At 30.1% G+C, this 57,671-nt stretch carries 52 protein-coding genes (1 of these 52 running past the window's edge); 43 read left to right on the forward strand and 9 right to left on the reverse strand.

The features are described from left to right. Nucleotides 1–294: 294 nt before the first annotated feature. The 3 genes from L3B96_RS17605 to L3B96_RS17615 all read right to left on the reverse strand — a co-directional run bounded on the left by L3B96_RS17605 (nt 295) and on the right by L3B96_RS17615 (nt 2,256). Complete coding sequence (locus tag L3B96_RS17605; protein ID WP_017210666.1) at nt 295–474, reverse strand: hypothetical protein; 180 nt, start codon at nt 472–474, stop codon at nt 295–297. Between the two features lie 258 nt (nt 475–732). Next, nucleotides 733–1,476 (reverse strand): NADPH-dependent oxidoreductase, encoded by a 744-nt coding sequence (locus tag L3B96_RS17610; protein WP_238948200.1) that lies wholly within the window; start codon nt 1,474–1,476, stop codon nt 733–735. Between the two features lie 30 nt (nt 1,477–1,506). Next, nucleotides 1,507–2,256, reverse strand: coding sequence for an MBL fold metallo-hydrolase (locus L3B96_RS17615; RefSeq protein ID WP_238948201.1), 750 nt, complete (start codon nt 2,254–2,256; stop codon nt 1,507–1,509). A gap of 318 nt (nt 2,257–2,574) precedes the next feature. On the opposite strand from L3B96_RS17615, the gene L3B96_RS17620 reads away from it, so the two are divergent. Further along, on the forward strand, nt 2,575–3,249 hold the full coding sequence (locus L3B96_RS17620; RefSeq protein WP_012058982.1) for an NAD(P)/FAD-dependent oxidoreductase: 675 nt from the start codon (nt 2,575–2,577) through the stop codon (nt 3,247–3,249). A gap of 104 nt (nt 3,250–3,353) precedes the next feature. Here L3B96_RS17620 and L3B96_RS17625 read toward each other — a convergent pair whose 3' ends face one another. Continuing rightward, nucleotides 3,354–3,758: a (deoxy)nucleoside triphosphate pyrophosphohydrolase gene (locus L3B96_RS17625; RefSeq protein ID WP_238948202.1), complete on the reverse strand. Its 405-nt coding sequence runs from the start codon at nt 3,756–3,758 to the stop codon at nt 3,354–3,356. 294 nt (nt 3,759–4,052) lie between these two features. Between L3B96_RS17625 and L3B96_RS17630 the strand changes: the two genes are divergently transcribed. Next, nucleotides 4,053–5,141, forward strand: a complete 1,089-nt coding sequence (locus L3B96_RS17630) for a leucine-rich repeat domain-containing protein (protein ID WP_238899002.1) — start codon at nt 4,053–4,055, stop codon at nt 5,139–5,141. A gap of 211 nt (nt 5,142–5,352) precedes the next feature. Here the strand turns inward: L3B96_RS17630 and L3B96_RS17635 are convergent, their stop codons facing one another. Continuing rightward, nucleotides 5,353–6,282 carry a metallophosphoesterase gene (locus L3B96_RS17635; RefSeq protein WP_017210660.1) on the reverse strand — a complete coding sequence of 310 codons (930 nt, stop codon included), beginning with the start codon at nt 6,280–6,282 and terminating at the stop codon, nt 5,353–5,355. Nucleotides 6,283–6,385: 103 nt separating this feature from the next. Beyond that, the gene (locus tag L3B96_RS17640; protein ID WP_238899004.1) at nt 6,386–8,125 is read right to left on the reverse strand and encodes an ATP-binding cassette domain-containing protein; all 1,740 of its coding nucleotides are present in this window, start codon (nt 8,123–8,125) and stop codon (nt 6,386–6,388) included. Between the two features lie 441 nt (nt 8,126–8,566). Here L3B96_RS17640 and L3B96_RS17645 point away from each other — a divergent pair, with 441 nt between their 5' ends. The 3 genes from L3B96_RS17645 (at nt 8,567) to L3B96_RS17655 (ending at nt 11,173) form a co-directional block, all read left to right on the forward strand. Beyond that, the gene (locus L3B96_RS17645; protein WP_238948203.1) at nt 8,567–9,724 is read left to right on the forward strand and encodes an ATP-binding protein; all 1,158 of its coding nucleotides are present in this window, start codon (nt 8,567–8,569) and stop codon (nt 9,722–9,724) included. Beyond that, nucleotides 9,711–10,316 (forward strand): retron system putative HNH endonuclease, encoded by a 606-nt coding sequence (locus tag L3B96_RS17650; protein ID WP_238948204.1) that lies wholly within the window; start codon nt 9,711–9,713, stop codon nt 10,314–10,316. The genes L3B96_RS17645 and L3B96_RS17650 overlap by 14 nt, the downstream gene beginning before the upstream one ends. 320 nt (nt 10,317–10,636) lie before the next feature. Continuing rightward, entirely contained in the window at nt 10,637–11,173 is a 537-nt protein-coding gene (locus tag L3B96_RS17655) for a DUF6155 family protein (protein WP_238948205.1), read from the forward strand. Nucleotides 11,174–11,293: 120 nt separating this feature from the next. Here L3B96_RS17655 and L3B96_RS17660 read toward each other — a convergent pair whose 3' ends face one another. Continuing rightward, a complete protein-coding gene (locus L3B96_RS17660) occupies nt 11,294–12,277 on the reverse strand; it encodes a methyl-accepting chemotaxis protein (RefSeq protein WP_238899006.1) in 984 nt (327 codons plus the stop codon). A gap of 16 nt (nt 12,278–12,293) precedes the next feature. Further along, on the reverse strand, nt 12,294–13,394 hold the full coding sequence (locus L3B96_RS17665; RefSeq protein WP_238948206.1) for an FIST N-terminal domain-containing protein: 1,101 nt from the start codon (nt 13,392–13,394) through the stop codon (nt 12,294–12,296). Between the two features lie 819 nt (nt 13,395–14,213). On the opposite strand from L3B96_RS17665, the gene L3B96_RS17670 reads away from it, so the two are divergent. The 16 genes from L3B96_RS17670 to accC all read left to right on the forward strand — a co-directional run bounded on the left by L3B96_RS17670 (nt 14,214) and on the right by accC (nt 28,715). Then, entirely contained in the window at nt 14,214–15,395 is a 1,182-nt protein-coding gene (locus L3B96_RS17670; protein WP_077830115.1) for an ABC transporter substrate-binding protein, read from the forward strand. A gap of 103 nt (nt 15,396–15,498) precedes the next feature. Further along, on the forward strand, nt 15,499–16,383 hold the full coding sequence (locus L3B96_RS17675) for a branched-chain amino acid ABC transporter permease (RefSeq protein ID WP_017210653.1): 885 nt from the start codon (nt 15,499–15,501) through the stop codon (nt 16,381–16,383). Between the two features lie 9 nt (nt 16,384–16,392). After that, nucleotides 16,393–17,439, forward strand: a complete 1,047-nt coding sequence (locus tag L3B96_RS17680) for a branched-chain amino acid ABC transporter permease (protein WP_077830116.1) — start codon at nt 16,393–16,395, stop codon at nt 17,437–17,439. A gap of 1 nt (nt 17,440) precedes the next feature. After that, the gene (locus tag L3B96_RS17685; RefSeq protein WP_012058972.1) at nt 17,441–18,211 is read left to right on the forward strand and encodes an ABC transporter ATP-binding protein; all 771 of its coding nucleotides are present in this window, start codon (nt 17,441–17,443) and stop codon (nt 18,209–18,211) included. Between the two features lies 1 nt (nt 18,212). Continuing rightward, nucleotides 18,213–18,917 (forward strand): ABC transporter ATP-binding protein, encoded by a 705-nt coding sequence (locus L3B96_RS17690; protein ID WP_012058971.1) that lies wholly within the window; start codon nt 18,213–18,215, stop codon nt 18,915–18,917. Between the two features lie 87 nt (nt 18,918–19,004). Further along, complete coding sequence (locus L3B96_RS17695; protein WP_077830118.1) at nt 19,005–19,628, forward strand: cytidylate kinase-like family protein; 624 nt, start codon at nt 19,005–19,007, stop codon at nt 19,626–19,628. A 13-nt stretch (nt 19,629–19,641) separates the two neighbouring features. Beyond that, nucleotides 19,642–20,097 (forward strand): Lrp/AsnC family transcriptional regulator, encoded by a 456-nt coding sequence (locus L3B96_RS17700; RefSeq protein ID WP_077830119.1) that lies wholly within the window; start codon nt 19,642–19,644, stop codon nt 20,095–20,097. Between the two features lie 254 nt (nt 20,098–20,351). After that, nucleotides 20,352–21,200 (forward strand): D-amino acid aminotransferase, encoded by an 849-nt coding sequence (locus L3B96_RS17705; RefSeq protein WP_077830120.1) that lies wholly within the window; start codon nt 20,352–20,354, stop codon nt 21,198–21,200. Between the two features lie 10 nt (nt 21,201–21,210). Next, nucleotides 21,211–22,284 carry a DUF4392 domain-containing protein gene (locus L3B96_RS17710; protein WP_077830121.1) on the forward strand — a complete coding sequence of 358 codons (1,074 nt, stop codon included), beginning with the start codon at nt 21,211–21,213 and terminating at the stop codon, nt 22,282–22,284. Nucleotides 22,285–22,349: 65 nt separating this feature from the next. Continuing rightward, nucleotides 22,350–23,138 carry a putative hydro-lyase gene (locus L3B96_RS17715; RefSeq protein ID WP_238948207.1) on the forward strand — a complete coding sequence of 263 codons (789 nt, stop codon included), beginning with the start codon at nt 22,350–22,352 and terminating at the stop codon, nt 23,136–23,138. A 36-nt stretch (nt 23,139–23,174) separates the two neighbouring features. Beyond that, nucleotides 23,175–23,942 carry a 5-oxoprolinase subunit PxpA gene (locus L3B96_RS17720; RefSeq protein ID WP_077830123.1) on the forward strand — a complete coding sequence of 256 codons (768 nt, stop codon included), beginning with the start codon at nt 23,175–23,177 and terminating at the stop codon, nt 23,940–23,942. A 21-nt stretch (nt 23,943–23,963) separates the two neighbouring features. Continuing rightward, the gene (alr, locus tag L3B96_RS17725) at nt 23,964–25,094 is read left to right on the forward strand and encodes an alanine racemase (RefSeq protein WP_077830124.1); all 1,131 of its coding nucleotides are present in this window, start codon (nt 23,964–23,966) and stop codon (nt 25,092–25,094) included. A gap of 67 nt (nt 25,095–25,161) precedes the next feature. Next, nucleotides 25,162–25,872 (forward strand): 5-oxoprolinase subunit PxpB, encoded by a 711-nt coding sequence (gene pxpB, locus L3B96_RS17730; RefSeq protein ID WP_077830125.1) that lies wholly within the window; start codon nt 25,162–25,164, stop codon nt 25,870–25,872. Further along, complete coding sequence (locus L3B96_RS17735; RefSeq protein WP_077830126.1) at nt 25,872–26,873, forward strand: biotin-dependent carboxyltransferase family protein; 1,002 nt, start codon at nt 25,872–25,874, stop codon at nt 26,871–26,873. Before pxpB ends, L3B96_RS17735 begins: the two co-directional genes overlap by 1 nt. A 14-nt stretch (nt 26,874–26,887) precedes the next feature. After that, nucleotides 26,888–27,349, forward strand: a complete 462-nt coding sequence (locus L3B96_RS17740; RefSeq protein ID WP_077830127.1) for a biotin/lipoyl-containing protein — start codon at nt 26,888–26,890, stop codon at nt 27,347–27,349. 22 nt (nt 27,350–27,371) lie between these two features. Then, nucleotides 27,372–28,715 carry an acetyl-CoA carboxylase biotin carboxylase subunit gene (gene accC, locus L3B96_RS17745; RefSeq protein WP_077830128.1) on the forward strand — a complete coding sequence of 448 codons (1,344 nt, stop codon included), beginning with the start codon at nt 27,372–27,374 and terminating at the stop codon, nt 28,713–28,715. 401 nt (nt 28,716–29,116) lie between these two features. On the opposite strand, the gene L3B96_RS17750 is transcribed toward accC, so the two are convergent. Further along, on the reverse strand, nt 29,117–30,208 hold the full coding sequence (locus L3B96_RS17750) for a glycerol dehydrogenase (RefSeq protein ID WP_238948208.1): 1,092 nt from the start codon (nt 30,206–30,208) through the stop codon (nt 29,117–29,119). Between the two features lie 456 nt (nt 30,209–30,664). On the opposite strand from L3B96_RS17750, the gene L3B96_RS17755 reads away from it, so the two are divergent. The 22 genes from L3B96_RS17755 to L3B96_RS17860 all read left to right on the forward strand — a co-directional run. After that, nucleotides 30,665–34,060 (forward strand): DUF4132 domain-containing protein, encoded by a 3,396-nt coding sequence (locus L3B96_RS17755; RefSeq protein WP_238948209.1) that lies wholly within the window; start codon nt 30,665–30,667, stop codon nt 34,058–34,060. A gap of 5 nt (nt 34,061–34,065) precedes the next feature. Continuing rightward, nucleotides 34,066–34,485, forward strand: a complete 420-nt coding sequence (locus tag L3B96_RS17760) for a hypothetical protein (protein WP_077853936.1) — start codon at nt 34,066–34,068, stop codon at nt 34,483–34,485. 18 nt (nt 34,486–34,503) lie between these two features. Further along, nucleotides 34,504–39,408, forward strand: coding sequence for a DUF4132 domain-containing protein (locus tag L3B96_RS17765; protein ID WP_238948210.1), 4,905 nt, complete (start codon nt 34,504–34,506; stop codon nt 39,406–39,408). A 301-nt stretch (nt 39,409–39,709) separates the two neighbouring features. After that, complete coding sequence (locus L3B96_RS17770) at nt 39,710–40,408, forward strand: ankyrin repeat domain-containing protein (protein WP_238948211.1); 699 nt, start codon at nt 39,710–39,712, stop codon at nt 40,406–40,408. Between the two features lie 246 nt (nt 40,409–40,654). Continuing rightward, nucleotides 40,655–41,200: a hypothetical protein gene (locus L3B96_RS17775; RefSeq protein WP_077853939.1), complete on the forward strand. Its 546-nt coding sequence runs from the start codon at nt 40,655–40,657 to the stop codon at nt 41,198–41,200. Between the two features lie 68 nt (nt 41,201–41,268). Beyond that, a complete protein-coding gene (locus L3B96_RS17780; protein WP_077853940.1) occupies nt 41,269–41,790 on the forward strand; it encodes a metallophosphoesterase in 522 nt (173 codons plus the stop codon). A 134-nt stretch (nt 41,791–41,924) separates the two neighbouring features. Further along, the gene (locus tag L3B96_RS17785; protein WP_077853941.1) at nt 41,925–43,136 is read left to right on the forward strand and encodes a hypothetical protein; all 1,212 of its coding nucleotides are present in this window, start codon (nt 41,925–41,927) and stop codon (nt 43,134–43,136) included. A gap of 100 nt (nt 43,137–43,236) precedes the next feature. Next, nucleotides 43,237–43,680 (forward strand): hypothetical protein, encoded by a 444-nt coding sequence (locus L3B96_RS17790; protein ID WP_238948212.1) that lies wholly within the window; start codon nt 43,237–43,239, stop codon nt 43,678–43,680. A gap of 114 nt (nt 43,681–43,794) precedes the next feature. Beyond that, nucleotides 43,795–44,253, forward strand: a complete 459-nt coding sequence (locus tag L3B96_RS17795) for a hypothetical protein (protein ID WP_077853943.1) — start codon at nt 43,795–43,797, stop codon at nt 44,251–44,253. Nucleotides 44,254–44,288: 35 nt separating this feature from the next. Continuing rightward, a complete protein-coding gene (locus tag L3B96_RS17800) occupies nt 44,289–44,738 on the forward strand; it encodes a hypothetical protein (protein ID WP_238948213.1) in 450 nt (149 codons plus the stop codon). A 113-nt stretch (nt 44,739–44,851) separates the two neighbouring features. Then, nucleotides 44,852–45,430, forward strand: coding sequence for a hypothetical protein (locus L3B96_RS17805; protein WP_077853944.1), 579 nt, complete (start codon nt 44,852–44,854; stop codon nt 45,428–45,430). A gap of 18 nt (nt 45,431–45,448) precedes the next feature. Next, nucleotides 45,449–45,598 (forward strand): hypothetical protein, encoded by a 150-nt coding sequence (locus tag L3B96_RS17810; RefSeq protein WP_173715318.1) that lies wholly within the window; start codon nt 45,449–45,451, stop codon nt 45,596–45,598. 16 nt (nt 45,599–45,614) lie between these two features. Continuing rightward, entirely contained in the window at nt 45,615–46,031 is a 417-nt protein-coding gene (locus L3B96_RS17815; RefSeq protein WP_077853945.1) for a hypothetical protein, read from the forward strand. Between the two features lie 52 nt (nt 46,032–46,083). Then, on the forward strand, nt 46,084–46,266 hold the full coding sequence (locus L3B96_RS17820) for a hypothetical protein (RefSeq protein ID WP_238948214.1): 183 nt from the start codon (nt 46,084–46,086) through the stop codon (nt 46,264–46,266). 44 nt (nt 46,267–46,310) lie between these two features. After that, complete coding sequence (locus L3B96_RS17825) at nt 46,311–46,715, forward strand: hypothetical protein (protein WP_338108721.1); 405 nt, start codon at nt 46,311–46,313, stop codon at nt 46,713–46,715. Nucleotides 46,716–46,729: 14 nt separating this feature from the next. Further along, nucleotides 46,730–47,383, forward strand: coding sequence for a hypothetical protein (locus L3B96_RS17830; RefSeq protein WP_077853946.1), 654 nt, complete (start codon nt 46,730–46,732; stop codon nt 47,381–47,383). Nucleotides 47,384–47,442: 59 nt separating this feature from the next. Beyond that, the gene (locus tag L3B96_RS17835) at nt 47,443–50,949 is read left to right on the forward strand and encodes a DUF4132 domain-containing protein (protein ID WP_238948216.1); all 3,507 of its coding nucleotides are present in this window, start codon (nt 47,443–47,445) and stop codon (nt 50,947–50,949) included. A 10-nt stretch (nt 50,950–50,959) separates the two neighbouring features. Further along, the gene (locus L3B96_RS17840) at nt 50,960–51,763 is read left to right on the forward strand and encodes a DUF2262 domain-containing protein (protein ID WP_077853948.1); all 804 of its coding nucleotides are present in this window, start codon (nt 50,960–50,962) and stop codon (nt 51,761–51,763) included. 24 nt (nt 51,764–51,787) lie between these two features. Next, nucleotides 51,788–52,903, forward strand: a complete 1,116-nt coding sequence (locus L3B96_RS17845) for an AAA family ATPase (protein ID WP_238948217.1) — start codon at nt 51,788–51,790, stop codon at nt 52,901–52,903. After that, on the forward strand, nt 52,878–55,325 hold the full coding sequence (locus L3B96_RS17850) for a DUF5682 family protein (RefSeq protein ID WP_238948218.1): 2,448 nt from the start codon (nt 52,878–52,880) through the stop codon (nt 55,323–55,325). Before L3B96_RS17845 ends, L3B96_RS17850 begins: the two co-directional genes overlap by 26 nt. A 138-nt stretch (nt 55,326–55,463) precedes the next feature. Beyond that, a complete protein-coding gene (locus tag L3B96_RS17855; protein ID WP_238948219.1) occupies nt 55,464–56,594 on the forward strand; it encodes a VWA domain-containing protein in 1,131 nt (376 codons plus the stop codon). After that, on the forward strand, nt 56,570–57,671 hold the 5' portion of the coding sequence (locus tag L3B96_RS17860; protein WP_238948220.1) for a hypothetical protein. The gene runs 665 nt beyond the window's last position; 1,102 of the gene's 1,767 nt are visible here — the first part of the coding sequence; the start codon lies at nt 56,570–56,572; its stop codon lies off the right edge, out of view. The genes L3B96_RS17855 and L3B96_RS17860 overlap by 25 nt, the downstream gene beginning before the upstream one ends.

Here is a 57,671-nt window from a genome sequence, read left to right on the forward strand (position 1 = left end):
ATATATAATGTAATAATATTGAATAACTATAAAATTAAGGTTGGAAGTTTTATTCTACCTCCAACCTTATAAATAAACATATTACTTTTTGAAGTTTACACGAAAGTCTTGACAGACTCGATGACGTTTTAATGTTGTGAGAGCGAGTAGTTCTTATGAAGAGGTAATAAAGAAGTCTATTTTTCTATTTCTAAGATAAAAACCCCCGACATCTGTCGGGGGTTATATGTAGTTTCCATACCTAATATTTTAAGTGTAATAGTTTTCATTCGTTTGAATTTACTTATACTACAGTTAAATTATATTTTTAGATTTTAACTTATTAATGCTTTGCTTAACTAGATCAATTGCTTCAGACTTACTCTGTCCTTTATGCTTTATCTCATTATCACCTATTTTTGCAATTGCCTTATATGGGTATTGATTTTCATTATTCTGTATTACGATTATTTCATGATCTCCATATTTCTCCATAAAGCATACCACCTCTATATATTTTTATCTTATTATATCATATTCTAAATATTTTGAATATTCCTTCTTTTAAAATTTTTTTAAAAAAATACTCAAAACTAAATAAGGAAGAAATATTAAGAATTAAGATTTGAATAAATGGATGATATGGGGTATTAGTTTTAATAACGTAAAACATTAAATTGAAAAAAACATTAAAAATGCAAAGAGAGTACCAATCATAATGGGAATATGATTGGTACTCTTTATTAGAGAAATTTATTTTGCAGGGGTAAATCCTTGTTTCTTCATTGCATCCTTAACTTTTGGATAATATATATTTTGATAGATACTTGAAGTTAAAGTACTCCAATTTTTTTCTTTGTCATATCTGCCGATGTCTTTTAAGTAAGCTTCCATTTCTTCATCGTAGCTATCAATAGAATTTTCTATAGCTTCTTTGTTATAAGTATCATTGTGTCTAAAGCTTTCAAATGGAATTCTTGGCTTTTGGTGTGATTCATCTGAAGGATATCCAATTGCAAGGCCTACAAGTGGGAATGTATATTTAGGCAAATCTAAGAGTTCTATAACTTCTTCTGGATTTTTTCTTATTCCACCAATTGGAACAGTTCCAAGGCCTAGAGATTCAGCTGCAATTATTGCTGCACCTAAAGTAATTCCACTATCTACAGCACCAACTAGAGCACTTTCAATGTCTTCATGTATTATTTGCTTAGAACCAGTTTTTTCTCCAGCCAAGTAAGTTCTATAAAAATCCATTACGAAAACTAAGAAAACAGGAGCTTTAGCCACATATTCTTGATTTCCAACAAGTTCTGCAAGTTTTTCTTTTTTTGCTTTATCTCTTATAGCTATGACAGTTGTTTGCTGACCATTTATTGAATTAGGCATGGCTTGGGCAGCTTTTATTATTTCATCTATGATTTCATCTGAAATATCCTTATCTAAATATTGTCTAATTGATCTATGATTTTTTATATTTTCTATTGTATTATTCATTTTATTCAATCCTTTCAATTTTACGATTTATTACAATTTCATTATAGTCTTATTTTTAAGGGAAGTTACACCTTCTGGAGTATGAGTTGATAAATAAACTGTATCATTTTCTTTTAGAAAAGTTCTGACTTTATTTAATGTTTCAATTGCTTGTCCTTTATCCTCAAAGACAACAGATAATTGGTTTTGCCTTAAAGCTTCGTCTGTGTAAGTAACATCGCCATGAATCATGTAGTGAATACCGTTATCGTAAACAACAATTAATGAATTTCCAGTAGTATGTCCATAAGCTGGCAGCATATAAATATTTTCACTTATAATTTGGCTTTTATTAAAGTTTTTATACTGTCCATCAGTAAAATTAACTTCAACTAAATTGTCACCTGCAACACTCATAGCCTCAAGCTCTATTTTTGATATATAAATCTTTGCATGATTAAACATTCTAAGTTCGCCGGCATGATCGGGATGTTTATGAGTTAAAACTACTTTACTAATATCTTCTGGAGCATAACCTACATTTTTTAGTGCTTCTTTAAAATTAGCAATTTTTTCACCCATATATAAGGCTTGATCAGGTTTATCTTCAAAATCAGGAGTCTCAACTGGTAAACCTGTGTCTACTAGAATAACCTCTTTTCCAGTATCTATTAAATAATTTTGCAGGCTTGCAGGGTAATCTTTGTTTATATTAATTTTTTCTTTTTCAAGTGATCCTCCAAATGCAAAAGATTCTTTCATTCTTCCATTTTTATAAAATTCCAATGCTAAAATTCTCATAATCTATTCCTCCGATATAATTAATCTTTATACAGTGTTCGATATGACTAAATTATATTGAATAAAATTAAATTTGTCAATCGTATTTTAGTTTAAATAATTTAAAGCATGAACTTGAGGTACATAAATATTGGCATCTAATGAATAGAATTTAATTTAAATATATACCATATATTATATATTCTCTATATGTTCAGAATATTTCGAATATCGTGTTTTAGCTAGAGGTTGGATTATAAATATGATACAATAACTAATAGAAATTATTATATAACATTAATACTTTATTTTGAGAATTAGAATTAGGAGAGATACGCGATGAAAACTGATTTATTAGAAAAAGGGGCAATATTACAAAGGGATAAGGAAACATATGCAATTGCTCCACATTTAACCGCTGGACTTGTAACTCCAGAGATTTTAAGAAATATTGCAGATGTAGCTGAAAAATATAATGCAGCAGCTATTAAAGTTACAGGAGCTCAAAGAATTGCATTAGTTGGATTAAAAGAAGAAGATTTAGATAACGCTTGGGATGATCTAGGGATGGACCCAGGTGCAGCAGTAGGTCTATGTGTAAGAAGTATAAAAGTATGTCCAGGAACTACTTTTTGTAAAAGAGGTCTTCAAAATTCAGTGGCAGTTGGTTCAAAATTGGACAGCTTATATCATGGAAAAGAATTACCTAATAAATTAAAAATGGGAGTAAGTGGTTGCCCTCATAGCTGTGCAGATAGTGCATTTAAGGATATAGGATTAATAGGAAGCGGAAAAGGATGGATGTTCTATGTTGGCGGAAAAGGTGGAGCAAGACCAAGAATAGCAGATAGAATAGCACTTTCTGTATCAGAAGAAAAGGTATATGATTTAATAGAAAAAGTTATTGAAGTATATAGAGAAAATGCAACTAACAGAGAAAGATTAGGCGATTACATAGATAGAGTAGGATTAGATGAGTTCAAAGAACAAATAAATCTTAATAGTTATCTATAAAGTGAAAATTTTAATACAGGGCTTTATCTGAATAGAAAATTTTCAAATTAATGAACAAATCAATTAGTTTAAATTTAATATATCTAATAGTGTAAAAAATCATGCTAAATAATAGCATGATTTTTTATTATTTCAAGCACAGCAGGAATATCTGCAGGAGCCCATTTCAAAGAAAGCAGACTTTCTGGCTTCAGCCATAATAAAGCTGCATGTTCATTAGCTTTAGGATAGCTATTTACTAATTCGCAGTTAGTTGTTATCAAATTTACAATAAAATCATCATATTCATGTTTATTTTCATTATGTATATTAATATATCGCACTTTACAATTTAATTCTTCAAAAATTTCTCTTTCAATAGCTTCTTTTGGAGTTTCGTTAGCCTCTATTTTACCACCGGGAAACTCCCAAAGATTTGGCGATTTCATAATAGGTGAGCGTAAAGCACATAATATTTCTCCGTTATCATTTTTTATAATTGCAGCTACAACATTAATAGTTTTTTTCATCATAACACCTCAAAAAATATTTTATAGTATACGGATTGTATTTTCAAATAAACTTATAAAATTTAAACCTTATTTTAAATAAACCTTGTTAATAATAAGCATTTTTTCAAAGTTTTCATTAAATATTTTTAAAAAGGAACAAAGGTTTAAATAAAACTTTTTTCTTTTTTAAAAAGTTAAGAAGATAAAAATGAAAAAAGTTAACAATAAACAACATTATGGAATATTATTTATAATTATGTTAAAATACAATAAAATGGTATTTTATAACTTTAGGAAAAATAGGGGGATAATATGAAAAAATTGAAATTAACAAAAGTAATTGCTAGTGCTTTGGTAGTAGCTTCTGTATTAATGTTAAATCCAATAGGTGCAAATGCAGAATGGAAGCAAGATAAAAAAGGCTGGTGGTATTCAGAAGGAAATTCATGGGCTACAGGCTGGAGAGTAATTGATGGAAGTTTATATTATTTTGATACAAAAGGCTATATGTTAGGTAGTACGCCAAATGAGTTTGGGGATAATGTCATTAATAGTAGTGGTCAATTTCAAAATGTCACAATAGAAGGAGCATGGGCTTTTTATAAACAAACTGGTGTAATAATGGCTTATTTAGGTAATGACAGCAATGTTGTAATTCCAGATAAAATTGATAATGTTGCAATAAAAAGTATAGGAAATAAAGCATTTTATCTAAATAAGAATATAACAAATATAACTATTCCAAATGGTATAACAGCCTTAAGAAGATCAGCGTTTTTTGGGTGTACGGGTTTAACAAGCATAAACATTCCTGCTAGTGTACAAAGTATAGATGGATATGCATTATCAGGATGCACAAACTTAAAAAATATATCTGTAGATAGCAACAATATAACTTTTAAGAGCGTTGATGGAGTATTGTATAGCAAAAATGGAACTAAATTGTTAAATTATCCTGTTGGGAAAGTTGATGAAAAATACGCAATTCCAGATGGTGTGACAGATATAGGATGGAATGCATTTTCTGGAGGAGTAAATTTAAAAAGCATAGAAATACCTAGCACTGTAACAAGCATAGGAAGTAGTGCCTTTGATGGATGTAAGAATTTAAGCAGTATAACTATTCCTGATGGAGTTATAGATATAGGAATTGGTACTTTTTATGGATGTACAAACTTAAGCAGTATAAAAATTCCTAATACTGTTATAACAATAGAGCATAGTGCATTTCAAAACTGCATTAACTTAACAAACATAGTTCTTCCTGACAGTATAACTAAAATAGAACAAGGAGCATTTAATGGATGTAAAAATACTTTGTTTAATGTAAAAAGTGAGTCAGTGAAACAACTTTTAATTAAAGCTGGTATAGATTATAATAAAATTGTAGGGAATTCCTAAGATTAAACAGTAAGTAGTAAATTAGTAATTTTATAAGCTGAGATTTTCTTATATATATATTGCAAAAATAATTCTTAATGATAATTTTAAAAATATTGCAAGAATTTTAGCCGCAATTGTGAAATGTGCATTGTGAATCGCAATATATATATTTAGAAAGTCTCAGCTTTAATAAATAATATTTCTTAGAAGAATTTGCTGATATTATAGCTTATTTCATATTTGTTTTATTATTTCTTAGGTCAAATTTTTCAATTTGCTCAGGACCCCTTAATATTTTTCTTTTTATATGAAGAATACCCTCTGAATCAGTTCTGATTTTCCATTCAATAAGCATAATTTTTCCATCTACTATTTCAATTCCTTGGATTCCACTTGCCCTAACACATGATCCATCATTGAAGTAAGGTAATTCCTTGACTTTTGGAAAGTGGGGTCTATGAGTATGTCCGCAGATAATCATGATTTTATTCATTTTAATCCAATGACTATAAATACGCTCGATTTTATGAATCCTTTCAGAACTCTTTACAGGGCTTGCAGGATTTATGAATCCTATTGAGTGAAGAAATTTCCAAAAATATCTTACTGTAAGCATATTAAAGCGCCACAAATTATCATTCATTCTGTCTCCTTGATGACCATGAACAGTTAGTATTTCCTGACCTGTGTTTTTATGTTTAAACACAACTGCCTCATACGGTGTAATCCCAGGAAACAACTCTATTTCTTCTTCGTTATATTCATCATAGAATTTATAATAATTCTTTTCTACATAATTGCTATATTTTAAGTGTACATTGTGATTACCATATAACATAATCAATCTATCAGAATCAAAGAACTTTTTTAATAGAGCATATACTTCATCATGTGCAAGTCTTATATGTTTAAAGTTAGAGTGTTCCCAAAGTTCATCTCCATCGCCAACTTCAACATAAGTATACCCATTATTAAGATAGAATTCTAATGCAAATAAAAAAATATTTTGATTTTTTGCAAATTCATCAGAGGGTGTACCATCACCTCTATGGCAATCACTGAAAAATATGTATTTAGAGTTGTTATCAAAATATTCAATTTTAGCATTCTTATAAGCTTCTGTTAATCGCTTTTCTGCGAGCTTTTTTTCCGCTATCATAGTACACCTCTTTTATGATATTTAAAATTAATTTGATTATATGTAGTTAATCTGCCCTTTTAAAGAAGAATATATGTTAGTGAGATATCATTTTTTATCATGCTTAAAGCAATTTAATCAATGCTTCTAACTCTTCAGATAAGGCTTTTGCACGTTCAAAATCTGTGTTTCTTAGAGATATGGCTATTTTCATTTCTAAGTCTCTTTTCTTTTGTTCAATTTCTAAATAGTCTTTATCAAAGTATTTCGCATAAATCATCTTTCTAAATTTTCTCATATTCATTTTTCTGATTGTTTTATCTTCAATGAGTAAAACATAATCTACGCAATTAATTATAGAATAGTAATCATGAGATATCATTAAAATAGCACCATTATATTTCGAGATGGCTTCTTCAAGGGCCATTTGTGAATATATATCTAAATGGCTTGTTGGCTCATCTAAAAGCAGCATATTTGCTTTGCTTGCAGAAATTTTAGCTAATTGAAGTATATTCTTTTCGCCACCTGATAAATCTTTTATTTTTTGGTTGATTCTTTCTTCCTCAAAGTCATAGTTTGAAATGTAAGTTTCAACATCATCATAAGTTTTAAATCCTGCGTCTAGGAATTCTTCAAGTATTGTATTAGACTCATTTAATATTTCTCCTTGAAGCTGTGATAAATATGCAACTTCAATTTCAGAATCTATTTCAATAGCAGGGTTGTCATTTTTAAAGATATCTCTAAGTAAAGTAGTTTTTCCAGTACCATTTAACCCAACAATAGCTACTTTATCATTAGATTTAATCTCAAAATTAACATTTTCTAAAAGTATTTCATCAAAGCCAGCACTATAATTGTTAACTTTTAAAGCAACTTTTTCTTCAACTTGATTGTTAGTAGTTAAACGGATATAAGGCTGCTTAATTTCAACAAAAGGTCTTTTTATTCTACGAGCTTCTAATCTTTCTAGGAATTTCATTTTACCTTTTAGATACCTTCCAGCAGCAGTTTCCCCTGTAACTTCAGCTCTATCTCTCAGTCTCTTGATTATGCGTTCGTTTCTCTCAATTTCTTCATCATCAGCAACAGACAGTTCTTGAAGCTCGATTTTAGTTTGAAGTAATGTGAAGTTATAGTCTATATAGCTTCCATCAAATTCTTGGAGTTCATGATTTTCTAGATGAATAATTTTATTAAAACAATTATTTAATAGATATCTATTGTGAGTAATAACTAACATCATTCCCTTATGAGAATTTATTAGGTTTTTAAGAGAATTAAGATTTTCAAAGTCTAAAAATACATCAGGTTCATCCATAATCATTAAGTCTGGACTATTAAGCATTTCCCTAATTACTTGGATAAGCTTAAACTCTCCACCACTTAAATCAGATATCTTTGAATCCTTAAGTTTACTTAGGTTTGCAAGATTTAATTTCTTACTAAGAGTGCTTTCAAAATCATCTCCACCAATTACATCAAGAGCATCTAAAGCTTCTTGGTATTTTTCTAGTAAGGCATCAATATCAGAAGAGGTTTCCATTAAGCTACAAATAGAAGTTATCTCATTTTGTAGTTTAATATAATCTTCACATAGATATTCGAAAACTGTTGTTTCTTTTGTGTTATCTACCTCACAGAACTGACTCACATATCCAATCCTGCAATTTGGATCAATCTCTAGAGTACCATCAAACATATAGTTCTCAGGATCCATGATTATATCTATTAGTGTACTTTTTCCACTACCACTAGAACCTATAAAAGCACAATGCTGATCATTTTCTAAAGTAAATGAAATATTATGATATAGATCTTTATTTGGAAATGAGTACGACAAGTTATCAATTTTTATCATTTTATTACCTCGTTTTTCATATGATTAAATTTTATAATCATTTATATTATGTTATATATCGTAGAATTTTACACTTGATTGTATCATAGATTGGGAAGTTTATAAACATTTGTGAAAGATATATTGTATGCTTAAGAAGCAGCTTTTGATTTAAGATATGTATCTTTACTCTAATGAAGGAAAATTTCAAAGCTGGGCGAGTATTGAAACACTGTCTTTATTTAGCTATAATATTGTTAGTATCAAAACAAAATATAAAATAAAGTGCATAAAAGAAAATCTATAGTATTTTTGAGAATGTTGATTATGATGAATATAAAAAATAAATTTTGAGGAATTAAATAAAGTTAAATAATCCCTAATAAGTGGGAGAGCTAAAGGGAAATGCTAGATAGTAATATTATGTGAAAAATGACCTGAAGATAAGAGAGGTGATATAAGATGAAATTAGAAAAAATAAAATTTAATAATCATGAAATATTTAATGATTTAGAGATAGATTTTAAAGATAATAATGGAAAGATATTAGATACCATTGTTGTTATTGGTGAAAATGGCGCTGGTAAAACTACTTTGTTAAAGTGCATTTATGATTCATTTGAAATAGATGAACGTGGTTATGAAGAAATAGGAGATAATAAGGTGGAACTGACTCCTGCATTGTATACGGCAACTGTGAAGTTAGAGAACAATGAAATTGGAATATTAAGTCCAGATATTGTTTTTGAATTAGGAGATAATCCTACTGATCCGAAAGTAGTGTATATGCCAACAGAAATTAATTTTGAAAAGATTAATAAAGTCGATAATACATTGAATTTTACACCATATTTTCAAAATATAGTGGATCAAAATATGACTCAAAACATACCATCATTTATAGCTACAAAAATTAATAAAGAAATATTTAAAAACAGAAATAAAACTATAGGGGAAGTTATAGATAAAGTTTGCGACGATATAAACAGCATATTTTCTATTATGAATTTAGATATTAAATTGATAGGTTTATCTGAAACAAGTGAGACAAAACCTATATTTAGAAATAGCTTAGGCAAGGAATTTGATATAACTGGGTTATCATCAGGGGAAAAGCAATTGTTCTTAAGAGCATTGTCGCTTAAGTTTTTAGAAGTAAATAATTCAATAATATTAATTGATGAACCAGAAATATCACTTCATCCTGAATGGCAAAGAAAGATAATTGATGTATATAAGAGCATTGGAAATAATAATCAGTTGATTATAGCAACTCACTCACCTCATGTAATTGGAAATATAACGTCTAATGAGTTAAGAGTAATGGCAAAAGATGAAAATGGAATTAAGTTAGTTGATAATGATAAATTAAGTGAAACTTATGGAAAAAGCATAGGAGACATCTTAAGTACAACTATGAAATTAGATAGTTTAAGAAATGAAGATATCACTGATAAATTAAACAAAGTATATGATTTATTAAATAGAAATTTATATAATACAGAAGAATTTGAAAATTTATTTAATTATCTAAGAACGTATTTGGGAGATCTAGATAAAGATATTATGAGAATAAGATTGGATATATCAGTTAGGAATAAAAAAAATGCTAAAGGTTAATAAGGAACAAGAACCTGACTTTTTATTAGATTATAAGAAAAAACATACTCCTAAATCGTGGAAAGATTATAATAAGGACGATATTAGAAACAAAATCAAGGGAAATATATTACTTGTTGAGCAGGAAGAATATTGTCCTTATTGTGAAAAAAGAATATATACAAATGATGACGGTCATATAGAACATATAAAACCAAGAGATTTGTACCCTAAAGAATTTCAGGATTATAATAATGTTTTGGTTTCTTGTAATGAAAAGAATAGCTGTGGAATTTATAAAAAGAATAATTATGATGATAAATTTATAAATCCAGTTATAGACAATCCTAATGATTATTTTTATTATAGTATTGCAAGTGGTGAGATAATACCTAAAAGTAATGATAAAAATAGTAATGAATATTTAAGAGCAAATTATACAATAGATATTCTAAACTTAAATAGCTATGAACTAAAAGAAGCTAGAAAGGCTTTAATTGATGCGTTAGAAGTTTATAGAGAAAATTATGAAGAGTATAGTGAGTATATACAATACTTTTTAGATGATGGTCATAATTTTCCAAGCTTGATTAAGTTGTTTATGGAATTATAAATAGATTTATCGTTTATTTTTTAAAGGAACATTGTTTTAAATAAAACTTTCTTACAATTTAAAAATTTATATGAAACATAATGGATAAGACATATTAAATGGCTTTGGAGATACAAATATTATGAGGCTTGATATTGTTAAATAATTTTTATAAAAGCTGAGATTTGTACCATTAGGAAAATCTCAGCTTTTATATATAATATAAGAAATCACTATTTCTTAGGATTAATATATTTATGTTATGTTGAAATATAACATATGGGATAATAGAATTTTTGATGATATAAATTATATTTAATAGCTGAGAGGTGTCATAATACGTGAATAATTTAAAAATAAATGATTTAAAAAAGTATTTAAGAAATAGGAATGACGATGAGTTAATAAATGAGATTATTGAATTAGTAAAACTATATCCAAGTGTTAAAGAATATTACAAAGCTAAATTATTACCCCAATCTGAAGTAGAAATTTTCGAAAAATATAAAAATATTATAAAAAATGAGTTTTTTCCAGATAGAGATTTTGGTAAATTAAGATACTCAAAGGTGAATGAGGCAATACGTGAATATAAAAAATTAACTTCAAACTCAGAGTTAATTGCTAGGCTAATGTTTTATTATACTGAAATCGGTATAAAATTTACAAGAGATTATGGGGATATAGATGAAAAATTTTATATTAATATTGAAAAGTCATATATAAATGTATTAGATTATGTACAAAAATGTGATTTACAGGAAATATTTTCAGATCAGGCTCATGAAGTAAAAGTGAAAGCAGCAGGAATAGGATGGGGTTTTGGAGATAATATGTCAGATATTTATTATGAGTATTATTATGATGATATTAATTAGAAATATTAATAAAGTAAAAGGCATAGACTTATTACTCCTAGTTATAAAAGTTCCTTCATGTAGGAGAGCTTCATAAAATATAACCAAGTGAATTTTCACTTGGTTATATTTTATGTTTAATCATTTTCCATTATCATTAATAGAGTCAGCTAGTAAATTTTCAATCTGCTGCATAAAGTTTATAATATCGCAGATAATAGTTGACCTTGTGCTCATTCTTAAATTTAATGTATCTAATTTATTACCCAAAGAATTAACAATCTCAGTGACAGAGTCAACACCAGTTACTGCACCACTAATCTCAGAGCTTGTACGTTCAATTCCTTTAATTATATGTTGGCTAAACTCTTTGGCTTCAATAGTGCAATCAGTTACTTGTTTGAAATCTTTTTGAACATTTTGAGCATATTCATAGTTATCAGTAATTGCTGTTTTAGAATTTCTAATTTCCTCTCTAAGAGAATCTATGCTTTCATATAATTCTTTAACACTTTTATCAATTCCACTAACTAATTCTGTTGTTGATAAGGATAATTTTCTAATTTCATCTGCTACAACAGAAAAACCTCTACCTGCTTCACCAGCTCTTGCTGCTTCAATAGATGCATTTAAAGCTAGGAGATTTGTATTGCTAGCTATGCCTGTTATACTATTTGACATATTTTGAATGTTTCTAGAGTTATTTTCTAATTCATGAAAAGCCTCTGTAATTGAATCTAGCTGAGTACATGTTCCATTAATTTTATCTGCCAACGTACCCATTTTATTATCTGCTTGCTTTACTGCACTGTCAGAACGATTCATAACATCATTAATTTTATTAGCATATTGACTAAAATCATTAAAATTAGAATCTATATTGTTAATTACATTTTGTATGGCATTGATCTTTGAATATGTATTGTCGATTTCTTTAATGGATTGAGTCACCCTAACTTCTTCATCCATGAATTCTCCAAATTTCTTTTCCATATGTAAAATGCCATAGTTAACATATTTATCGTAATTAGACGCTTTTTCTGTGTTTAATTTGTTATTCTGTTCATCTTGAATATTTTCTTCTTCGTTCTGATTTTTATTTTTTCTAAATTTAAACCACTTCATATCGCATTACCTCATTCTATTCAAATACAGCAAGAACCATTGTCTGATTAAAGTGCTGATCTCTAAGCTGTTCTCCATAACCTGCAAAACCTATATAGTTACCTAAAGCATTGCCCATATTTTTAGCAAACTCATTTAAATACCCATCTGTTTCGAAAAGCATTGATCTTGCCAGACAGTTAACCATAATAGCTAATGATGGATTTGGAACTTCTTTTTTCACAGTAGCAATTGTTTCATTAATTACATTCTTATAATCATCAGGCTCTAAGAGAACCATTTTTGAATTATTATATACTTTCGCGTGATACGACATTCCATTATTTTTAGTAACCATTTGGTTCGCTGTAATATACAGGTCACTTCCAATAATTCTACCTAAAGGATAACTATCTAAATATTTAGGAAGATTTTCAACAGTGGTGTTTAATGCTTGTGCCATAACAAGTGCTGCTGGTTTATTATCATATTCATATACTATACGATTTCTTGTATCTACTTTAGTGGCAGTAAAATAATGAGCAGTTTTTTTATAAATATTTTCTCTGTATAATCTGATTTTACCGCTTAAATTTTTGATGATTACAAAAGCACATGTATTGTTGTGTACTATGCCGTTAAAAGAAACCATTGTTTTTTCAGCCTTACCTTTGTCACCAGCAGATCCGCCAAATAGGGGAATCTTATGTTCATCAAGGACTGAATTTAATGTAGATAAAACTAGTTCTTCACAGCTTATTAAAGCAGTAGAAATTTCAAAGCATATGGTATTAGATTTATCACGAAAATTATTAACACATTTAGTAACTCTGTCTATGTATTTAAGAGGATATTTATCTACCTCTTCTAATATATCAGCATAACATTCAATTCCATCCTCAATCCCCATAACCATCAGTGAATTTTTATAAGCCCCATCCATGCAAAAGCCTGCAAATGTTGTGGAACCAATAATAATACTGCTTTGAAATTTTTCTTTAATTTTCTTAGAATATTCTTCAAAAGGTTCAACATTGGAAAAAAATAAAATTAATTTGGGTGCTTTAAGCCCAAGCGTAGCTTCTGATACTGCTTCATCTAAGTCACCTTTTGAACTTTTTCCTACTTTATAATTCATACGTACCACCTTCTATAATAAAGTGCATAACATTACATTCAATAAATTTTTTATTATGGAAAATTACTCATTATATCAATAAATTTGTCTATTTATTGATAATTGTACGTACTGCATAAATAAAAGTCAATGAAAATATTGGATTATTTACATGATCTTAACCTATAGTTTTGTAAGTACATCTTTATATTTTTCGGCATAATTCTGAGTATACAAAAAATACTTATAATTTAGATCAAGATTTTTGGAAAAATGCTAATTTCAAGCGATTCCTTTTTTATCTCAAATACAAGGAAATGTGTTAAAATATAAAAAAGATTATATCAAAGCGGCAGCTTCCTATTGTAATGAATCATAAAGAAAAAATTATCCGGACAATATGGTGAACAAGTACAGTACTAAGGAAAAAGCACTTGATGAACTTATAACAATAATTATACAAAGCGAAAAAAATATTGAATATTAAGAAAAAACTGAAAATATTTTTGAAATTACAATTATTCTCATAATTGTTATTGACAATTGCACAACATACCGTATAATAGATTTATACACAATGGCTGGTGTTAATCACACCAGCTATTTTTTTACAATAATTTTAACGTTAAAAAATTATACTACAATAACTCTTGGGAATATATTCAAAATAGAAAAGTAAATATTATTATGCATAATATGGCGTAAACATAAAATAAGATTAAAAATATTAACTATATGACAAAGGTGTCTATAAAATCAAGGAAGATTTTATAGGCGCTTTTTTTTGTATAAAACAGGACTAGTGTTAAATAAAAAATTGAAAATTTGGAGGAGATATTTATGATTAAAAAGACATTTTTCAAAAGAATATTGGGGGTAGTAACTGTATTAGCAATGACAGCAACAATGGTTATGGGGTGTAGTGAGACAGCTAAAGTAAGTTCAAATGGGGGAAGTGCAGCTAGTGGAGATACAATTAAGATTGGAGGAGTATTTCCATTAACTGGTGATGTTCCGGCTTTAGGTGCAGCAATGGAAAACGGATCTAAACTTGCAGTAAAAGAAATAAACGATGCTGGTGGCGTTCTTGGTAAAAAGTTAGAGCTTGTTTCAGAAGATGATCAAAATCAAGCAGCAACAGCGCCAAATGCTATTACAAAGTTAATTACACAAGATAAAGTTTCGGCAGTAGTCGGAACATATGCAAGTAAATGTTCAATTCCAATGGCAGCAGTTGCAAAAGATTCAAAAGTAGTTATGATTACTCCGGGGTCAACAAATGAGAAAGTTACTACTGAAGGTGGAGATTATGTATTTAGAGCATGTTTTATAGATCCATTACAAGGTCAAGTTGGTGCAAAATTCGCGTCAGAAAATTTAAAAGCTAAAAAAGTAGCAATGCTTTATGATATTGGTAATGATTATTGTGTAGGTATTTCAAAAGAATTCAAGAAAAACTTTGAAGCGGCGGGTGGTACTGTAGCATATGAAAAAACTTACAATGCAGGAGAAAGTGATTTCAAAGCATTTTTAACTGAAATAAAAGAATTAAATGTGGATGTAATTTATCTTCCAGATAACTACTCAACTGTTGGATTAATTGCAAAACAAGCAAGAGAAATTGGTATAAAGGCACCATTCTTAGGTAGTGATTCATGGAGTGATCCAGGTCTTGTAAAAGTTGGTGGAGACGCCATTGAAGGATCTTACTTTACAGATCACTTATCGTTAAAATCAGATAATGCATCAATTAAAAAGTTCGTTGAAAATTACAAAAAAGAATATAATGGTGATCCTAGTGCATTCTCAGTACTTAGTTATGATTCAGTATACATTTTAGCAGAAGCAATTAAAAAAGCAGGCAGCACAGATGAAAATGCTATTAAAGATGCAATGGCTAAGTTAGATGCAGATTGTGGAACTACACATTATAAATTTGATGATAAACATAACCCAATTAAGAGCGTAGTTATTAATAAAGTTGTAAACGGACAATTTGAATTTGAAACTGAGGTTAAATAATTCTAAAGAAAATTAAATTTTATTGTTTAGCGGCTATATTAATGGGGTAAGCTGTAATTTAAGTAGACCTAGAGATATAGCCTCTTATAAAGGAGAGGTGTACATGAGTACTTTATTACAACAAATTGTAAATGGTATATGCCTAGGTAGTGTATATGCATTAATAGCTATTGGCTACACTATGGTATATGGAATTATTAAATTAATTAATTTTGCTCACTGTGATATTTATATGGTTGGTGCTTTCTTAGGGTACTTTGCAGCAACTGTATTAGGCCTTGGATTTATTCCATGTTTAATTTTTTCTATGGTTTCATGTGCTGTCTTAGGTATGTTAATTGAAAGAATTGCTTATAAACCACTTAGAAATTCACCTAATGTAACATTGTTAATAACTACAATGGGAATGGAACTTATATTACAAAACTTTGTAAAAGCTGATTTTGTTGCAGGTCCAAATACTAGAAATTTTCCACAAGTAATTCCTTTAATTTCTTATAAAATTGGGGCAATAACAATAAGTAATCTTCAAATAATAGCACTTGCTATTACTATTATATTATGTGTTGCATTACAATACCTCGTAAATAAAACTAGAACAGGTAGAGCAATGAGGGCAACTTCTTATGATAGAGATGCAGCAGCATTAATGGGAATAAATATTAATAGAGTAATTTCTTTAACTTTTGCTTTAGGTTCAGCACTAGCTGCCACAGCTGGTGTACTTGTTGGTATGCTATATCCTAGACTTGAGCCTGCTATGGGTGTTATGCCAGGACTTAAATCTTTCGTAGCTGCTGTTCTTGGGGGCATTGGAATTATACCAGGGGCCATGTTTGGTGGACTTGCAATGGGGCTTATTGAGACTTTATCAAAGGTATATATTAGTTCAGGATTATCAGATGCAATTGCTTTTTCAATTTTAATTATAATTCTTATTGTAAAACCAACAGGTTTATTTGGTAAGAAAAACAATGTGAAGGTGTAGGTGATAAAAATGGCAAATAAGATAAGCAAAAATGAAGATAATCCAAGCTTAAGCTTGGTTAAAACCACATATACGAGATATATGATTACAACAGTTGTCCTTGCCTTAATTTATGTGTTTCTAATGTTTCTTGTAAACCAAGGAATAATTGGTGATTATATACTTAGAATTATGAAACAAATTGGTATTTTTTTAATTGCAGCCTTAGGTCTTAATCTTATATTAGGGTTTACTGGTCAATTTACTATGGGACATGCTGCTTTTATGTCAATAGGAGCATATGGATCTGCAATAATGACTAAAAATTTTAATATGCCCTTTCCAATTGCCTTACTTGTAGGAATCATATTAGCTGGAATTTTAGCAGCGTTAATTGGATATCCAATATTAAGACTTAAAGGGGATTATTTAGCTATTTGTACCTTAGGGTTTGGAGAAATAGTAAAGGTAGTAATTCAAAATGTAGATTATGTTGGTGGTGCTAGAGGGATTTCAGGAATACCAGGAAGCACTTCTTTCTTAATAGTATTAATAGGTGTAGCAATTTGTTATGCGATACTAAAAAATTTAATTCATTCTTCAAAAGGTAGAGCAATTATGGCAATTAGAGAAGATGAAATAGCAGCAGAAGCCATGGGAATAAATTCTACTAAATACAAGATGATTGCATTTATTATAGGTAGCAGTATGGCTGGTCTTGCTGGGGGCTTATATGCACACTTTAATTCTTTTATTGATCCAGCAAGCTTTGCATTTTCAAAGTCAATTGAGTTAATAACTTATGTAGTACTTGGTGGAATGGGAAGTTTATCAGGAACTGTAATTGGAACTTCAATTCTTATTTATTTACCTGAATGTTTAAGAGGACTTAGTGAGGTGTTTAAGACATATCGTATTTTAATATATGCTGTTATGCTTGTGCTCATGATGATTTTCCGTCCACAAGGTATTCTTGGAACAAGGGAAATTACAGTAGATAATATAATAAAATTTTTTAAAAAATTCGGGAAAAACTCTACAAAAAATATAGTTCAAAGCGAAAAGGCTGGTGATTAGTATGTCTTTACTTTCAGTAGAAAAATTAACAATAAAATTTGGTGGTCTTACTGCCGTTTCTGATGTAAATATGGAAATTGGGGAACATCAATTAATTGGTCTTATAGGTCCAAATGGTGCAGGTAAAACAACTCTTTTTAATATGCTTACTGGTGTATATAAACCAACAGAAGGAAAAATACAATTAAATGGTGAACGTATTGATGGAACTAAACCTTATGATATTACATCAAAGCATATTGCTAGAACATTTCAGAATATTAGACTTTTCACTGAATTAACTGTACTTGAAAATGTTATGATTAGTTTTAACTTTCAAGCAAAATCTAGTTTGTTTACATCTATTATTAAGACTCCAGCTCACATTTATGAGGAACAAAAAATGAAGCAAGAGGCTTTAGAAATATTAAAAATTTTTAAATTAGACGATAGTGCAGATGAGCTTGCGAGTAATCTCCCTTATGGTAAACAAAGAAGATTAGAAATAGCTAGAGCATTAGCAGCTAAACCTAAGCTTTTACTTCTTGATGAGCCAGCCGCTGGTATGAATCCTCAAGAAACAGTGGAACTTACTGAACTTATTCGCTGGATAAAAAATGAGTTTAAAATATCTATTTTACTTATCGAACATGATATGAAACTTGTAATGAATGTATGTGAATACATTTATGTACTTTCTTTTGGCGAAATTATTGCTAAAGGAATTCCAAAAGAAATTCAAAAAAATCCACAAGTAATTGAAGCGTATTTAGGAAAGGGGGCGGCACAATAATATGTTAAAAGTAGAAAATATTAATATATCTTATGGTGCAATTCATGCGATTCACGATTTGAGTTTAGAAGTAAATAATGGAGAAATTGTAACTTTAATTGGAGCTAATGGTGCTGGGAAAACTAGTACACTCAGAGCAATTAGCGGTTTAAATCCAATTAAATCTGGTGAAATCACTTATGACGGCAAAATGATTAGTAATATTGGAGCACACAAGATAGTATCTTATGGTCTTAGCCAAGTTCCAGAAGGAAGAAGAGTATTTGGTGATCAGACAATAGAAGAAAATCTTTTATTAGGAGCTTATTTAAGAAAGAGTAAATCTGAAATTAAAGTATCAATGGAAGAGGTATTTACATTATTTCCAAGAGTAAAGGAAAGAAGGAAGCAGCTTGCAGGAACTATGTCAGGTGGTGAGCAGCAAATGCTTGCAATAGGGAGAGCGTTAATGGCAAAACCTAAATTATTATTGCTTGATGAACCATCAATGGGTCTTGCTCCTATTGTAGTTGAAGAAATATTTGAAATAATAAAAAACATCCGTAAAGCTGGAACAACAATTCTTTTAGTAGAGCAAAATGCAAATGCTGCACTTCAAATAGCTGATAGAGGTTATGTTTTAGAAACAGGTAGTGTTGTATTAGAAGGATTAGCACAAGATTTATTACATGACGATTCTGTTAGAAAAGCATACTTAGGAGAATAAAAGGATGGTTATATGAAATGATAGTGTAAAGTAAGTTATGAAAAAATAAAAAAGTAATTTACACTATTAAATAAAGGGGGAGGCAATATGGATAGGTTTGTAATTGCAATCACAAGAACTTGTGGAAGTGGTGGAACAACAATAGGTAAAATGATTTCAAAGGATCTTAAAATTAATATGTATGATAGAGAATTATTACGTTTAGCATCAGAGGATAGTGGGATTAATGAATCACTATTTGCAAATGCAGATGAGCATGTTAAAAGTAGTTTACTATATATGGTGTCAAAGAAGGTATATGAAGGTGAATTGATTCCACCAGAAAGTAATGATTTTACTTCAAATGATAATTTATTTAACTATCAAGCTAAGATATTGCGGGAATTAGCAGAAAGAGAATCTTATGTTGTAATAGGGCGTTGTGCAGATTATATTTTAAAGGATAATACTAATGTATTTAAGATTTTTATTCATGCATCTAATGAGTATTGTATTAAACATCAAATGGAAAGGTTATGTATTTCAGAAAAAGAGGCTGCTAAGCAAATTAAGAAATTGAATAAGTATAGAAGAGGATACTATTATTACCACACAGGGAACAAATGGGAAGATGTAAAGAATTATGACTTATCTCTTGATACTAGCAAATTAGGAATTGAAAATTGTATTAAATATATTAAAGAATATATTAAGTTAAGAATGAATTCTTAATAAGGAGATAGTTATGGATAAAATGGATTACAAAATATTAAAGTGTTTGAAATCAAATGCCAGAATTAGAGCAGCCTCTATAAGTAATGAAATTCATTTGTCAGTTTCAGCAGTCCTTGAACGCATACATAAAATGGAGAAAAGCAAGGTAATTCAAAATTATACAATAATAGTAGATCAAAAAAAATTAGATAATGATGTGTGTGCCTTAATGGAAGTTAGTCTTGAACATCCAAAGTTCTATGATAAATTTACTTCAGCAATTAAAGGCAATGATAATATTGTTTCATGTTATTATCTAACTGGAGATTATGATTTTATGCTTAAAATAATTTGTCAATCATCTGATCATCTTGAGAAAATTCATCGTGCAATAAAAAGTATAGAAGGAGTATCAGCAACTAAAACGCATTTTGTTTTAAAAAATATAAAAAATACATTTAGTGTAATACCAGAGGTAGAAGAGTAAATAGGCATATTAAAAATTTGAGGTTTATAATTGATTTTTTTAAAATATAAGAAAAAATTTTGGTAATATAGCAAATAACAATAAAATTAACTGGAATTTTAAAAAATATTGAAAAATATTTCTGCGGGATATACTATATGAATATAGTATTAGTTTCAAAGAAAAACCAGATATACTTTAGACGAAGAAGTCAAATTCAAAGGTCTAAAATATGTCTGGTTTTTTTATTTTAAAAATTTAAGGAGGAAAACAAAATGGAGAATTTAGGTTATTATAATGGAAAGTTTGGATTATTAGAGGAAATGACAGTGCCAATGCTTGATCGTGTTTGTTATTTTGGAGATGGAGTTTATGATGCTACTTATAGCAGAAATCACAAGATTTTTGCATTGGAGGAGCATATTGAAAGATTTTACAACAGTGCTGGCTTATTGGGAATTAAAATTCCTTATTCAAAGGAGCAAGTAAAAGAAATTCTTAAGGAGATGGTATTAAAGGTTGATTCAGGAGAACAATTTGTATATTGGCAAATTACCAGAGGAACTGGAATGAGAAATCATGCTTTTCCTGGAGAGGAGGTTCCTGCAAATCTATGGATTATGTTAAAGCCTTTAAATATTAAGGATATGTCAAAAAAATTAAAGTTAATCACTTTAGAAGACACTAGATTTTTACACTGTAATATAAAAACGTTAAATTTATTACCAAGTGTAATTGCATCTCAAAAAACTGAAGAGGCAGGATGTCAGGAAGCTGTATTTCATAGAGGGGATAGAGTAACTGAATGTGCACATAGCAATGTATCAATTCTTAAAGATGGTATATTAAAAACTGCTCCAACAGACAATTTAATTTTACCTGGTATAGCAAGAGCTCACCTTATTAAAATGTGTAAGTCCTTTAATATTCCTGTAGATGAAACAGCATTTACCTTGAAGGAATTAATGGAGGCAGATGAAGTTATTGTTACTAGTTCAGGTCAATTTTGTATGGCAACTAGTGAAATAGATGGAATACCTGTAGGTGGAAAAGCACCAGAGCTTGTAAAGAAATTACAAGATGCATTGTTAAATGAGTTTTTAGAAGAAACAAAAACAGAATAGGAGGGGGAATATGAATCAACAAGAATTAACAATATTTAATTTGGGAGAGAATTTAGATAATTTAATGAATTTAGACCCTAGGGGATATGGTGTATGCCGCATTTTATATTCTGCAGCAAGAGAGTATACAAAAGAGCCATTAACTACAAATGCAGCAAAAAAATTGGTGAACACCTTAAAAGATGGCGACTTAGTCTATATAATGACTGGTTTTGTACTACTTCCATTTAAAAAGGCTGAGATGGATGGAATTGTTAGCTCTATGATATTAGCTAGAGCTTTAGTTAAAGCTTTTAATGTAAAACCTGTAATAATATGTCCTAAAGATAATATGGAGGCTGTAAAAAATTTAGCTCAAGTAATAGGAGTTCACTTATATGATAGCATAGAGGAATTAAAAGAATATCCTATATCTATTGCAGCTATACCATTTACAAAGGATGAAAATGTAGCTGCCAAGCAGGCTGATGAAATCATAGCTAAGGGATTACCAAGCGCTGTTATTAGCATTGAGTGTCCAGGGGCAAATCCAATTGGTGTTTATCATAATGCAGTAGGACTAAATGTAACTGAATTGGAGGCAAAACAAGATATTTTATTTACTAAATTACAGGGCAAGGGTGTTCTTAATATAGCAATAGGAGATCTTGGAAATGAAATTGGTATGGGAACTATTAGTGAACATTTAGAAGAGTATATTCCATATGCAGCTAAAGGAAAATGTAATTGTGGATGTAATGGTGGAATTGCAGTAGCTACAAAGGCAGATAATATTATTACTGCAACAGTTTCAGACTGGGGATGTTATGGGTTAATTGCAGCAATAGCTTATTTAAAGAAAGATTTAGAAATACTACATACAAAAGAGTTACAAGAAGAAGCAATGGTTGTAGCTTCAAGAAGTGGAATGATAGATATGTATGGATGGCTTGTACCTGCTATAGATGGATTTGGATTATCAATGAATCTTTCAATAGTTAATTTGATGAGAGAATGTGTATCTTATTCTATTAAATTAGAAGATACCTGTGCTACTTGGTTTGATAAAGTTATTGAATTAGGTTTTTATGAAAATGTTGTGTAGGAGCTGCCCACATGGAATGATTTGAAAGTAGTGATATAGGAATAAGTATTAGGAAGGGGATAATTATGGATTATTCTAAGATGAAACCGAGTGAAGTTCGAAATTTAATACGTGAAGGCAAAATTACAGGACCAACTTCAGGAATGTGTGCTGGATATGCACAAGCTAATTTGGTTATCTTGCCAAAGGAGTTAGCCTATGATTTCTTATTATTTAGTCAAAGAAATCCAAAAGCTTGTCCTATATTAGAAGTTAGTGATGTGGGAAGCAGGAGTTTGAGATATATTGCAGAAGATGCAGATATAGCTAAGGATATACCTAAATATAGAGTTTATGAAGATGGAATATTAACTGGTGAATATACTAGTGTTGATCATTTATGGAGAGATGATTTTGTGAGCTTTTTAATAGGTTGCAGCTTTTCATTTGAATCAGAGCTTTTAGAGGCTGGAGTACCTGTAAGGCATATAGAAGAAAACTGTAACGTGCCAATGTTTATAACCAATATAGAGTGTGAACCAGCGGGGATCTTTAATGGAAAAATGGTTGTAAGCATGAGACCTATTCCCTATAATCAAATTGTTAAATCAGTAATGGTCACTGGAGCAATGCCAAAGGTTCATGGAACACCAATTCATATAGGAGAACCTTCTGTTATTGGAATTTCAGACATTAGCAAGCCTGATTTTGGAGATAGTGTTAAAATAAAAGAAGGAGAAGTTCCAGTATTTTGGCCTTGTGGTGTGACACCACAATCTGTGATTATGAATGTTAAACCTAAAATAGTGATTACACATTCTCCTGGCCATATGCTTATAACGGATACTAAAAATATAGACATTAAATTCAGTTAAGAGGCTTAACTCATAACTGATCAAACGGGGGTAATTATGTATAAAGTAGATTTAAATTGTGATTTAGGAGAAAGCTTTGGAAGCTATAAACTTGGTTTGGATGAAGAAGTGATTTCATATATATCTTCTGCTAACATAGCCTGTGGATTTCATGCAGCAGATCCGCTTGTAATGGACTATACAGTAAAATTAGCTAAGGCAGCTGGCGTTAGCATTGGTGCTCATCCTGGCTTTCCTGATTTAGTGGGCTTTGGAAGAAGAAATATGAATGTATCTCCAAAAGAAGCTAAAGCTATGGTGCAATATCAAATTGGTGCTTTAGATTCTTTTTGTAGAGCCCAAGGAATTAAAATGCAGCATGTAAAACCACATGGGGCTTTATATAATATGGCGGGAAAAGATTTAAAACTTGCTGAAGCTATTTGTGAAGGTATATATGAAGTGAATCCTGAACTGATTTTACTTGCATTATCTGGAAGTGAAATGATAAATGCTGCACAAAATATTGGATTAAAAGTGGCAAGAGAGGCCTTTGCTGATCGGGCTTATGAAGAAGATGGATCTTTAGTTGCAAGGACTAAAGAAGGAGCGATGATTGAAGATGAAGAAGTTGCTATTAAAAGAGTTATTAAGATGATAAAAGAAAATAAGGTTACAGCTATTACGGGTAAAGATATACCAATTAAAGTGGATTCTATATGTGTCCATGGAGATGGAGCTAAGGCATTGGAATTTGTAAAAAAAATTAAGCATAGCCTTGAAGCAGAAAATATAGAAATAATTCCACTACACAAAATATATTAATATATAAAAAGAAGGCTTTTTATGGGAGAATATTTTAGAACTTATGTGAAAATAGATTTAGAAGCTATTTTGCATAATATAAATGAAGCAAAAAAACGAATAGAAAAAAGTGTGAAGATTATGGCAATAATTAAGGCTGATGGATATGGACATGGTGCTGCTGAATTAGGTAATTTTCTTAAAAGTGAAGTAGATTATTACGGTGTGGCTACTTTAGAGGAAGCTCTAGAGTTACGTAAAGCTGGAATAGAATTACCTATATTAATTCTCGGATACACCTCACCTAGTCAATATATAGAAGTAGTTAAAAATAATATTACTCAAACTGTGTATAATACTGAAATGGCTAAAGAAATGTCAAAGGTAGGAGAAATATGCAAAAAGGAGGCAAAAGTTCATATTGCTTTAGATACTGGTATGACTAGAATAGGTTTTACTGCAAATGAAGATGGAATAGCAGCAGTTCAGGAGATTTTAACTTTTTCAAATTTAGTAGTTGAAGGCTTGTTTACTCATTTTGCTACAGCAGATGAAGTGGATAAGAGTTATAGTAAATTGCAAATAAGCAAATATGATAAATTTGTAGCTTTACTAGAAGAAAGAGATATAAATATTCCTATTAAGCATATGTGCAATAGTGCTGGAATTATGGAATTTGATCATCATCGCTTTGATATGGTGAGGTCTGGAATAATTACTTATGGATTATATCCATCTGAAGAAGTTAATAAAAATGCTATTACATTAAAACCAGCGCTTCAATGGAAAACCCATGTGATAAATGTAAATAAAGTTGATGCAGGTCATGGGGTAAGTTATGGGAAAACCTATATTACAAAAAATGAAACAAAAATAGCTACTCTTTCTGTAGGATATGCTGATGGATATCCTAGAGCTCTTTCTTCAAAGGGAAGGGTATTGATACATGGAGAATATGCACCAATTATAGGAAGGATTTGCATGGATCAAATGATGGTGGATGTTACACATATAGATAATGTGAAGATTGAAGATGAAGTAACTTTAGTTGGGAAAGATGGAGAAAATATTATTCATGTTGAGGAATTAGCTAATATGGCTGGAAGCTTTAATTATGAGTTTGTCTGCGGTATAGGGAAAAGAGTTCAAAGACTTTACAGAGAATTAGCTTAAATATTATATAGGGATAATGAAAAATAAATAAAATTAGGAAAAAGGTCTAAAGGGGTGAAACAATGATATGGAAAAAAGCAAGTTTAAAGCTAAAATTTCTCAAATAAGTGAAACAGCAGCTTTGGTTGAGTTTGGAAGAAAAATTAGTGAGGATATAAATAAAAAAGTAAGAACCTTTTGTACTTATCTTGATGAGAAACCTTTTTATGGAATGGTAGAGTATGTACCAGCTTTTACAAGTGTTTCTGTCATTTATAATCCATTGGATATGAAGAGTGAATCCCCTTATGAAGTGGTAAAAGTTATTTTGGATAATATAATATCTAAACTTGATTTTTCTTTAGAAGATGAAGAACATATAGTTGAAATTCCAGTGTGCTATGGCGGTGAATTTGGACAAGATATTGAGCAAGTTGCAAAAATAAATAATATTACTGTAGATGAGGTTATAAAAATTCATTCTGAAGGAAAATATCTAGTTTATATGATTGGTTTTGCTCCAGGATTTCCATACTTAGGTGGAATGTCTGAAAAAATTGCGGCTCCAAGGCGTGAATCTCCAAGAATAGCAATACCAGCAGGTTCAGTTGGTATTGCTGGAATGCAGACAGGGGTATATCCTATAGAAACTCCTGGGGGCTGGCAGCTTATAGGAAAGACACCATTAAAATTATTTGATTTAAAGAGAAATTCTAAAAGCCTTTTAAAGGCAGGAGATATAGTTAAGTTTTATCCTATTTCTTATGAAGAATATGTACAGTTAAAGGAGGAAGAATAGTGAGTATATCTGTTTTAAATCCAGGACTGCAGTCAACTATTCAAGATTTGGGAAGACATGGATATCAAAAATATGGGGTTATAGTTAGCGGTGCTATGGATGTTTATGCTATGAGAATTGCAAACATTGCAGTTGGAAATGATGAAAATGAAGGTGTTTTGGAAATTACAATGATTGGTCCCTCATTAGAGTTAGAAAAGGGAGCCTTAATTTCTATAACGGGTGGAAATATTTCACCTACTATTAATGGAAAGAAAATTCCAATGGGAAGACCAGTTTATTTAAAGGAAGACTGTGTATTAAATTTTGGAGCGTGTATAGCTGGATGTCGTTCTTATTTAGCTATAGCAGGCGGCTTTGCCGTTCCAGAAGTTATGGAAAGTAAAAGTACATATTTAAGAGCACAATTTGGAGGCTTTAATGGAAGACCTTTGAAAAAGGGAGATATATTAAATATTGGTACTAAAAGTGTAGCAGCTATTAAAATAATAGAAAAGCTACAAGAGATAACTCAAAAAGGTGAGTTTGTAGCTCCCAGTTGGTATATTGGGGATTCAACAGTAGAAAATATCAATAGCACAATTATTAGAGTTTTTAAAGACAGGCAATTTGATAATATTTCTGATGAAAGTATAAATAAATTTTTTAATTCAGAGTTTAATGTAGACAATAAATCAGATAGAATGGGATATCGTTTATGTGGAGAAAAAATAGAACTTAAAGAAAGATTGGAAATGATATCTGAAGAAGTTTCTGTTGGGACTATTCAAATTCCACCTGACGGTAACCCTATTATTTTATTAGCAGATAGGCAAACTACAGGAGGATATCCTAAAATAGCTCACGTAGTTTCTGCAGATATTCAAAAAATAGTTCAACTAAAACCTAATAGTAAAATTAAATTTAAACAGATTACATTAAAGGATGCTGAAAGGCTGTACTTTGAAAGAGAAAAATATATTGATGAACTAAAAAAAGCAATAAGACTTACAATATTATAATAGGAAGTGAAATTATGATTAATATAGAGGATATAGAAAAAATCATGCAAGTTGTTGATAAATTCGAGGTTTCTCACTTTGAATTTCAACATGAAGATAGCAAGATAATAATAGATAAGAATAAGATATGTGAAGGTTTAGCTGGTACTAATACGTTTACTAAAGGTGAAATTAAAGCTGCTCAGTCTAAAATTGAGAAAAGTATCAATGAGGACGTTGAGCCAGAAATTACAGAGAAGGAATATATTAAAGCCGCTTTTGCAGGGAGTTTCTATTCTTCCAAAGAAAAAAATGAACAAGCATTCGTTAAAGTTAATGATGAGGTAGAATGTGATACTGTTGTTGGGTTGATTGAAGTAATGAAATTATTTAATGAAGTTGAAGCGGGCGTTCAAGGAACTATAGTTGATATATTAGTTAAGGATGGAGAGTTTGTAGAATACGGCCAACCACTATTTGAGATAAAAAGTAAGTAAGTGATTTGAAAAGGAGAAAGATATGTTTAAGAAAATTCTCATAGCTAATAGAGGAGAAATTGCTGTTAGAATTATACGTGCTTGCAGAGAGCTTGGAATTTCAACAGTTGCTATTTATTCAGAAACTGATAAAGATGCATTGCATGTAAAAATTTCTGATGAAGCTTATTGTATTGGTAAAACATTTGTAAAGGATAGTTATCTTAATGTGCAAAATATATTGAGTGTCGCTATACATGCTAAAGTAGATGCTATTCATCCAGGTTATGGTTTCCTTTCAGAAAATACAAATTTTGCTCAAATGTGTGAGGAATTTGGAATTAAATTTATAGGTCCATGTCCTGGAATTATAAGTTTAATGGGTGATAAATCTAATGCAAGAGATACAATGAAGCGAGCCGGAGTGCCTACTGTTCCTGGGACAGATGGAGAAATACAAAATATTAATGAAGCAATAGCAATTGCAAAAGAAATAGGATATCCAGTTATAGTTAAAGCATCAGCAGGAGGCGGAGGTAAAGGAATGAGAGTGGTTAATTCTGAAGATGAATTAATAAGCTCCATTGAAACTGCCCAAAAGGAAGCACAAAACTATTTCGGAAATCCTATGGTTTATTTGGAGAAATATTTAGAGTATACTAGACATGTAGAAATTCAAATAATTGGAGATAATTATGGAAATGTAGTTCATTTAGGTGAAAGAGATTGTTCAATACAAAGGCGTCATCAAAAGCTTGTAGAAGAATCACCATCACCAGCATTAAATGAAGATTTAAGAAATGCTATGGGTGAAGCGGCTGTAAAAGTAGCTAAAGCTGTAAAGTATAATAGCGTAGGAACTGTTGAATTTCTTTTAAATGAGGATAATAATTTTTATTTTATGGAAATGAATACAAGAATACAAGTTGAGCATGGTGTCACTGAAATGATAACTGGCATTGATCTTATGAAAGAACAAATATTAGTAGCAAGTGGTGAAAAATTATCTTTTACTCAAGAAGATGTTAAGATAAATGGATGCGCTTTAGAATGTAGAATAAATGCGGAAGATCCATCTAGAAACTTTATTCCTTGTCCAGGAAAGGTTGAAAATTATTTATCACCTGGGGGAATTGGTTTAAGAATAGATAGTGCAGTTTATCCAGGATACGTTATTTCACCATTTTATGATTCAATGGTATCAAAAGTGATTGCTTGGGGAAGAGATAGAGATGAAGCAATTTTAAGAATGAAAAGAGCATTAAATGAATTTGTTATTGAAGGAGTTAAAACAACAATTCCTTTTCACAAAAAATTAATGGATAATGAAACTTTTAGAAAAGGAAACTTTAATACAAAATTTTTGGAAATACATAAAATCTGTTAATAAATTCTTATAATTTAATTAGACTGCATATTGGGCATGGATGTTTTAGATACCCTTGGTGAAGATATTAATATTAAAGATTACACATTAATATTTTCAATATAGAGGGTTACAGAACTAAAAAAATTCATCTTTACTATAAATCCATATGAAATTAAGACTTTTAGAATAATTTAATATATAGTTATCATTAAATATATAAAATTTCTGGAAAATGTGTTTATGCTAATATAAAGAAGACTTAAAGTGAGCAAATATTTACTTACTTTAAGCCTTTTTTAGTCTTTAGGAACTTTTATTCCAGTAAACTCTGCAGACAACTTTAAAAAATTAATTGAATAGTTTTTATATTCTAAAAAGAACAAAAAAGAAATCTTATCTGCCTGCAAATTTTTTACTTATTACATATATTCTTGTCCTAATCTGTTAGCTGTTAAAATAGCAGAGTAGACATCTTCAGGGGTAACTTCAAATGGCATATTATGTGCAGTATCTTCTTTTGAAGTAGCAGCCTTTGCAACTTCCATAATTTCTTCTGGTTTTATTTCATTGATACCTAATTGTTTTAAAGTAACAGGAAGACCGACTCTAGTACAGAAATCTAATACTTCTTCAATTTCATCCATTGGAGCATTTTCAAGTACTAATTGAGCTAATGTACCAAATGCAACTTTTTCACCGTGGTACATATGATGGCAAGCTGGCAATACAGTTAAACCATTATGGATAGCATGAGCCGCTGCAATACCACCGCTTTCAAATCCAAGACCACTAAGAAGAGTATTAGCTTCAACTATTTTTTCTACTGATTTTGTACAAACTCCTTCTTCTACAGCAAGTTTTGCCTTATATCCTTCAGTAATTAATGTATCATAGCATAGTCTAGCTAATGATTGAGCTGTAATAGTAGTAGTACCAAAAGCACATGTTCCAGCATTAGACTTTTCACAAGCTCTTGCTTCAAAATATGTCGCTAAGGCATCACCCATACCAGATACTAAAAGACGAACTGGAGCTTTTGCAATAATACCAGTATCAACCAAAACTATATTAGGATTTTGCTTTAAGAATAAGTATTTATCAAAGACGCCATCATCAGTGTATAAAACTGACAAAGCACTGCATGGAGCATCTGTAGCAGCTATGGTAGGTACAATCACAACAGGAAGATTTGCATAGTATCCAACAGCTTTAATAGTATCAATAATTTTTCCACCGCCAATACCAATGAGAACAGTTAATTGATTTTCATCACAAATTTTGATAATACGATTTACTTCAGTTATAGAGCATTCTCCGTTAAATAAATCATATTTTACACCTATATTTTTAGCCTCAAAACTTTTATCTATAGTATCTTTTACCCTTTTTAAGCCACTTTCACTAATCAAGCATAATGCTTTTTCACCAAGTACAGATACGTATTCTGCAATATTTTTCAATTCTCCATTACCTTGAATGTATTTACTTGGTGCAATCATAATTTTTGCCATAAAAAACTCCCCCTTAACTCTTTAACAATGTATATTAATTATTATGTCTTAAATTATACCATTTTTATCAGTTATGGTAAAGTTTACATGTATCAAAAGGAAGTAATTAAAGTAATGTTGCATAATACAACCATTGATGATCAAATATTAGGTGATGATGAAGCTTTGATTGAGTAACACAATGCACATTTATATTATAAAATTTACGGAACACACTTTAGATATATAATTTTTCAACAAGACAAACTATATAGGAATTTATAGAAAAACCATTGAGAATTTAAGAAAGAACAATTTAACATATTTTAGTTTAAACTACAATTATTATGATAAATAGAAAGGTATGGTATAATTTTATTCATATAAATATCTCAGATTAAACTTGAACTTGTGAATATAGCTCGCTGAAATAAGATTTATTTTAAATTTTAGAATATATAAATGGGGGGAAAATAAATGGATGAATTATTAAATTTACTAAAGGTTAAACTTTGTAACTGTACTATAAAAGATGAAGAAATTATAAAGATTAAAGTTTATATTGAAAGTGGAGAAAATTCTTTGAATTTAGAAGAATTTCATAAATATAATATGGAAAAGGCTCTTAGAAGTCACTATAACATAAGAGCAGATTTTTGGAAGCTAATGGACGGTTTTATAGAGAAAGAAGAAATTTTTAAAAGAATAATAAATGTATTCTTTGCTATAGGAGGAGAGAGCTTCTTTCAAATAATAAATGGAAGATTTTACTCTGTGGCTAAAACTGTAAATTACTTAAAACCTATGGAACATAAAGAAAAGCTTCTATTATGGCTTATAAAAAATTGTCTTTATCGTAGAAATGTAATAGAAGTAATTACAATCGTTGAAGAAATGGTATTAGAAGACAAGGAAATAATATCAAAAACCTTTTTAGAAGCAGAAGACGAGTTTACTAAATTATCATTAGCAGCCTTAGCAATTAAAAATGACTGTAGTTTACCAGAAAGTGGAAAAGAATTTATAAAACATAATTTTGAAGATGCAGATAATGTAAACAAATATTTAAAAGATAAGCAAACAGCTCTAATTGATTTTTTCTCTTATGCTTGCGATAAAAATGAGGATTTAAAGGAAGTTGTCAGCAATATCATTAGTAAAAGCACTAATAGAAGAATGTTATTTTATGAATTAGTAGAATTTATTTGTTTTTATGATAAAACAGCACAAAGTTATGATATTGCAAATAGATTTAATATTGATAAAAAGCTATATGTACATAGATTAATAAGTATATATGTTAGAGAAGAAAATAAGAAGATACGTGAAGAGATAGAAGAAAGGATAAAAGAAATACCTTTAGTTTTTAGAGAAACTTTTGAAGCTTTAAAGAAAAAGAAGCTTGGTCAAGATAATTTTCATGATTTAGAAGTATTCTTACTTGCTTATTTTATTTATAGCTACTCTAAGGAAGAAGCAGATCTTGAAAACTTAAAAAATGTTATAGGAATAATTTTGAATCTTTTCATATGTACTGATAGAACATTAGAAATTTTAGAGAGAAAAGAAAAAGCTAAAATACTAGAGTATGTATTAGAAGGCAAAAATGAAGATTTATTAGAGGACTTTTTTCATAGGACTGAGAAATTTGATGGACATAGTGGTTATATATGGCGATATCATGGTCTTTGTTTTCAATTAATGTATTCTATAGAGGAAATTAGAGATATTATACATAGATTTATATATATATCAGTTAATGTTGGAGAATATGCCTTAGTAGCTTCAGTTATATCATATGTAACTGGATATAATGATATAAGTTATATAAGTTTTGCAAAAAAAATTTTAAGTGAAGGGATAAATGAAAAGCACTTAATTCTAGTTGCTGATGCAGTTTTAAATCCAAAAGCCAAGGAATATTTAAAAATGTTATGTCATGAAGAAAATACTGAGATTATAAATATTGCAGAGGATTTAAAAGGTGAGTCAAAAGAAGTTGTACTTGAGGCTTTATTTAAAGTTAATAAGGAAAAATATTCTGAGATTTTAGTTAGAAGTTTATCAGATAATTCAAAGTTTATTAGAGATAAAATTGCAGGACTACTTAGTTCTTATGAAGGATGCAAAAAGCAAGTTTTAGGTATATTAGCAAGCAAAAAGACAGCAACCCGAGAAATTGCTGTCAAAATATTAATGAATTTTGATATGAGAGAATTTAAAGCAGAAATCGAAAAATTTGCGGAGAAAGAAAAAAATGAAAAAGTTAAGATTTTACTTTTAAACATTGTAAATGCAGATTATTTAGACACCGAAATACTTGAAAGTGCTAATAGTATAAGTAGTTACTGCAGTGAGAGGCTCAAGAAAACTTCGTATACTGCACCAGAATGGATGGTTGTAGAAGGATTCACAGACGTAAAGTATGAAGATGGAAATGTTTTATCAAAGGATGTAATAACCTATATTATAAGTAAATACTCTCTTGAAAATGTGGTAGAAAGAAATCTTACAGCAGAAAAGGTAATAGAAAGGTGCAATAAGGCTGATTTAGACGCCCTTGGAAGTGAAATTCTAAATCTTTGGATTAATAATGGTGCAGATACAAAACAAAAATGGGTACTAGCTCTAGTTTCAGCAATTGGAGGCTTCAATGTAGTAAGTACATTAAAAACTCAAATAGATGTTTGGTCAAAAACTTCAAGAGGAGCTATCGCTTGTGAGGCGGTAAAAGCTTTAGCTTTAAATGGCAGTGATGATGCCTTGATAATAATAGATAGTATAGCTAGAAAATTTAAGCATAAACAGATTAAAAAAGCGGCAGGAGAAGCTTTTGTGTCAGCAGCAAAGATGTTTAATTTAACTGAAGATGATTTAGCCGATAAAATAATACCAGATTTAGGTTTTAACAAAAGAGGAGAAAGAGTATTTGATTTTGGAAGTAGAAGTTTTACTGCAAGTTTAGGCTTAGATTTTTCTTTAAAAATTACAGATAGTAGCGGAAAAGTAATTAAAACTATGCCAAAGCCCAATAAATCTGATGATGAATTAAAAGCTAAAGAGGCAGCAAATGAATTCAAAGCCTTAAAGAAACAGATGAAAACTATTGTTTCGACTCAAAGTTTAAGGCTGGAAATGGCGCTTACAGTAAACAGACTATGGAAGAAAAAAGATTGGGAAAAGCTTTTTGTTGAAAACCCTATAATGCATAATTTTTCTCTTGGTTTGGTTTGGGGGATTTATGAAGATGGAGAACTAAAGGATACTTTTAGATACATGGAAGATGGAAGTTTTAATACATTTGATGAGGAAGAATATGACCTTATAGAGAATTCTTTCATAGGACTTGTACACCCTTTAGAACTAGAAACAGAAACTTTAGAAGGTTGGAAGCAGCAATTTGAAGATTATGAAATAGTACAGCCTTTCCCGCAACTACAAAGGAAGGTTTATACTGTGACTGAAGAAGAGAAAGAAATGAAGAATATAGAACGTTTTGCCGGAACTAAGATTAATGGGCTTTCACTTGTAGGTAAGCTTACTAAAATGGGATGGTATAGAGGTTCAATACAAGATGCAGGATGCTATTATCAGTTTTATAAGGAAGATGAAAAAATAGGAATAGGTGCAGAGCTTCAATTTGAGTATCTTGGAGTTGGTTATGAAGATGAAGAAACTACTATTTATGAACTTGTTTTCTACAAAGCAAGTACAGTCGAAAGAGGTAGCTATGTTTATGATGAAGTAACTGATGAGAATAGAATTGCACCAATGAAGGTTCCAAAAAGATTCTTTAGTGAGATACTTTATGATGTGGACAGAACGTTAGAAGCTAAGACTGGTTTTACAGCTAATTGGAAAATGGATAGGTAAAAATCATGAGATTATATTTTAATATAAAGCAGGCAGGTTCACGTAAAAATTTTATAACAAAAGAGGAAGTGGTGTTGGAGTGCGTACCTTCAACTTTAAGGGAATTAATTAAATATACAGTTACGAGTAATGTTAGAGAGTTTAATGAAAATATAAAAAAGGAAAGACTTGTAGATTATCTTACAAATAGAGAGATTGAAGATAAAGCTGAAATTGGCAAAGTTTCCTTTGGAAGTATGTATAATGACTCCAAGCAGGATCTAGGCAAAGCACTGGAGTCTGCATACTTAGCATATGAAGACGGAATTTATAAGGTCTTTGTTGGTGATAAGGAGGCAGGAAAGTTAGATGAAGAGATAGAGTTAAAGGGTGATGATACATTAACCTTTATAAGATTCACTATGCTTTCTGGTAGACTATGGTAGTAAAATGGAGGAAGTTGAATGTATTTTGATAACGAAAAGGAAGAAATTGTTTTTAGATATTTAAAAACAATTATAGAAAAAAACTCTTCAGATAAGAATATAGCTTTAGCTAAAGAAATTACAGAAAATATTAATCCACCATATAGAGAACTTGAAAAAAAAGCTGATAGATTAAAAGTGCTTTTATGGGATAAAAGTATAAAGGCGATTGAAGAGGTATTTAAGGGAGAAAATTACAAAAAATTAGAATTATTGCTTCAGGAAGATTATGCAGAGCTTGGTAAAATAATTTGGGATAATGCAAGTAAATATCCTTATTCTATTGGTTATTATAGAAGATCCTACAGAACTAAAAAATCTTCACATCTATATTTAAACAAAAACATTGAAAAGCTAAAGGAGCTTATATATTTAAAGGCTTCAGACTTTTCTTTAGTAAAATATTTTGAAAATAATAAGGAAAAGTATAATGGTATAGGTGTTATTTCAGATATTATAGCTGTTGAGCTTGACAGGAATGATAATGAGGTTTTAGAAAAAATAAAAGAAGTAATTTATAGTGATAATAATACTTCAATAGTGACTAGGGAAATCATAAGAGGATTGTTAATGAGTGAAAATGAAGAAGCTCATAGAATCCTTGGAGACCTTTTACTTGCAGCAAAACTTCAAGAGGGTTTAAGGCAGGTTATAGTCGAAAACTTAGATGAAGGTTGTAAAGAAGCCTTTATATATATGTTAAAACTTATAATAGATAATAATTTAATTAGATTTTCTTCTGTAGTAAGAGGTTTTAGTGTATGGACAGGATTATATTTAGAAGCTGAAAAACCAAAGCTCATATTAAAATGCTTTGAGGCTGTATATAGGGTGTTAAAGGATAAAGAATATCAAGAGGAGTGCTTAGCTTCAGATGATAATATACTTTTATATACAGGTATTTGGTCTGTTGCCTTTAATGAACTTGAAGATGCAAAAGAGGTATTAAATGAACTATTACATGGAAAGGTAAAATATAAGAAATTAGCAGCACTGCAGTTTTTAAGTCAAATTCAATTTGAAACTTATAAGCATAAAATTGCTTGTGAAATGTTAGAGGATGAAGATTTAGAAGTTGTAGGTTCGGCTTTGAAAAATATATTTACAGGTATAAATGCTTATAGCTTGATTTATAATAAAAATTTAATTAAACCTTATGTTGAACTAGGAGAAGCTTATTATGGAGTAGGACTTTTTAATAAATTGAAAAGAGTACTTGATAATATGCCTAAAAAGGAAATAACCTTTAAGGAATCCTTATTTCCATGGATAAGCTTTGAACTTACAAAAACAGAGCTAATGGATAATATGCTTTTAGCTGTAGGTATGAGCTATAATGATGAAATACTTGATATATTGATTGATTATAAGGATAAGATGAGTGTTCAGGCTAGAGAAGTTTTAGTGAAAAAATTTTTAAAGGAGCCTGAAAATCTTAAGCAAAGGAATGCTCTAATAGAAGCTTGTGGAGATAGGGGGCAATCTGTTAGAGAAGCAGCTTTTAAGACTATTAATGCTCTAGAATTGAACAGGGAAGATTATGTATATATAGAGGATTTACTTAAATATAAATCTGGAGATTTGAGAAAAAATGCAATAAAGCTGCTATTAAAACAATCTAATGAGGAATTAATGAAAAGTATTAACAATCTCATAAATAGCAAAGATGAAAATAAAAAGCTGGCTGCCATAGATATTGTAAATGCTATTGAAGGTGATACAAACCATAAACCTATCTTTGAGGAGAGCTTAAAAGCCGTAGCTGCTATGGAAGATGTATTGCAGAAAGGTAAACTGCTTACGGAAAACATAGGTAATGATCAAAAAGAAGGGAAAAATTTAAATAACGGCTTTGGATTATATGATCCATCAAAAGATTATGAACCTATAGAAATTAAAAATAATAATTTTGATATTCAAAGCAAGTTCTGTTCTACAGAGGAGGAAATTATTAAGATAGTTAATACTTTCAGCGGGCTAATAGATAAAAACAGAGACTTAGAATATGAGACAACACGCTGGGATGGAAATAAAGAGATGATTATCTTAGGCGGCTCTTATTATCTTCAGCCTTTTAGCACAGAAAGTAGGAAATTAAATAATTACCCATTAGCAGAAGAAATTAGGACAGCAGCAAGGAATATTGGTTTAGATGCTTGGAAGCTTTTAGAGTTAAATTTTTATATGAAAGCTGTTCATTTTAGAAGGTATTCTGCTAATAGCAAATGGTATGATGAGTTTTTAGAAATGAATTTTAATTATGGAACAGTTAAAAAGCTTAGTAAAAGTCTAGAGAAAATAAAATATTATCAGTTGATAAAAGATTACTTTATTTTGTTAGCAGATGAAATAGAAAAAGATGAGATCTTTAATATAAGCAAAACAATAACAGAATATATATATACAGTGATTCCAAAAGATAGACATACTAAAAAATATTCAGAAGGAAGCTACTATAATAGTGGTACTAGAATAAAAGCGTATTTTTCAGCAGCAAGTGAAATTAATGATTGGCTTTACCTTCTAAAAAATAACTCAGAAACTGATGATAAGTTTAAGGAGTATTTTAATATAGCCTATAATTATTATAAAGCTAGTGAGTATAACGTTAACGGAAGCTTAGAAATATATGATTTTGGAAAGGCTTTAGACCTTGATATTATAGATGAAAATGAAGCTTTAAAAGAAATTATGGGAAGACCTAATAGTAGTCAAAATATTGAATTATTAACTAGTGTACACAAATATCATAGAGAAAGAGTTATAAAATATGAAAAGTTATTAGAACTTGCAAGTAAGGCTGTAGAAGTTATAGGTGAAATAGAAGTAAATAGGGGAGAATTAGATACAGAAGTAACCCTATTAGCTTCGAAAGTAAAAAAATGCTATGGAGTAAACATTTTTGCTTCAATAATATTAGCATCAGAGAAAGATACTTATATTAGAGGCTATAATTTTGTGAGTGGAGATTGTACTAAGAAACAAATCTTAAGTCATTTATTAAAATGTTGTTATCCAAAAGCAGGTGAAACAGCTGAAAATTTAAAGAAGTTCTTAAAGGGTAAAAAAGTAACCAGTAAACAGCTGATTGAAGCAGCTATGTATTCACCTGGATGGTTAGATATAGTAGCTGAATATTTGGGCTATGAAGGACTAAAATCTGCCTGTTGGTACTTCCACGCTCACGTTAATGATTATTTTTCAGATGAAAAAACTGCTATTGTAGCAAGGTATACACCTATAACAGTTGAAGATTTAAAGGATGGAGCATTTGATCAGGAATGGTTTAAAGAAGCATATGAAACTCTTGGAGAAAAGAACTTTAAGGTGGTTTACGATAGTGCAAAATATATTGCAGGCGGTGCTCTACATAAGAGATCTCAGCTTTTTGCAGATGCAACACTCGGAAAACTTGATTTAGAAGAAGTTAAAAATAGAGTTAAGGATAAGAGAAATAAGGATTATTTGCTTACTTATGGATTAATTCCAGTTAAGAATAAAGAAGATGTACTAGATAGATATGAATATATTCAAGAATTTATTAAGGAAAGTAAGAAGTTTGGAGCACAAAGACAATCAAGTGAAAGAAGAAGTGGAAGTATAGCATTGCTTAACCTGGCTAGAAATGCTGGCTTTTCGGATATAAATAGATTGATTTGGAATATGGAAACTTTAAAAATTCAAAGTGTACTAGCTTATTTGGAGCCTAAAGCAATTGAGGAAGTTGAAGTTCAGCTTGTAATTGACGAATTTGGACAAGCGGATGTGGTTTGTATTAAGGCAGGAAAAGCATTAAAGAGTATACCAGCAAAGCTTAAGAAAAATGAGTATATATTGGAAATAAATCAATTAAAGAAGGATCTAAAGGATCAATATGCAAGGGCAAGAAAAAGCTTTGAAGATGCCATGGAAAATGGGGAGATATTTAAAGGTGTAGAACTTATTGAGTTATGTAAAAATCCAGTATTAGCACCAATAATAAAAAGTCTTGTTTTTAAAACTAATGCTTTTATAGGATATTTACAAGAAAATAGTTTGATAAATTATAAAAATGAGGTATTTAAGTTAAAAGAAGATGATGATATTATAATTGCTCATCCACTTCATTTATATGAAGCTAAAGTTTGGAGAGATTATCAAAAGGATATATTTGAAAAGAAAATTGTGCAGCCTTTTAAACAAGTATTTAGAGAACTTTACCTGCCAAATAAAGATGAGCTAAAGGAACAGACTTTATCGAGAAGATATGCAGGCCATCAAGTACAGCCTAAAAAGACTTTGGCACTTTTAAAGACTAGGGGCTGGATGGCAAGCGATGAAGAAGGCTTACAAAAGGTATATTACAAGGAAAATATAATAGCAACTATATATGCCTTAGCAGATTGGTTCTCACCAGCAGATATAGAGTCGCCTACAATTGAATTTGTAAGATTTGAAGATAGAAAAACCTACAAGCTTTTAAATTTAGAAGAAGTATCAAAATTGATTTTTTCAGAGGTAATGAGGGATTTAGATTTAGTTGTAAGTGTAGCTCATGTTGGAGGAGTAGATCCGGAAGCAAGCATGTCAACTATTGAAGTAAGAACAGCAATTGTTGAGGAAATTTTAAAGCTTATGAAGTTAAGCAATGTTAAGTTAAAAGGAACTCATGCTCATATTTCAGGAGTCTATGGTGAATATACTGTTCACTTAGGAAGCGGTATAGTTCATAAGATGGGAAGTGGTGCTATTAATATAATTCCTATACATTCTGGACAAAGAGTAAAATTATTCTTACCATTTATAGACAGTGATCCAAAGAGTGCGGAAATAATATCTAAAATTGCTATTTTAGCAGAAGATAGTAAAATAAAAGATCCAAGCATACTGGAGCAAGTTGTATAATTTTCAAAAATTTTAACTTGCGGAGTGGTGCTGAAAATCAGTAACACTCCGCAGAATAATTGATATTGCAATAATTAATAGAGAATAATACAACATTCCCAATATATATAAAGAATTTTTATTAGAAATCAATGGAGCAGAATTAAAATACCAATTGTAATTGTGTATCACGATGCTGAATATATGAAAGTATTATCTAAAAATATGGAAGATTTCATTTTTAGAGGCCTTTTAGAATGTGGCAAAAATATAGAAGATAATGAAATTGAGTAAAGTACGCATTAGTGAAAGAGGGAATTATATGATTCAAAAATTGATTAAAGAAAAACAATATGATGAAATTATTAAATATTATACGAGTGAAAATATTAATGAAACAGATAAGTTTGGAAGAACAATACTACATAATTTAATTATTAATAAATTACCACTAGATATATTTAAAGATATGATAGCTAAAGGAGCCAATCCCTATTTAAAGGATAAATCTGGACAAAATGCTATGATAAAAGCAATTAAATTTAAAGATGTTGATGTCATTAAGTATTTGATAAACTATGGATTTGAACTTAATTCAGACATTGGAATCATTGATACACCGTGGTTTTTTGCAAGGAATGATTGTAATATAGCAGATTTACTCATAGCTACACATAATTCCATTCGTCTTAGACTCTATGAAGAGGAGAAACAATTAATTGATGATTTATTATATGATGAAGAATGTTTTAGTAAGCTTGATAAATTGAATACTTCAGAACTTATACATGGTTATATTTTAGGATTTAACTATGATGATGATCTTAAAACAATTAAATATTTGTTAGAAAAGCCTATTTGTAAAGAAATTACAGCAATTGAAGTCTTTCAATTAATTGATGGGAGATATCTGCTTGAACATGAGAAATCAGAGTATGATGAAAATGCATATGAGCTAATCAAATATATACTATTAAAATATCCACAAATTAATAATTATTATGAACTTGGGTATTTGTAAAAGTTATATTTGCTTAGAACTAAACTCTGTAATTTTGCTATAAGTGAGAATACTGTTATAGACCTAAAAATTTACATAGAAAGTGGAGAAAGTTCTTTAAAATTAGGATAAGTTGGAGAATGAATGGGGATAAGTAAAAAATCGTAAGATTCTTATGCAAGTCTATTGATGAATTAATTGAAAAAGAATTTGCACGAGATAATAGAGAAATATAAAAACCTATTAGAAGATTGGAGTGAATAAATAATGAAAAAAAGCATTTTACCAATACCGACGCATCTTAAAAATATATTAATTCCTAAAGGAGACAAGAATGATGAATTTTTTGTGGCAGGAGATATTGCTTGTACATGCGGAAACAAAGAATTTTCTTTAAGTTACCTTGGAGCATATGAGAACGAAATTATTACATTATGTGAATATGAAGGCGTTTTTTATTTAGCAATAGAATGCAAATGTAAAGAATGTGGGAAAGTACATTTAATATTTGATGATAATCTTCATGGTTGGAATGGATTCGTTTGTGGTGACGAATCTGGATTTAAGGGATATGAAGATTTTCCAATGGAAAAATTTAAAAAATTATGGAGATGCCCAAAATGTAATGACGAGCACCATGAAGTATCAGTAGCCATTTCATCTGGAGGTAAAGAAGATTTCTTAGAAAATTGTGAAGATACAGAGTTTAGTGAAGAGGACTGGGTAAATGCTTTTAGTTGGATTACAATAAGCACAAGGTGTACAAATTGTGGTTTTATAGATGAAACCTGGATTGATTATGAAACTATGTAGAAATTGCCTAATATATTAATGTTAGAGTGGTAAATTAAAATAGTATATTGGCGGATCAGGAGAGAAATATGATTTATTTTACATCAGATTTACATTTTAATCATGAAAAAATCATCAAGCACACAAACAGACCATTTCATACGGTAGATGAAATGAATGGAAGATTAATAAAAAATTGGAATAATGTTATAAGACCTAATGATGAAGTTTATATTTTAGGGGATTTTACTATGAAAGGCGGCATAATTGCCAATCATTATTTACAATTATTATGTGGTACTAAATACTTAATAAAAGGAAATCATGATAATTTTATTGACGACAATGCTTTTAATAAAGACTTATTTCAATGGATTAAAGATTATCATGAAATTAAATATAGAAATTATAAATTTGTACTGTTTCATTATCCTATACTGGAATGGAACAAAAAAGGGCATGGTTCTATTCATTTACATGGACATATACATTCAGATATTACATATAATCTTGAAATGCTAAAAAATGAAGTAAAGAGATACGATGTAGGTGTTGATGCAAATAATTATATGCCTATATCAATCGAGGAAATTATTAAAACATTAGGGTAGAAGATTATGAATATATTTATATTCAAAACAAGTTTTAGCAAAGGTAGCACCTAAAAATGTATTGATTTATTGTTCTCAAAATTTTAATTTTATGAGCAATATTTCTTATATTTAATATATTAGGAGGGAAGACTGTGGAAGATTTAATTATAGATAACAATATTTTTAAAATCAGCAATTATCATATGAATGAGTTTTATGGTATATATATTGATGCTGATTTCCGCCTAAGCACAGGCCATATGTGCTATTTACCATCAAAGAATCAAATATTCTTTAGTATAAATAATTATAAAGATGCATCTAATATTGCATCACATTTAGATCAGCTAGAGAAATATAAAGATAACTTTTGCTATATTAAAATGGATGTAGAAACTTTACAAACCACATGTTACTGCGAATCTGAAGGAGTACCATATGATCTGTTCCAAGGGCCAAATGACGAAATTTGGTGCGTAATTGGATACTCAAAAACCTCTTTAAATAGGGTTGTATGTTTGCCAATAGGGGATAGGAATGATATTGAGGATTGTAAACTAGTGGCATCAGTAGCTGAACATATTTTTAGAGATGGAGATAAGATATTATCTTATACTGATGGAACCTTTAATAAAAAACCTACAAAGCTAGGAGAATATAAATTTTCTAAGACTAAACACTTTCAGTCAGTAAAGCGTGTGAAAATAGAAGAGCCATCGGTAAGTAGATGCTTGTATAATGAAGAAGGAATACAAGCTTTTTCAACAATTGATGAAAATGTGATATTGCATCGCTTGCTTGATGATAAAGGAGTATCTATTAAGGAACGTAAAGTTTATGTAGAAGGTATATTTTTGGATGCATATTTTGAAAAGAATAGTCCTGTTATCAATTGGAAAAATCATGAGACAGTTGAGGTGACAGCAAATGGCGGAAGCATATTTCATGTAGAAAGACCTAGCGAAATATTCTATGTAGTTTATGGCATTGACGGTGAACGGATAGAAGAAAAGAAGTTATTTGAATTTACCGAATTATGTTCTATATATTATATGGAAAGTGTGAAGTTAGATAACGATACATATGCATTAACTTTTACATATGGCAGCGATGATGAACCAACAAAAGGAGGTAACGGCTGGCTTGTAGTTAGATCTGGAGAGCTTCTGGAGTGTTGGTTACAGCATAAAGATAAAAAGAGTTATATTGATCAAGTTACAGGGAGAAAGATTACACTTAATATGGATAATGTAATACTTCGTAAATTCAAGGCTTGTGGTAGAAGTTATTCAATATATTTTGATGGAATAATTAATAGTAAGCATAGAAATAGAGCGGTAGTAGTAATAAAGAGCCTTATTTAATATAAAATATTCTTGTGAAAATTTTACAGTAAGGAATGATTCAATGTATATAAAGTTCAAATGGGAGTGGTTTAAGAATGGAAAAGAATACGATACGTATATGGAAATCGTAAATGGATATGCTGAAAGACAAATAATGATATGTGATAACAGATATATAGCATCAAATAGAGAAGATAAGGATATGGGATTTTTCTTAGCAGAAGGCTTAATTGAAACAAATGAATTGGATGAAATAGTAAGCAAAAATGAGTTTGAAGAGGTATGGTCTATTCATAGCAAATGTCTTTTAGAAGATTGGTTGTGTGCTAAAGAATACTTCACTAAAGGAAAAGAAGTAGAAGGAATATTGAAGGTGTTTTACCCTCAAGGAGTGATTATAGAACTAGAAAACAGAGCAATTGCTATTGCTGATTACGAGGAGTGTGCCAGAAACTCAGCAGCAAAGAACTTATATCCTAATCACGTAGTATCTGCAAAGGTAAGAGATTATGATGAAAAAAACATGTGGATAATCCTTGAGGATGCAAAAGTGCAATTATAGACGGCAAAAATCAATTAAAATACCTAATTAGGCATATATGGATTAAGATATCGTTGAAGATTCGGATGCATTCTTTTTTATCATTATAGTCAAGTTAACATAGGGAGGTGTTTAATGGAAATTACAGGATTATGGTCTGTAGGAAGTATTTATTATGGAAGTTTTGAAGAATCTTTTGTGGCATTTATGGAGAATGATTTAGGCTTTATTTATTATATGAACATACAATATGATGAAATTGAATTATTTAAATGGAAAATAGATGATTTTGAAGCTTTAAGTATAAATGGAATTGAGGTTTATTCATTTCAGGATGAGGCTTTAAAGGAAGTTAATAAGAATAATATAACAAATTTGAAAAATCTTAAGGTTAAAAAGTATAAGAAAACAGCATTTAATAACAAGGAAATTGAAGTATTAGAATTTTCACAACCATTAGTACTAGAAGATATGGAATTCGGATTAGAAGAAAAAAATGTTATAAGCAGCCATACTTATAAAAGGCTAATTCAATTGATTGGAGACAATTTACCAGAAGAATATAAAATAAATGTATATCAAGAAAATCACTAATTTTTATAATAATGAAATGGAGAAACATGATAATCTTGAGAAAAGAATTACAGCCACCTAAAATTGACGAAAATCTAGTAAAAGAACTAATACAGCTTATTGAAGAAATTTCTGATTTATCTCACGAATACTATGAAGAATATTATGAGAAAAATGAAAAGACAATTTTAAATGATAAAATAGATCAGCTTAATTCAAAGGTTCATAAAGAATATGAACCTTTGGATTTTCAAAATTATATAGGAGCCATGTCACTTGAGGAGTTTGCTAAAGAGATATCATTACCGAATCCGCCAGTGGTAAGTGACATAAGTGTTGAGGAAGTAACTAAAATAGTACAGATGATTGTTGAACTTAAGTCACCAGAAGGAATTGAAGAGGTGGAAGAAGTAGGCGACTATATATGTTATTACATAGATCTATTAGAAAAAAGCATTCCTCATGATAATATTTCAGATTTAATATATTGGTATGATGTTGAGTAATATGGTCATGAATCAAGTGCAAGAGAAATTGCAGAGAAGGCCTTTAAGACAAGAAAAGTTATTAATTTATAGAGTGGAATACTTGATTAAAAAGTTAGGAAAGGAAAGAAAAGATGAGAGATACTATTGTGAATTTAAACCTTCCACAGGAGGCAAAAGAATTCTTATTAAAAACAAAGATAGAAGAAGATGAATTTGAATATATAAATATTAAATTTTTCAGTGAAGAAAATGGTTTCTTATGTGATGTGGTGGAATGGACAAAAATAAATGATTTAACGCTAAAAGACTTAAATGAAGATTATGTGGAAGAATTTTTAGGAGAGCTTGAAAAATTTAGAGACTATCACGTTATTGCTGAAAATTTAGATAGTGGAAATTTAATAGCAATGCAAGAAGGTACAGGTGAAATTTATGAACTTGAACATGAAGTTATAGAGGAAATAGTAACATATTTCGTTAACTCTTCTTTTCCTAAAGCTTATGAGAGTATGAATTACTTTAAGGAAATTAAAGATAAAGTCTTAAGATTTAGAAAACAAGAAAGCGTAGAAAAAATTCAAGAGATGTTTGAAAGAGATATGCAAAAATTTATCTTAATAGACAGTAAAGTAGTTATTGACGGTAATGAAAATAATAAGCAGTTTTGGAATGGAGTATTATTCAGCTTTAAAGAATGGTGTTTTGACTAATGTTTATGAAGGTGTAGCATGGATAAAAATTCAGAATCTAAAGTTGAAAAAGGACTAAAATTTTTTAATAATAGGGATTATGAAAAGGTAGTACTATATTTTAATAAAGTTTTAGATATAGATAACAGCTATGCAGATGGATATTATTTAAATATGAAGATAGCTTAAAATACAGGTGGTAATTATGAGGAAAGAATTGAAAGCAAAACTAGAAAAAATAAAAAATATTTTAGGTGATGGTTGTGAATATATTGTTTTAGCGCATGTAGAAGAAAATTTAAATAATAATTTAATAAATAATTATGAAACAAGCCTAGGTGTATATTACGAAATAAAAAATAAATATGATTATTTAAGATTTGCAGATGTAATATTTTGGGTAGATGAAGAAACTTTTAACGAGCGTCAAATATACCTTATGCTTTATGGGGTTTCAGGGAAAAAAGAATGGATATGTATTGGAGAAGTTGAACCATATCCACTGTTGCTCAATATAAAAACAGGTATTGTGAGTTGTATTGTAAATGAACCTGGATTAAAGTGCGAAATGAAAGAATATGTTATGTTCGAAGAGTTTATGAATAAATATGTATTAGGATAAAAATACTTAGAACTTGGAACTGATAAAGAATGGTATGAATTTATGAAGGAACATGAAATATTTTGTGAGGTGGAAAATGATTAAAGAAGATAGGGAGGTTATAAAAAAATACTTTGAAATTTTAAGTAATAATCATCCCGAAAAATTTGAAATAGAAAAAATGCTTAATGAGAATGGACAAGCTATTGTTCCAGAAGATATGAAGAATTGCACTGATGAGAACAATAGCTTGTAGAATCAAATGTCTCAGAAGAAGATATTTTCAAATTAGAGGAAAAGATCAATGTAAAATTACCATCTTTATATAAAGCATTTATTTCTACATATTTTCATATGTTTGAAGAATTAGATGGAGTTTTAGATGATTTCCATTGTGAGGATGGCAAGGAGATTTATGTTGATATATTGCCTCAACCATCAAATAAGCCTCTAAAGGTTATAGAAAATGTTTATAAAGAATGCGAAGAGATAATAGGATTCGGGTATATACCAATTGGAGATTTTAACGGATGGGGTCCTCTTTGCTTTGATGTATATAACAGCTATAAGCTTGTATGGCTTGATCATGAAGAATACTATAGTTGTGAAACCAGAGAAGAGCTAGAAGAATTAGGAGAAACAATTTTGGATAATTTTAAAGAATTTTTGGAATGCTTTTTTGCTGGAGTTACACATAACTGTTAAATTGGGGAGAAAAAATGGAAATAGAAAGTGTAAAGATTATTAATGTCAAAAAAGATTATATGGACTCTATTGATGGACAAAAGAAATTAATAAATATTATAAATGGCAATGTTAACTGTGATGAAATGATAGCATACCAAACAAGTGATTATGTTGTAAGTGAAATTTTTCGTGAAGATTATTATATTAAGAATTACGAGAATGATAAGAAATATAAAAAAGAAAAAGTTATTCATTCTTTACTATTTGGAATAAGCGATTTCAATTATAAAAATAGTGCATTAGAGATTGAACTTGGAATAGAAAATCTTACAGAAGAACAAATAGCAGAAAAAGTAGTTGAAATCTATGGCATAAATAAGAATGATAAAGAAGAAATACAAATGATAGCAAATAACTTCACAAATCATGATAATGTTGATTTAAAGTACATATCCATAGAAAATATTCAAAATATAATTTCAGATTTAGAAAAACTGAATATAGAAGGCTTATGCAAAAGTATAGAAGAAGAACTTAAATCGCAGGGAATTTCCTTTGATGAAATTGGCGAAAGAGATATGGAATTTATTAATTTACTAAAAGAATTTTATACAGAAGCGCTGAAAGATAGCAATGGCATAGTATATTCGTTAAGTGATACTTACGATTTTTGTGAAGAAGATTAGCTTTGCATATATAAATAATATTTTAATGAAGTATAGGTAGATGAGGAGTGTTAAGTAAAATGGGATTGGAACAGCATTTAACGGAAAAAATAAGTAATGTGCTTTTAGATTTAGGCTTAACGTATGAAGTTATTGATGATTTTAAAGAATATGTGGAAGGCAACATCAAAGAAGAGGATTTCTTTAATAAACTTCCTAGTATAGATATGAAACAGTTAAAGAGTGATGCACTAGATGCTGTAGTTAGTGCATATCATTCTTTAGTCAAGCATAAAGCTAATGAATATTTATCAAAATATTTAAGAATACTATTTAAAATGGGCAAGTCTTCTTTATTTTTTGTCTTAGATAAGACAAGTTATTATAAACCAACTTCTTATTATAAAGAGTTTTTAAAATACGGTTTAAGTCCAGTCTTTGTTATAGCTTATTATGCCACGTCTATCACTGAGCAGGAAAGAACTTTAGATCGTGGATTTATTTTGTTTTATGATAGTCTTTATGAAAAGTATAGAGATTCATTTTTAGAAGCTATTAAGATAAGCGAAATAAATGAAAAAGCTATAATAATAACTTATTTAGCTTACAAGGAAAAAGATAAAGAATATTTCCAGTGGTTAGAAAATGACATGATTGAATCCATAGGAAATTTATTTAATAATAGTATATCTGAAATGCAGAAAGACGCATTAATTGAATATTTAAAGGAAGGAACTTCCAATCTGCAAGACATAGTGGAAAATTTAAAGAATGATAGCAGATTAGTAGTAAACCTTAATAAGTATATTTTTAGGTTTTTGATAGGAACTAGTTGTACTATATGCGTTGAATCTGAAATATCAAGAAGATTTACTAAATTTGCTGCAGAATTTGATTATAAAGAGTTCTTTTACGATTTACATAACTATCTAAAATATAACAGATATAATGTAATATCAAACCTTGTGGATGCGCTTCAAATTAAAAGAGAATCTTACATCGCATGGCTTGGAGCGTCTAACAATTTAAATTATAACTATACCTATGGAAAAGAATTAAAGGAAGAAGCAGATAAACACATAGAAGAATTTAAAAAAGCTACAGAAATGTGTTTTGGCATGAATAAAGCTTATATGGCCTTCCTTCTTTGGCAAAAAGGAGAAGGTAAGGAATTCCTAAATGATGCAGAAGATGCTTTTATACATGAATTTTCTACGTTTATGGACAAGAATGGTATTGAAAGAGAGGTTTACGAAGATTTTATACAATACTTAGAAGGAAATATCTCTTTTAGTGACATAGATAAGTCGTTGGAAGGCTTATTTAGAAAACGAGATATGTACATGTCTTCATTTAATTTTTCTAAAATTCTATTTTGGCTAAAGGATCAATCTTTGATGTTTTCAAGGGCCATGGATATATTTATTGCCATAGGAAATCCAGACATATTAAGAAATATGTATAATGATTATCTTAAATACGAGGGAAAAAAAGCATCAGAAGATGATTTGAATTCTTACATTGAACTACTTGTAAATTGTGGAGCATCTATTAAAAACTATATATGTTATTTAGGACATTGTGCATTTGGTAATTACGTCAGAAATAGCTTAAGCAGCCAAGCAGTTAAAATTATAGAAAAGTTAATTGAAACAAAGGAAGAAGAGGTAATAGAAAATATCACTAATTGTGATGCTGAAAGTAGAAAGGGAATTTTAGAAACTTTAAATAAAACTCTTGAGGAGACTAAAAGTGCAAAAATTCTTATAGAGTATTTAGGCGATTCATCTAAAGTCGTAAAGGAAACAGTAATAAAGCTTTTAAGCCCAAGCAAGATAAAGCAGCAGATGGTGATAACTAGCTTAAGTTCAAAAAAACAGGCAGTTAGGGAATCGGCAGTAAAGGTGCTTTTAAAGAGCGGTGATGAAAAAGTTATGGAAGCCTTAAACAAAGCCTTAGAAGTAGAAAAAAGTGAAAAGATAAAAGCGCTTATAAGGGAAGCTTTAAATCTAGAAAGTGCTTTGGAAGAAAAAAATGAAGAATTAGATATTTTAAAATACTGTAAGCAGGGTTTAAAAGGTAATAAAGCAGCAACTCTAAGATGGCTGAATTGTGATACTTTGACAAAGATAAAGTTTAAGGATAGTGAAGCTTATGCAGAAAGTGAAATTATAAAATATATGCTTGTATGTTATGCTTCCTGTATTGAAATTGGATTAAGTAGTGAAGCTTTAAAGGTAGGAGAACTTTTAGATAAAAAGGACTTATCTAAACTTGCCTTAGAAGTTCTACAAAGGTGGCTGGATGCAGGTGCAGAAAGTAAGAAAAAATGGGTACTACCATTTGCTTCAGTTTATGGAGACTATGAAGTGATAAGTTTAATTAAAAAGAATATAGAAGAGTGGCCTAAGAATTCAAGAGGTGCAATAGCTAGTGAAGCAGTTAAGGCTCTTGCTCTAAATGGAAGTAATGAGGCTTTGATAATAGTAGACAATATATCAAGAAAGTTTAAATTTAAGCAAGTTAAAAATGCAGCAGCTTCAGCTCTTAAATTTGCAGCAGAGCAAATGGGAATAGACATAGAAGAGCTTTCTGATAGAATAGTTCCAAACTTAGGCTTTGATGTAAGAGGAGAAAGAATTTTTGATTATGGAGATAGAAAATTTATTGCATCACTTACTCCAGAGCTCACTTTAGAAGTAACTGATGAAAGTGGCAAAAAGCTTAAAAGCCTGCCAACTCCAGCTAAGAAGGATGATGAAGTTAAGGCAAAGGAAGCTTCTGCAGAATTTAAAAATTTAAAGAAGCAGTTAAAAACAGTTGCTAATATACAAGCGATTCGTTTAGAAATGGCCTTATCTAGTAATAGAAAATGGACAAAAGAATCTTGGATAAAACTTTTTGTTGAAAATCCTATTATGCATAAGTTTGCTATAGGTCTTGTCTGGGGGATTTATAAAGATGATGTTTTAAATGGAAGTTTCAGATATATGGAGGATGGCAGCTTTAATACTAAAGATGAGGAAGAGTATGAATTACAAGATGGAATGGTAATAGGAATTGTTCACCCTATTGAATTAAATAATGAGGACATGGCTTTGTGGAAGGAACAATTTGAAAACTATGAAATCAAACAGCCATTTGAACAGTTAAATAGAGAAATATTTACTGTTACAGAAGAAGAAAGAAATAGAAATACTGTAGAGCGCTTTGGTGGAGTTATGTTAAATGGTTTATCCTTACTTGGTAAATTAACGGACTTTGGATGGATTAGAGGAGCCATTGGCGATGGTGGTGGTTATTATGCTTTTTATAAAGAAGACAATAATCATAAAGTGGAAGTAGGACTAAATTTCAGCGGTGTATCTGTAGGCTATGAAAGTGAAGAAGTAACAGTATATGATTTGTGTTTTTATAAATTAGGAACCATGTCTAAATATGCGTATATAAATGAGAAAACACAGAAACAAAATACTATATCCATAGGTACACTGCCTGAGAGATTCTTTAGTGAAATTCTTTATCAAGTGAGTAGAGCTTTGGTTTCTAAAACAGGAAACAATGATAAATGGAGAGAAGAGAAATAAGGAGGAAAGTATGAGTAAAAATAAGGAGATAAAAACCTTTGATAGCAGATTCAAAGAGGAGATATTTGAGGTAGCTGCTGTAACATCCTCTCTAGGAGTTGGTGCAGGCAAAGGAGGAAAAGAAGAGTTATGGAGGGCTTCTATAAACCTTATTGCTTGGAAGGATTTAAACAGCAATGAGCCATCAGTAAAAGAGGAGATTAATTTATCGTGGCTTACTGATAGCGAAGGATTAAAGGAATGGCAAAAGACTATTAAAGGAAATTCTATAATTAAACTTAAACTTAGAAAAGGCGAAAAATCCTTCATGCTTGTGGAGCTCATGGATGCAAACTATAAGGATAAGGAGCTTCAGGATATATTAGCAGAAGAACTTAAACCAGTATTTTATGAAGATGAAATCCTTGGAAAATTTCAATTAGATAAAGGTATTAAGACTTTTCAGAATGATATCATTTGGGCCGGAGAAGAAGGACTATTATATTTTGATCTAGATGAGGATGAAAGAATGGAAGATTCTCTTAAAACTGCTCATGAGCTTTTCAAAAATCAAAAAGATTGGAGCGATAGAATTAGAGCTTATGCTGCAAGTGAACTTTTAGAACTTGCCAATGATTGGATTGATGAAGAGGATGAAATTGACGAAGTTACAGAAGAAATGTTTATTAAATCTATAGAGTTGGATACCATAAGTGTTTATCCTGAAGGTGAGTTTGAGATTTTCTTTTTTGATGGAGACTTGTTTGCAGGACACTGCATTATAGTCAGCGGAAATATAAATGGTAGTTTTGAGTCAGCAGATATCGCGGGCTAAAAGGAAGAATAAAGGAGAGTATATATGAGTGAAATGAAAGCATTAAAACCTACCGTTGAAATATTATATGCAGATGAATTAGCTGCATTAGAAGCTAACGATGACGGGCCTAAACCAGAAAACTGGAGATTATCTCCTAAGGCTGTAAGGACTTTTATTTTAGGAAGAAGTAAGCCTTTAAAGCTAAAAAGAAAGAATGTTAATATTACAAAGAAATTTTATGGAGATGATACTCTTATTGAGAGATGTATTATAACTTTAGCTGGAAATAGAGGACTTATGCTGGTTGGAGAGCCGGGAACAGCTAAAACCATGTTAAGTGAGCTTTTATCGGCTGCTATTTGTGGATGCAGCACAAATACTATACAGGGAACAGCAGGAACTACAGAGGACATGATTAAGTATACTTGGAATTATGCTTTGCTTTTAGCTAAAGGACCAGTAAAAGAAGCATTAGTCCCTTCTCCTTTGTATGTAGGCATGCAAAAGGGAATTATAACTAGATTTGAGGAAATCACTAGATGCCCAGCAGAGGTGCAAGATAGTTTAATCAGTATACTTAGTGATAAAGTTTTAAATATACCAGAGTTTGGAGAAGAAGGACTGCTTTGTGCATCTCCTGGTTTCAATGTTATAGCTACTGCTAATACTAGAGACCGTGGAGTTAATGAAATGAGTAGTGCCTTAAAGAGAAGATTTAATTTTGAAACTGTATTCCCAATAAGCGATGTTTCTTTAGAAGCTAAGATTATAGAAGGGGAAGTTGAAAAGCTTATTAAGAATTCAAATATTGATATGGAAGTGGATAGAGATGCAGCGGAAATTCTTGCTACAACCTTCCATGAATTAAGGGAAGGAATATCTTCTGAAGGTAGTAGAATTGACAAGCCTTCTGCAGTAATGAGTACAGCTGAGGCAGTGTCAGTTTATTATCAAACTCTTATGAGCAGCTTTTATTATGGAGATTCTAAAATTGATATGAGTACTATGGTACAAAACATACTGGGTTCTGTCCTTAAGGAAAGCCGTGAAGATGTGGATAAGCTAAGGAGTTATTTTAACATTGTAGTTAAAGGTAAAAGTACAAAAATGGGTGGTAACTGGAAGGATTTCTATGAAGCTAAAAAGTGGATTAAATAAGGGTGGAGCTAGCATGGGTAAAAATATATACAATCAGGATATAGATAATAAGATAAAAAACTATGTGAAAAAAGCTTACAATTTAGAAAGCAAAGTAATGTTTTTCCCAGTAAGACACCATAGTCCTGCCTGTAGCTTTCATCTGAAAAAGGTAATAGAGAGTTATAATCCTGAAATTATATTAATTGAAGGGCCTGCAGAGGCTAATAAAGTAATAAAATATATAGCTGATGAGGAAACGAAAGCCCCTGTATGTATTTACTATAGTTACTATGATAGAAATGCGCTTATAGAAGAAAACAAAGAAAAGTATAGGTGCTATTATCCCTTTTTAGATTTTTCTCCAGAGCTTTTAGCATTAAGAGAAGGAAAAAAGAAAAATATTGCTTGCGAGTTCATAGATTTATCATATGCTGAAATACTTATAAACAGCAAAAAACTAGAGATTATGGGAAAAGCTCAGGAGAAAAATACCTATAATGATGATTATTTAATGAAGGAAAGTATTTTTATTAAAACCCTTTGTGAAAAGGAAGGCAGCAGAAATTATAATGAGCTTTGGGAAAAATTATTCGAAATAGATGGACTTAAGATAAGTACTGAGAAGTTTATAGAAAATATGATATTTTCCTGCTATCTTTCTAGGGAAAGCTATAATGAAGAAATGCTTAAAGAAGATGGATGTCTTTCTAGAGAAAAATTTATGAGTATGAAAATAAGAGAAGCTGTTAAAAAATACAATAAAGTTCTTGTAGTAAGCGGAGGATTTCATACTTCTGCTCTTATTGATGGACTCGAATCTAATGAGGAAATAACTCTTCATAATATAGCACAAGAGGACACAGGAGTATATGCCATGGTCTATTCCTTTGAGGAAAGTGATCAATTAAATGGTTATGCCAGTGGAATGCCTCATCCTGCTTTTTATCAACGAGTTTTTGAAAATATTCAGAAAAAGATGGATAAGCCTTACGAAGAAGCAGTTCTTAATTATATTGTACACTGCGGGAAACTTATAAGAAAAAATCACGGAAATCTTTCTACAGCAGATGAAATTGAAGCCTTTAATATGGCAAAGGGACTTAAATCTTTAAGAAACAAGTATGAATGTGGAGTTTATGAGCTTAAGGATGGAATAACATCTTCTTTTGTAAAAGGTGAAATGGATGCAGAGGCACAAGTTTCTTTAAAATATTTGAGAGACCTGCTTACAGGAAATAAAATAGGTAAGCTATGTGCATTAGCAGAAGTGCCACCTATAGTACAAGATTTTAATGAATTGTGCAAAAAGTTTAACATAAAAACCACTACTTTAGAAAATGAAGTGCCATTAAGTATTTATAAGAGTAAAAAACATAGGGAGCAAAGTAAGTTTTTTCATATAATGAAGTTTTTAAATACTAACTTTTGCTTAATGGAAAAGGGACCTGATTTTATTAAAAGGAAAAATACCAATTTAGTAAGAGAAGTATGGAAGTATAAATGGACTACTAAACTTCAAGCTACACTTATAGAACTTTCAGTGCATGGTGGTAGCTTAAAGGAGGCAGCAAGTTCTATGCTTACAAAGAGGTTTATCTCTTGTGAAAATGCATCTGGAGAAGCTTCACTGCTTTTAATAGAAGCTGCACTTATGGGCCTTGAAAGCAGTTTCCAGGGACTTCTTCCTTCATTTGGTGAGATCTTAAATGGAGATGAAGATTTTGTATCAGTTACAAATTCCTGTTACAATCTAAATTTTTTATGTAATTCAGAGGATTTGCTTAACATTACTATGAATGAAAAGCTTAAAGAATTCTTTACTGCTTCCTATAATAAAGCTGTGTCTCAAATAACAAGTTTAATCACTGTAGATTATGACAATGAAAATGAAGTTATATCAAAGCTAAAGGATATTTATCATATTTCTAATAAAGCTGATTTTGATAGTGAAACCTTAATCGACAGCTTAAAACTGCTTATTAATAAGAAGAATCTAAACAGCGCAGTCGAAGGAGCAGCCTTAGGTATATTATACGGATTAAATTCTATTAATTCTAAGGAAGTAACACATAAGGCAATGCAGTATCTTTATGGAACTGGGGAAAAACTTATGAAGTCAGGAAGCTTTTTAAAAGGACTATTTTCTACAGCTAAAGACTTATTACTTATTGAAGAGGATTTACTTAATGGAATAGATAGCTTTATGAGAAACATAGAAGAGGAACACTTCATGGCACTTCTTCCAGATTTGAGATTTAGTTTTACATTCTTTAATCCTTTTGAAATTGACAGCATTGCTAAAGAGGCAGCAAAAGTGTACAGCACTGATGATGATGATATTCTATATGAAAAGGCTTTAAAAGAAGAAGATATAAACTTAGCAGTATCATTAGATAAATATGCAGTGGAGCTTTTGAAGAAGTGGAATATCTATCCATAAAACACCATATGCAAGACTCCAGATAAAGTGTAGATTAAATGGCTTATGTGGTGGTAATTGGTTTGAGTTAACAGTTATATGAGGTAAAAATAATATATGCTAAGTGTAAGTTTTACTTTATAAAAGAAAGGGTAAGGTATGAATGAAGATTTAATTGGTTTAAATAGATGGCGATTGGTACTTGGAAAGTTTGCAGAGGATAGAATAGGTTTTTCAGAAGATAGCAGCAATTACTCAGAGCTTAGTGATCTGCTAGAGTTCTTATATGATAGAGATTATGATGAAGAAAGAGGAATAAGAGTAGATGACCCAAGAGGAGGAAGAGGAAGTTCTAAGTTTACAGTGCCTTCTTGGATAACAAAGGTTAGAACCTTATTTCCTAAAGAAACAGTGGAAATATTAGAAAAACATGCTCTAGAAAAGTATAACATGAAGGAGCTTTTAACAGATAAAAAAGTGCTAGAGGCCATGGAGCCTAATGCAGAACTTTTAAAAAATATATTGCAGATGAAACATTTAATGAAGGGTGAGGTTTTAGATACTGCAAAAAAAATAGTTAAAAAAGTAGTCGATGAAATAACTAAAAGTCTAGAAAATGAAGTAAAGATTACTATTATGGGGAAAGTGGACAGAAACAAAAGAAGTGCTGTGAAGTCTGCTAGAAATATTGATTATAAAAGAACTATACGAGCTAATTTAAAAAATTATGATAAAGAAGAAGAGAGAATAATTGTAGACAAAGTTTATTTTTATGGAAGAGTAAGAAAATATAATCCTTGGAACATAGTAGTTGCTGTAGATGAAAGTGGCAGCATGCTCTCTTCTGTTATTCACAGTGCTATAATGGCAGGCATATTTTCAAAGCTCCCTATGTTAAAAACCAGTCTTTTTATTTTTGACACGGAAATAGTAGACTTAACTTCTTATGTGGATGATGCAGTTCAAACACTTATGAGTGTTCAGCTGGGAGGAGGGACTAATATAGGAAAGGCTTTAGGTTATGCGGAAAAATTGATAGAAAGTCCGTTAAGAACTATGGTAGTAATGGTGACAGACCTTTATGACGGCTATAATTACAACATAATGTATGCAAGGGCTAAGGCAATAATTGAAACTGGAGCTAAGCTTATAATTCTTACAGCTTTGGATGATAAAGCAAATGGACTTTATGATAAGAAGGCTGCAGCTAAAATGACTGCACTTGGAGCAGAAGTTGCAGCGATGACGCCAGGGGGGTTAGCTAAATGGATAGCAAAGATAATTTCTTAATTAAGTTAAAATCTTATATTATTTCTATTAATGATGAGTATCTTATTGGAGTTACTAATAAAGGTATATTTAATAGAGCGTCAAAGGATTTAAGCTCTGGTGCTGGTGTTAAAATTACAGTGGAAGAAGCATCTATAAAATGTGAACTGCCAGATGGAAATTCATGTAGCGTAAATGAAGATATACAAGCGTTTAAGTGCAGCTGTCCTTCAAGGAGTATTTGTAAGCATACTGTAATGAGTTACTTATATATAAAGAATCATACGGAAGAAATCTTCGGAGAGTCCTCTTCTTTAAATGAAAATTCTAGTGAAGAAAGGGAAATATCAAAACAACAGGAGGAATTCAGTCCAGATTATTCAGAACTTTTAAATATAAACTTAAAGAGCATAAAAACTGCTTTGGGTGACAGAGAATTTGGAAATATTGTTAAAAGAATGGAGTTTGGATTAAAAGCAGATATAAAAGAAGAAGCTCTTCTTCAAGTGGAATTTGCAGGAGAAGAAATTGTAAAGTTTATTTCTGTGAATGGTGAAAAAAAGAAAGATATATCCATAAAGGATAGCAGTATAGTCAATAATGCTTTGTGCAGCTGCAAGAGTAAAGCGATTTGTAGACATAAGGCAGAGGCAGTAATTCACTATGGTCTTTACAAAGGCACGTTAAAGAAAGAAGAAGTTATTTCTTTAATTGCTAAGGATAGAATTATAAGTAAGGAAACTTTAGAAAGCTGTATAAAAGAAGTTAGAAAAACTCTAGAGGAAATATATTTTACAGGTCTTGCAAGAATTCCTGAAAGTTTTTTAGATAAGCTGGAACAGGTATCAATTATTTGCCATAATAGTGATATTCCAAGTATTGAGAAGAAGATAAGATCGCTTCAAGGAAAACTCAGATTATATATTAATAAAAATGCTTCATTTTCTGTAGAAAGTTTTAGGTATTTGCTACAAAGTATTTATATATTGACTATGGCTATGGAAAATTGCAGCGATGAAAAAGTTTTAGGGGAATTAATAGGAGAGCATAAAAGTTCTTATTATGAAATTCCTCCTATAGAACTTACAGCAGTAGGAG

The sequence above is a fragment of the Clostridium sp. YIM B02569 genome, from assembly GCF_022320765.1.
Taxonomy (GTDB): domain Bacteria; phylum Bacillota; class Clostridia; order Clostridiales; family Clostridiaceae; genus Clostridium; species Clostridium beijerinckii.

Coding starts and splice junctions, on each gene's coding strand:
- L3B96_RS17605 (WP_017210666.1), bottom strand. CDS start 474: ATGGAGAAATATGGAGATCATGAAATAATCGTAATACAGAATAATGAA.
- L3B96_RS17610 (WP_238948200.1), bottom strand. CDS start 1,476: ATGAATAATACAATAGAAAATATAAAAAATCATAGATCAATTAGACAA.
- L3B96_RS17615 (WP_238948201.1), bottom strand. CDS start 2,256: ATGAGAATTTTAGCATTGGAATTTTATAAAAATGGAAGAATGAAAGAA.
- L3B96_RS17620 (WP_012058982.1), top strand. CDS start 2,575: ATGAAAACTGATTTATTAGAAAAAGGGGCAATATTACAAAGGGATAAG.
- L3B96_RS17625 (WP_238948202.1), bottom strand. CDS start 3,758: ATGAAAAAAACTATTAATGTTGTAGCTGCAATTATAAAAAATGATAAC.
- L3B96_RS17630 (WP_238899002.1), top strand. CDS start 4,053: ATGAAAAAATTGAAATTAACAAAAGTAATTGCTAGTGCTTTGGTAGTA.
- L3B96_RS17635 (WP_017210660.1), bottom strand. CDS start 6,282: ATGATAGCGGAAAAAAAGCTCGCAGAAAAGCGATTAACAGAAGCTTAT.
- L3B96_RS17640 (WP_238899004.1), bottom strand. CDS start 8,125: ATGATAAAAATTGATAACTTGTCGTACTCATTTCCAAATAAAGATCTA.
- L3B96_RS17645 (WP_238948203.1), top strand. CDS start 8,567: ATGAAATTAGAAAAAATAAAATTTAATAATCATGAAATATTTAATGAT.
- L3B96_RS17650 (WP_238948204.1), top strand. CDS start 9,711: ATGCTAAAGGTTAATAAGGAACAAGAACCTGACTTTTTATTAGATTAT.
- L3B96_RS17660 (WP_238899006.1), bottom strand. CDS start 12,277: ATGAAGTGGTTTAAATTTAGAAAAAATAAAAATCAGAACGAAGAAGAA.
- L3B96_RS17665 (WP_238948206.1), bottom strand. CDS start 13,394: ATGAATTATAAAGTAGGAAAAAGTTCAAAAGGTGACTTAGATGAAGCA.
- L3B96_RS17670 (WP_077830115.1), top strand. CDS start 14,214: ATGATTAAAAAGACATTTTTCAAAAGAATATTGGGGGTAGTAACTGTA.
- L3B96_RS17675 (WP_017210653.1), top strand. CDS start 15,499: ATGAGTACTTTATTACAACAAATTGTAAATGGTATATGCCTAGGTAGT.
- L3B96_RS17680 (WP_077830116.1), top strand. CDS start 16,393: ATGGCAAATAAGATAAGCAAAAATGAAGATAATCCAAGCTTAAGCTTG.
- L3B96_RS17685 (WP_012058972.1), top strand. CDS start 17,441: ATGTCTTTACTTTCAGTAGAAAAATTAACAATAAAATTTGGTGGTCTT.
- L3B96_RS17690 (WP_012058971.1), top strand. CDS start 18,213: ATGTTAAAAGTAGAAAATATTAATATATCTTATGGTGCAATTCATGCG.
- L3B96_RS17695 (WP_077830118.1), top strand. CDS start 19,005: ATGGATAGGTTTGTAATTGCAATCACAAGAACTTGTGGAAGTGGTGGA.
- L3B96_RS17700 (WP_077830119.1), top strand. CDS start 19,642: ATGGATAAAATGGATTACAAAATATTAAAGTGTTTGAAATCAAATGCC.
- L3B96_RS17705 (WP_077830120.1), top strand. CDS start 20,352: ATGGAGAATTTAGGTTATTATAATGGAAAGTTTGGATTATTAGAGGAA.
- L3B96_RS17710 (WP_077830121.1), top strand. CDS start 21,211: ATGAATCAACAAGAATTAACAATATTTAATTTGGGAGAGAATTTAGAT.
- L3B96_RS17715 (WP_238948207.1), top strand. CDS start 22,350: ATGGATTATTCTAAGATGAAACCGAGTGAAGTTCGAAATTTAATACGT.
- L3B96_RS17720 (WP_077830123.1), top strand. CDS start 23,175: ATGTATAAAGTAGATTTAAATTGTGATTTAGGAGAAAGCTTTGGAAGC.
- alr (WP_077830124.1), top strand. CDS start 23,964: ATGGGAGAATATTTTAGAACTTATGTGAAAATAGATTTAGAAGCTATT.
- pxpB (WP_077830125.1), top strand. CDS start 25,162: ATGGAAAAAAGCAAGTTTAAAGCTAAAATTTCTCAAATAAGTGAAACA.
- L3B96_RS17740 (WP_077830127.1), top strand. CDS start 26,888: ATGATTAATATAGAGGATATAGAAAAAATCATGCAAGTTGTTGATAAA.
- accC (WP_077830128.1), top strand. CDS start 27,372: ATGTTTAAGAAAATTCTCATAGCTAATAGAGGAGAAATTGCTGTTAGA.
- L3B96_RS17750 (WP_238948208.1), bottom strand. CDS start 30,208: ATGGCAAAAATTATGATTGCACCAAGTAAATACATTCAAGGTAATGGA.
- L3B96_RS17755 (WP_238948209.1), top strand. CDS start 30,665: ATGGATGAATTATTAAATTTACTAAAGGTTAAACTTTGTAACTGTACT.
- L3B96_RS17760 (WP_077853936.1), top strand. CDS start 34,066: ATGAGATTATATTTTAATATAAAGCAGGCAGGTTCACGTAAAAATTTT.
- L3B96_RS17765 (WP_238948210.1), top strand. CDS start 34,504: ATGTATTTTGATAACGAAAAGGAAGAAATTGTTTTTAGATATTTAAAA.
- L3B96_RS17770 (WP_238948211.1), top strand. CDS start 39,710: ATGATTCAAAAATTGATTAAAGAAAAACAATATGATGAAATTATTAAA.
- L3B96_RS17775 (WP_077853939.1), top strand. CDS start 40,655: ATGAAAAAAAGCATTTTACCAATACCGACGCATCTTAAAAATATATTA.
- L3B96_RS17780 (WP_077853940.1), top strand. CDS start 41,269: ATGATTTATTTTACATCAGATTTACATTTTAATCATGAAAAAATCATC.
- L3B96_RS17790 (WP_238948212.1), top strand. CDS start 43,237: ATGGAAATCGTAAATGGATATGCTGAAAGACAAATAATGATATGTGAT.
- L3B96_RS17795 (WP_077853943.1), top strand. CDS start 43,795: ATGGAAATTACAGGATTATGGTCTGTAGGAAGTATTTATTATGGAAGT.
- L3B96_RS17805 (WP_077853944.1), top strand. CDS start 44,852: ATGAGAGATACTATTGTGAATTTAAACCTTCCACAGGAGGCAAAAGAA.
- L3B96_RS17810 (WP_173715318.1), top strand. CDS start 45,449: ATGGATAAAAATTCAGAATCTAAAGTTGAAAAAGGACTAAAATTTTTT.
- L3B96_RS17815 (WP_077853945.1), top strand. CDS start 45,615: ATGAGGAAAGAATTGAAAGCAAAACTAGAAAAAATAAAAAATATTTTA.
- L3B96_RS17820 (WP_238948214.1), top strand. CDS start 46,084: ATGAAATATTTTGTGAGGTGGAAAATGATTAAAGAAGATAGGGAGGTT.
- L3B96_RS17830 (WP_077853946.1), top strand. CDS start 46,730: ATGGAAATAGAAAGTGTAAAGATTATTAATGTCAAAAAAGATTATATG.
- L3B96_RS17835 (WP_238948216.1), top strand. CDS start 47,443: ATGGGATTGGAACAGCATTTAACGGAAAAAATAAGTAATGTGCTTTTA.
- L3B96_RS17840 (WP_077853948.1), top strand. CDS start 50,960: ATGAGTAAAAATAAGGAGATAAAAACCTTTGATAGCAGATTCAAAGAG.
- L3B96_RS17845 (WP_238948217.1), top strand. CDS start 51,788: ATGAGTGAAATGAAAGCATTAAAACCTACCGTTGAAATATTATATGCA.
- L3B96_RS17850 (WP_238948218.1), top strand. CDS start 52,878: ATGAAGCTAAAAAGTGGATTAAATAAGGGTGGAGCTAGCATGGGTAAA.
- L3B96_RS17855 (WP_238948219.1), top strand. CDS start 55,464: ATGAATGAAGATTTAATTGGTTTAAATAGATGGCGATTGGTACTTGGA.